At 41.6% G+C, this 57,671-nt stretch carries 55 protein-coding genes, 1 tRNA gene and 2 pseudogenes (1 of these 58 cut by a window edge); 39 read left to right on the forward strand and 19 right to left on the reverse strand.

Annotated features, from left to right (window positions below; all coding sequences use genetic code 11):
- Positions 1-71 precede the first annotated feature (71 nt).
- The 7 genes from TOL2_RS22335 to TOL2_RS22365 all read left to right on the forward strand — a co-directional run bounded on the left by TOL2_RS22335 (position 72) and on the right by TOL2_RS22365 (position 6,386).
- Positions 72-491 carry a cytochrome c3 family protein gene (locus tag TOL2_RS22335; protein ID WP_014959552.1) on the forward strand — a complete coding sequence of 140 codons (420 nt, stop codon included), beginning with the start codon at positions 72-74 and terminating at the stop codon, positions 489-491.
- A gap of 34 nt (positions 492-525) precedes the next feature.
- A complete protein-coding gene (locus TOL2_RS22340; RefSeq protein ID WP_014959553.1) occupies positions 526-1,197 on the forward strand; it encodes a methylenetetrahydrofolate reductase C-terminal domain-containing protein in 672 nt (223 codons plus the stop codon).
- Positions 1,198-1,292: 95 nt separating this feature from the next.
- Complete coding sequence (locus TOL2_RS22345) at positions 1,293-1,994, forward strand: hypothetical protein (protein WP_014959554.1); 702 nt, start codon at positions 1,293-1,295, stop codon at positions 1,992-1,994.
- 63 nt (positions 1,995-2,057) lie between these two features.
- Positions 2,058-2,444 (forward strand): (Fe-S)-binding protein, encoded by a 387-nt coding sequence (locus TOL2_RS22350; protein ID WP_014959555.1) that lies wholly within the window; start codon positions 2,058-2,060, stop codon positions 2,442-2,444.
- Between the two features lie 41 nt (positions 2,445-2,485).
- Positions 2,486-3,409, forward strand: coding sequence for a methylenetetrahydrofolate reductase (locus TOL2_RS22355; RefSeq protein ID WP_014959556.1), 924 nt, complete (start codon positions 2,486-2,488; stop codon positions 3,407-3,409).
- A 24-nt stretch (positions 3,410-3,433) separates the two neighbouring features.
- The gene (locus TOL2_RS22360; protein WP_014959557.1) at positions 3,434-4,906 is read left to right on the forward strand and encodes an ATP-binding protein; all 1,473 of its coding nucleotides are present in this window, start codon (positions 3,434-3,436) and stop codon (positions 4,904-4,906) included.
- Positions 4,896-6,386 (forward strand): hybrid sensor histidine kinase/response regulator, encoded by a 1,491-nt coding sequence (locus TOL2_RS22365; RefSeq protein ID WP_014959558.1) that lies wholly within the window; start codon positions 4,896-4,898, stop codon positions 6,384-6,386. The genes TOL2_RS22360 and TOL2_RS22365 overlap by 11 nt, the downstream gene beginning before the upstream one ends.
- A gap of 40 nt (positions 6,387-6,426) precedes the next feature.
- Here TOL2_RS22365 and TOL2_RS22370 read toward each other — a convergent pair whose 3' ends face one another.
- Both TOL2_RS22370 and TOL2_RS22375 read right to left on the reverse strand, forming a co-directional pair.
- Positions 6,427-6,810, reverse strand: coding sequence for a response regulator transcription factor (locus tag TOL2_RS22370; RefSeq protein WP_014959559.1), 384 nt, complete (start codon positions 6,808-6,810; stop codon positions 6,427-6,429).
- A gap of 305 nt (positions 6,811-7,115) precedes the next feature.
- Complete coding sequence (locus TOL2_RS22375; protein ID WP_014959560.1) at positions 7,116-7,832, reverse strand: Crp/Fnr family transcriptional regulator; 717 nt, start codon at positions 7,830-7,832, stop codon at positions 7,116-7,118.
- 128 nt (positions 7,833-7,960) lie between these two features.
- On the opposite strand from TOL2_RS22375, the gene hcp reads away from it, so the two are divergent.
- The 4 genes from hcp (at position 7,961) to TOL2_RS22395 (ending at position 12,024) form a co-directional block, all read left to right on the forward strand.
- Positions 7,961-9,604: a hydroxylamine reductase gene (hcp, locus tag TOL2_RS22380; RefSeq protein ID WP_014959561.1), complete on the forward strand. Its 1,644-nt coding sequence runs from the start codon at positions 7,961-7,963 to the stop codon at positions 9,602-9,604.
- 92 nt (positions 9,605-9,696) lie between these two features.
- Positions 9,697-10,431, forward strand: a complete 735-nt coding sequence (locus tag TOL2_RS22385; RefSeq protein ID WP_014959562.1) for an HD domain-containing protein — start codon at positions 9,697-9,699, stop codon at positions 10,429-10,431.
- 67 nt (positions 10,432-10,498) lie between these two features.
- The gene (locus TOL2_RS22390) at positions 10,499-11,236 is read left to right on the forward strand and encodes an ATP-binding protein (protein ID WP_014959563.1); all 738 of its coding nucleotides are present in this window, start codon (positions 10,499-10,501) and stop codon (positions 11,234-11,236) included.
- Positions 11,233-12,024 carry a 4Fe-4S dicluster domain-containing protein gene (locus tag TOL2_RS22395; protein WP_014959564.1) on the forward strand — a complete coding sequence of 264 codons (792 nt, stop codon included), beginning with the start codon at positions 11,233-11,235 and terminating at the stop codon, positions 12,022-12,024. The genes TOL2_RS22390 and TOL2_RS22395 overlap by 4 nt, the downstream gene beginning before the upstream one ends.
- A gap of 144 nt (positions 12,025-12,168) precedes the next feature.
- On the opposite strand, the gene TOL2_RS22400 is transcribed toward TOL2_RS22395, so the two are convergent.
- From TOL2_RS22400 to TOL2_RS25060, 13 genes are all read right to left on the reverse strand, one after another.
- On the reverse strand, positions 12,169-12,771 hold the full coding sequence (locus tag TOL2_RS22400) for a hypothetical protein (RefSeq protein ID WP_014959565.1): 603 nt from the start codon (positions 12,769-12,771) through the stop codon (positions 12,169-12,171).
- A complete protein-coding gene (locus TOL2_RS22405) occupies positions 12,768-16,259 on the reverse strand; it encodes an efflux RND transporter permease subunit (RefSeq protein WP_014959566.1) in 3,492 nt (1,163 codons plus the stop codon). The genes TOL2_RS22400 and TOL2_RS22405 overlap by 4 nt, the downstream gene beginning before the upstream one ends.
- Positions 16,260-16,381: 122 nt before the next feature.
- Complete coding sequence (locus TOL2_RS22410) at positions 16,382-17,893, reverse strand: efflux RND transporter periplasmic adaptor subunit (RefSeq protein WP_014959567.1); 1,512 nt, start codon at positions 17,891-17,893, stop codon at positions 16,382-16,384.
- A gap of 28 nt (positions 17,894-17,921) precedes the next feature.
- Positions 17,922-19,478, reverse strand: a complete 1,557-nt coding sequence (locus tag TOL2_RS22415) for a TolC family protein (protein ID WP_014959568.1) — start codon at positions 19,476-19,478, stop codon at positions 17,922-17,924.
- Positions 19,475-20,866 (reverse strand): TolC family protein, encoded by a 1,392-nt coding sequence (locus tag TOL2_RS22420; protein ID WP_014959569.1) that lies wholly within the window; start codon positions 20,864-20,866, stop codon positions 19,475-19,477. Before TOL2_RS22420 ends, TOL2_RS22415 begins: the two co-directional genes overlap by 4 nt.
- Before the next feature lie 948 nt (positions 20,867-21,814).
- On the reverse strand, positions 21,815-22,462 hold the full coding sequence (locus TOL2_RS22425; protein ID WP_014959570.1) for an OmpA family protein: 648 nt from the start codon (positions 22,460-22,462) through the stop codon (positions 21,815-21,817).
- Positions 22,463-22,722: 260 nt separating this feature from the next.
- On the reverse strand, positions 22,723-23,154 hold the full coding sequence (locus TOL2_RS22430) for a DUF1178 family protein (protein ID WP_014959571.1): 432 nt from the start codon (positions 23,152-23,154) through the stop codon (positions 22,723-22,725).
- Positions 23,155-23,157: 3 nt separating this feature from the next.
- A complete protein-coding gene (locus TOL2_RS22435) occupies positions 23,158-24,831 on the reverse strand; it encodes a Na/Pi cotransporter family protein (protein ID WP_014959572.1) in 1,674 nt (557 codons plus the stop codon).
- 180 nt (positions 24,832-25,011) lie between these two features.
- Entirely contained in the window at positions 25,012-26,409 is a 1,398-nt protein-coding gene (locus TOL2_RS22440) for a B12-binding domain-containing radical SAM protein (protein WP_014959573.1), read from the reverse strand.
- The gene (gene ahbB / locus TOL2_RS22445; RefSeq protein WP_014959574.1) at positions 26,399-26,869 is read right to left on the reverse strand and encodes a siroheme decarboxylase subunit beta; all 471 of its coding nucleotides are present in this window, start codon (positions 26,867-26,869) and stop codon (positions 26,399-26,401) included. Before ahbB ends, TOL2_RS22440 begins: the two co-directional genes overlap by 11 nt.
- A gap of 99 nt (positions 26,870-26,968) precedes the next feature.
- Positions 26,969-28,075, reverse strand: coding sequence for an S-methyl-5-thioribose-1-phosphate isomerase (mtnA, locus tag TOL2_RS22450; RefSeq protein WP_014959575.1), 1,107 nt, complete (start codon positions 28,073-28,075; stop codon positions 26,969-26,971).
- 27 nt (positions 28,076-28,102) lie between these two features.
- Positions 28,103-28,762 (reverse strand): DUF2959 domain-containing protein, encoded by a 660-nt coding sequence (locus tag TOL2_RS22455; RefSeq protein WP_014959576.1) that lies wholly within the window; start codon positions 28,760-28,762, stop codon positions 28,103-28,105.
- 266 nt (positions 28,763-29,028) lie between these two features.
- Positions 29,029-29,178 (reverse strand): hypothetical protein, encoded by a 150-nt coding sequence (locus TOL2_RS25060; protein ID WP_158406163.1) that lies wholly within the window; start codon positions 29,176-29,178, stop codon positions 29,029-29,031.
- A 434-nt stretch (positions 29,179-29,612) separates the two neighbouring features.
- Between TOL2_RS25060 and TOL2_RS22460 the strand changes: the two genes are divergently transcribed.
- From TOL2_RS22460 to TOL2_RS22485, 5 genes are all read left to right on the forward strand, one after another.
- Entirely contained in the window at positions 29,613-30,470 is an 858-nt protein-coding gene (locus TOL2_RS22460; protein WP_014959577.1) for an RNA polymerase sigma factor, read from the forward strand.
- A 114-nt stretch (positions 30,471-30,584) separates the two neighbouring features.
- Positions 30,585-31,076, forward strand: a complete 492-nt coding sequence (locus TOL2_RS22465) for a DUF3795 domain-containing protein (RefSeq protein WP_014959578.1) — start codon at positions 30,585-30,587, stop codon at positions 31,074-31,076.
- A gap of 1,320 nt (positions 31,077-32,396) precedes the next feature.
- Positions 32,397-33,635, forward strand: coding sequence for a hypothetical protein (locus TOL2_RS22475; RefSeq protein WP_041279687.1), 1,239 nt, complete (start codon positions 32,397-32,399; stop codon positions 33,633-33,635).
- The gene (locus TOL2_RS22480) at positions 33,625-34,152 is read left to right on the forward strand and encodes a hypothetical protein (protein WP_014959581.1); all 528 of its coding nucleotides are present in this window, start codon (positions 33,625-33,627) and stop codon (positions 34,150-34,152) included. Before TOL2_RS22475 ends, TOL2_RS22480 begins: the two co-directional genes overlap by 11 nt.
- Positions 34,140-36,128, forward strand: a complete 1,989-nt coding sequence (locus tag TOL2_RS22485) for an AAA family ATPase (protein ID WP_041279688.1) — start codon at positions 34,140-34,142, stop codon at positions 36,126-36,128. The genes TOL2_RS22480 and TOL2_RS22485 overlap by 13 nt, the downstream gene beginning before the upstream one ends.
- A gap of 813 nt (positions 36,129-36,941) precedes the next feature.
- Here the strand turns inward: TOL2_RS22485 and TOL2_RS24710 are convergent.
- A tRNA-Glu gene (locus tag TOL2_RS24710) sits at positions 36,942-37,019 on the reverse strand.
- Positions 37,020-37,180: 161 nt separating this feature from the next.
- Between TOL2_RS24710 and TOL2_RS22500 the strand changes: the two genes are divergently transcribed.
- The 19 genes and pseudogenes from TOL2_RS22500 to TOL2_RS22595 all read left to right on the forward strand — a co-directional run bounded on the left by TOL2_RS22500 (position 37,181) and on the right by TOL2_RS22595 (position 53,407).
- On the forward strand, positions 37,181-38,323 hold the full coding sequence (locus TOL2_RS22500) for a tyrosine-type recombinase/integrase (RefSeq protein WP_014959584.1): 1,143 nt from the start codon (positions 37,181-37,183) through the stop codon (positions 38,321-38,323).
- A gap of 103 nt (positions 38,324-38,426) precedes the next feature.
- A complete protein-coding gene (locus TOL2_RS22505; RefSeq protein WP_014959585.1) occupies positions 38,427-39,707 on the forward strand; it encodes a hypothetical protein in 1,281 nt (426 codons plus the stop codon).
- A gap of 119 nt (positions 39,708-39,826) precedes the next feature.
- Positions 39,827-40,018: a helix-turn-helix domain-containing protein gene (locus TOL2_RS22510; protein ID WP_014959586.1), complete on the forward strand. Its 192-nt coding sequence runs from the start codon at positions 39,827-39,829 to the stop codon at positions 40,016-40,018.
- Positions 40,019-40,030: 12 nt separating this feature from the next.
- Entirely contained in the window at positions 40,031-40,846 is an 816-nt protein-coding gene (locus TOL2_RS22515) for a BRO-N domain-containing protein (RefSeq protein ID WP_014959587.1), read from the forward strand.
- Between the two features lie 134 nt (positions 40,847-40,980).
- Positions 40,981-41,850, forward strand: a complete 870-nt coding sequence (locus tag TOL2_RS23935; protein ID WP_014959588.1) for a hypothetical protein — start codon at positions 40,981-40,983, stop codon at positions 41,848-41,850.
- Complete coding sequence (locus tag TOL2_RS22530) at positions 41,847-43,562, forward strand: CHC2 zinc finger domain-containing protein (RefSeq protein ID WP_014959589.1); 1,716 nt, start codon at positions 41,847-41,849, stop codon at positions 43,560-43,562. The genes TOL2_RS23935 and TOL2_RS22530 overlap by 4 nt, the downstream gene beginning before the upstream one ends.
- A 2-nt stretch (positions 43,563-43,564) precedes the next feature.
- The gene (locus tag TOL2_RS22535; protein ID WP_014959590.1) at positions 43,565-43,858 is read left to right on the forward strand and encodes a hypothetical protein; all 294 of its coding nucleotides are present in this window, start codon (positions 43,565-43,567) and stop codon (positions 43,856-43,858) included.
- Between the two features lie 144 nt (positions 43,859-44,002).
- Positions 44,003-44,410 (forward strand): hypothetical protein, encoded by a 408-nt coding sequence (locus TOL2_RS22540; protein WP_014959591.1) that lies wholly within the window; start codon positions 44,003-44,005, stop codon positions 44,408-44,410.
- A gap of 289 nt (positions 44,411-44,699) precedes the next feature.
- Positions 44,700-45,368: pseudogene (locus TOL2_RS26135) on the forward strand (DEAD/DEAH box helicase family protein); the annotation flags it as partial.
- 397 nt (positions 45,369-45,765) lie between these two features.
- Entirely contained in the window at positions 45,766-46,050 is a 285-nt protein-coding gene (locus tag TOL2_RS26140) for an endonuclease domain-containing protein (RefSeq protein WP_408605425.1), read from the forward strand.
- Between the two features lie 347 nt (positions 46,051-46,397).
- Positions 46,398-46,844 (forward strand): annotated as a pseudogene (locus tag TOL2_RS26145) (DEAD/DEAH box helicase); the annotation flags it as partial.
- A gap of 94 nt (positions 46,845-46,938) precedes the next feature.
- Positions 46,939-47,538: a helix-turn-helix domain-containing protein gene (locus TOL2_RS22555; protein ID WP_014959593.1), complete on the forward strand. Its 600-nt coding sequence runs from the start codon at positions 46,939-46,941 to the stop codon at positions 47,536-47,538.
- Entirely contained in the window at positions 47,453-49,060 is a 1,608-nt protein-coding gene (locus tag TOL2_RS22560; protein WP_148278168.1) for a hypothetical protein, read from the forward strand. Before TOL2_RS22555 ends, TOL2_RS22560 begins: the two co-directional genes overlap by 86 nt.
- A 12-nt stretch (positions 49,061-49,072) precedes the next feature.
- Positions 49,073-49,741 carry a hypothetical protein gene (locus TOL2_RS22565; RefSeq protein WP_014959595.1) on the forward strand — a complete coding sequence of 223 codons (669 nt, stop codon included), beginning with the start codon at positions 49,073-49,075 and terminating at the stop codon, positions 49,739-49,741.
- Between the two features lie 192 nt (positions 49,742-49,933).
- On the forward strand, positions 49,934-50,347 hold the full coding sequence (locus TOL2_RS22570) for a hypothetical protein (RefSeq protein ID WP_014959596.1): 414 nt from the start codon (positions 49,934-49,936) through the stop codon (positions 50,345-50,347).
- A gap of 857 nt (positions 50,348-51,204) precedes the next feature.
- Entirely contained in the window at positions 51,205-51,792 is a 588-nt protein-coding gene (locus TOL2_RS22580; protein WP_014959597.1) for a hypothetical protein, read from the forward strand.
- Between the two features lie 6 nt (positions 51,793-51,798).
- The gene (locus TOL2_RS22585; protein ID WP_014959598.1) at positions 51,799-52,509 is read left to right on the forward strand and encodes a hypothetical protein; all 711 of its coding nucleotides are present in this window, start codon (positions 51,799-51,801) and stop codon (positions 52,507-52,509) included.
- 68 nt (positions 52,510-52,577) lie between these two features.
- Positions 52,578-52,877: a hypothetical protein gene (locus TOL2_RS22590; protein WP_014959599.1), complete on the forward strand. Its 300-nt coding sequence runs from the start codon at positions 52,578-52,580 to the stop codon at positions 52,875-52,877.
- Positions 52,878-53,077: 200 nt separating this feature from the next.
- On the forward strand, positions 53,078-53,407 hold the full coding sequence (locus tag TOL2_RS22595) for a hypothetical protein (protein WP_041279691.1): 330 nt from the start codon (positions 53,078-53,080) through the stop codon (positions 53,405-53,407).
- A gap of 76 nt (positions 53,408-53,483) precedes the next feature.
- Here TOL2_RS22595 and TOL2_RS25065 read toward each other — a convergent pair whose 3' ends face one another.
- Complete coding sequence (locus TOL2_RS25065; RefSeq protein WP_158406164.1) at positions 53,484-53,648, reverse strand: hypothetical protein; 165 nt, start codon at positions 53,646-53,648, stop codon at positions 53,484-53,486.
- Between TOL2_RS25065 and TOL2_RS22600 the strand changes: the two genes are divergently transcribed.
- From TOL2_RS22600 to TOL2_RS22615, 4 genes are all read left to right on the forward strand, one after another.
- Complete coding sequence (locus TOL2_RS22600; RefSeq protein WP_014959601.1) at positions 53,647-53,940, forward strand: integration host factor subunit alpha; 294 nt, start codon at positions 53,647-53,649, stop codon at positions 53,938-53,940. The genes TOL2_RS25065 and TOL2_RS22600 overlap by 2 nt on opposite strands.
- On the forward strand, positions 53,934-54,920 hold the full coding sequence (locus tag TOL2_RS22605) for an AcrVA2 family anti-CRISPR protein (protein WP_014959602.1): 987 nt from the start codon (positions 53,934-53,936) through the stop codon (positions 54,918-54,920). Before TOL2_RS22600 ends, TOL2_RS22605 begins: the two co-directional genes overlap by 7 nt.
- Positions 54,921-55,161: 241 nt before the next feature.
- Positions 55,162-55,431 carry a hypothetical protein gene (locus TOL2_RS22610; protein ID WP_014959603.1) on the forward strand — a complete coding sequence of 90 codons (270 nt, stop codon included), beginning with the start codon at positions 55,162-55,164 and terminating at the stop codon, positions 55,429-55,431.
- 9 nt (positions 55,432-55,440) lie between these two features.
- Positions 55,441-56,127 (forward strand): hypothetical protein, encoded by a 687-nt coding sequence (locus TOL2_RS22615; RefSeq protein ID WP_014959604.1) that lies wholly within the window; start codon positions 55,441-55,443, stop codon positions 56,125-56,127.
- A 295-nt stretch (positions 56,128-56,422) separates the two neighbouring features.
- On the opposite strand, the gene TOL2_RS22620 is transcribed toward TOL2_RS22615, so the two are convergent.
- On the reverse strand, positions 56,423-57,508 hold the full coding sequence (locus TOL2_RS22620; RefSeq protein WP_014959605.1) for an IS91 family transposase: 1,086 nt from the start codon (positions 57,506-57,508) through the stop codon (positions 56,423-56,425).
- On the reverse strand, positions 57,505-57,671 hold the 3' end of the coding sequence (locus TOL2_RS22625) for a tyrosine-type recombinase/integrase (RefSeq protein WP_014959606.1). Its footprint extends 709 nt past the window's final position; the window shows 167 of its 876 coding nt (coding positions 710-876); the start codon falls outside the window, past its right edge — the gene reads right to left on this strand; the stop codon is at positions 57,505-57,507. Before TOL2_RS22625 ends, TOL2_RS22620 begins: the two co-directional genes overlap by 4 nt.

The following is a 57,671-nucleotide window of genomic DNA, read 5'->3' on the forward strand; positions in this document are numbered from 1 at the left end:
TTAAAGATTATGATTTATAGAAGATACCTTGGCTTGAACTATAAAAATGGTTTTTATGGAGTAAAAAATTAATGATTTATAAAAACAAAATCAGTTTGATCATTTTGAAATGCCTTTTAATCTTTACAGGTTGTATCTTTGTGTCCGGTTATGTGTTTGTGTCAGGGGTATTTGCTTACACCGAGAACATCGAACTTGGCGGAACTAAGACTCGCGGTCCTGTTGCATTTCCCCATGAACTTCATATGGAGGGCTTTGAGTGCTTAGAGTGCCACCATGTTATGGAAAATGGAGAAAATGTACTGGATGAGTCGGATCTTGAAGAAGGCAATCCTGATATTTTGTGTGCCTCCTGTCACCAGGAACAATCAAAAGTAGAGAGAAAAGAAGCCTTTCATCATCAATGCGTAAAATGCCATGATCAGTATAGCTTTGCGCCTGAAGAAAAAGGCCCGACCCTTTGCGGTGAATGTCATACCCAGAAAAAATAATACCAATAACAGCTAACACCTTGGAGATTAAAAAGTGGTAAAAGCAAAAAGAAAACCCCTGGAAGAAATTAAAGAGGCCATAGGCGGGTACGAAAAAATCTTGACCGTCGGCTGCGGAGGGTGTGTTTCCGTCTGTCTTGCCGGTGGTCAAAGAGAAGTTAATGCATTAAATCTGGAACTTGATCTTTCTTTGAAAAAAGAAACCATCCATAAGCGGTTTGATGCATATACAGTAGAACGCCAGTGCAATGAAGAATTTTTAGAAGAGCTTGAGAAAAAGGTGGGTCAATACGATTGTATCCTTTCAATGGCCTGTGGTGCTGGTGTTCAGAATATGGCAGAACGTTTCCCCATGATTCCGGTTCACCCGGCTGTCAATACGGTTTCCATCGGAATTGACAGGGCCCTTGGCATGTATGAAGAAAAATGCAGAGCATGCGGTCATTGTGTCCTGGGGTATACCGGTGGTATCTGCCCTGTGACCCGATGCTCCAAAGGATTGTTCAATGGCCCGTGCGGCGGCACCAATAACGGATATTGTGAAATCAGCCCGGAGATACCCTGTGCATGGCAGGATATCTACAACCGGTTAAAAGAGCAGGACCGCCTGGATGATATCCTGAAGGTACAGCCGCCAATGATGTGGCAGAACCAGACCCCCAGGACCATTGTTCAGGAACCTTACGAGAAAAGGTATCTGGCCTGACAGGTTTTATGGGCCAAGAAAATATAGACGTTTTACAGTCTGACAATCGTTTCAGGCTATACTGTCAACCCTAATTGTTAAATGAATTGTATATTATGGAATTTTCAACCATTTTTTCATGGGCATTTGCCTATGATTTTATAAAAGGCCCCATGGTATGGGTTTCTTTTATTGTATTCATCTTTGGAACTTTGTTTCAGATTTTCAGGATTTCTTCTTTGATGTCCAAACCGGAAAGAATACAGCTCAGTGCAGGACCTGGAAAATTTATTTCAACTCCCCCGTCCCCTGAAAACAAAAAGCCATGGTCTCTGCGGTTCAAGTTATCCATTGCCGGGGTTAATCCGTTCATGACAATTGTCACTACGGTTTTTCATATTCTGTTATTATTTTTGCCCATATTTGTCCTGGGTCACAATATTTTACTGAACAATGCCTTTGGAATCAGTATGGTATCCCTGCCGGAAAACATATCCCACAGACTAACCCTGGTTGTGATCCTGTGCGCCTTGATTTTTCTGTACCGAAGAATATTTTTATATCGTGTCCGGCTCATTACAAGCTTTGAAGATTACCTGTTTTTGTTCCTTGCTGCGATTCCCTTTATAAGCGGATTCCTTGCGTATGAACAATTTTTTGCAAATTACAAGCTGGTCATCGGGCTTCATATTTTATCCGGAGAACTCATGTTGATGGCGGTGCCGTTTACCAAATTCATTCATATGATCTTTTTATTGATCATCCGTTTCAAAATTGACGGTGAGTATAGTCTCGGCAACGGAGACAGAGCTTGGTAAACTGTATTTTTTATTTGTTCAACTGATTTTATTTGTTCAACTAATGTCAGACCGGAGAATCAAATGTTTAGAAAAAAAAATACTGCTGGCGTTGACAGCAATGAAATACGCGCCATACTGGATGAAAAAAAGGCAAAGATGAAATTGTCTTTAAAGGCATGTGCCCACTGCTCTCTTTGTGCGGAGAGTTGTTTTTTATTTATGAGCCGGGATAAAGATCCCAAATACATGCCGTCATATAAACTTTTAAATTCAGTGGGCGTTTTATATAAAAGAAAAGGAAATGTGGACAAACTGGATCTTGGGGAGATAAGGGATATTGTATGGGAACGATGTGTTTTGTGTACCCGTTGTTATTGCCCCATGGGAATTGATATACCCGAGATGATTTCACTGGCCAGGCGAATCTGCAGAAGCCAGGGTGTTTACCCACAATATGACAAAGAATAAAATGCTGTTGATGAAAAAAAAATTTATGAGGATCTTTGAAAATGAAATCAGGAAGTAAACTTGAAAGAATATTAACCGCTGGCCATTTTGCTTTTACCGGAGAACTTGGACCACCACGGGGCAGCAACATTCAGGTCATTAAGGAAAAAGCCGCACCTCTCAAAGGCATGGTGGACATGGTCAATATTACCGACAATCAGACTGCCATGGTCAGGATGTCCAGCTGGGCAGGAGCCCTGATTCTGGCCGCAGAAGGCCTTGAACCAAATTACCAGATGGTCTGCCGTGACAGGAACCGCCTGGCAATGCAGGCAGACATATTGGGGGCATATGCCCTTGGTCTTCGAAATATCCTCTGTCTTTCCGGCGATCACCAGAAATTCGGGGATCACCCCAATGCCAAAGGCGTATTTGATATTGACTCTATCCAGCTTGTTGCCATGGTAAAAAAAATGCGGGATGAAGGCAAGTTCCTTGGTGGCGATGATATTGACGAACCACCGAAAATGTTTATCGGGGCTGCTGCAAATCCTTTTGCCCAGCCTTTTGAGTGGCGTATTCACCGTCTGGCAAAAAAAGTGGCTGCTGGTGCGGATTTTATCCAGACCCAGTGTGTCTACAACATGGAAAGAATCAGGGAATGGATAAAAATGGCTAATGATATGGGACTGACAGAAAAAGTGTATATCCTTCCTGGCGTAACTCCCCTGAAAACCCTTGGTATGGCCAAGTACATGAAAAACAAAGTACCTGGAATGGATGTGCCGGATGAGATCATCAAGCGCCTTGAAGGTGTTGACAGGAAAAAAGTGGCTGATGAGGGGATTAAAATCGCCTGTGAGCAAATTGCAGAATTCAAGGAGATGAAAGGTGTGGCAGGCGTTCATTTAATGGCCATTGAATGGGAACATAAGGTTCCTGAAATTGCTGAAAGGGCAAAGGTTTTACCAAGACCTGAAGTTTGATAAACACCCCATAAGAGGATTGGTATGGAACAGGATCTGCTGATAAAAGCTATTGATTCCATCAAGCCATCAATCATTGTTATATCCCCGGAGTTTAAGATATTGTCCGGCAACCGGGGCCGGACTGTCCCCGGATCAGTTATACAGGGAAAGCTTTGCTATAAAGCACTCTACAACAGAAAAATTCCCTGTTATAACTGTCCGGCCAAAGAAGTTCTTCAAACAGGCAAATCCGTTATAAAAAAATGTCGTGACGCACCCTGTGCTCCTGAGAAATTATCTTACCTGTATTCATATCCGATTTTTTCAAACAAAGAAATCATTTCCCTTGTCATCATGGAGTTTCCGGTCTCTACAATGGAAAAAATGGAGAGAAAACTTCACCAGTCTGATGAGTTTTTAAACAAACTGATCAAAAGTGCTGTGGACGGTGTTATTGCTTCGGACATGAAAGGAAAAATTCTTATTTTTAATGATGCTGCATGTGAAATATCCGGGTATGAAGTGGATGAAGTCATCGGTAAAAAGGACATTCGCGAGCTTTATCCAGGTGATGGTGCAAAACAGGTCATGCGTATGCTCAGAAGCGATCAATATGGAGAAAAAGGAAGAGTTCGATCGTTTCGGGTGAACATTAAGAGAAAAACAGGGGAACTCATTCCCATCAATATGAATGCTGCCATTGTTTACCATGATGAGAAGGAAGCGGCAACCCTTGGATTTTTTCATGACTTAAGAGATACATTGAAAATGGAGGCTGAACTTGAAAAAACCCAGATTCAACTACTTCAAGCCGAAAAAATGTCGTCTCTCGGGGAACTTGCCGCAGGCGTTGCCCATCAGTTAAACAATCCCCTGGGCGGTATTACTTTATTCACCCAGCTTGTCATGGAAGAATATGACCTGCCCGCCGGTGCAAAAAATGATTTGAAACGAATTTTCAAGGATGCGCAGCGTTGCAGCAACATTGTGAAAGAACTGCTGAAATTTTCACGGCAGACCGGCAATGAAATGCATCCCCAGGATATTAATCATGCCTTGTCAAAAACCTTATTTCTTGTTGAAAATCAAACTCTTTTTCAAAATATTTCCATTGAAAAAAAGTTTCAAAAAAACCTTCCCTTGATCCCGGTTGACATTCAAAAGATAAAACATGTTTTTATGAATATCATTCTTAATGCAGCCGATGCCATGGACGGGGAAGGAGTGTTATCAATTTCAACACAACTGGGGCTTTTAAAAGACCGGGTGGTGATTAAAATCAGGGATACGGGAACAGGGATATCAGAAGAGAACCTGTTAAAAATATTTGATCCCTTTTTTACAACCAAAGATCAGGGAAAAGGGACAGGACTCGGATTGAGTCTGGCCTACAGGATTGTTGAAGACCATGGGGGAACAATTAATGCGGAAAGCCGGGTCGGCTGCGGTACAACATTCATCATTGAGCTGCTGCTGGATCCTCCTGGCATGAAAGGAGTTATCAGTGGGAATTGATGATGACATTGACATCCTTGTCATAGATGATGAAAAAGATATCCGTGATGGATGTGAACGGATTCTTCAGCGCATGGGCTGCAAGGTCTTAACTGCTGCAAGCGGTAAAGAAGGGCTTGAAATCCTTGAAAAATCAAAAATTTGCATTGTATTGTGTGATATCAAAATGCCGGGGATGGACGGGCTTGAGGTGTTAACCCAAATCAGAAAAAACCACGAATCAATCCTTGTTATCATGATTACCGGGTTCAGTACGGTTGAAACCGCCATTGAGGCCATGAAAAAAGGTGCTTATGATTTTTTGTCCAAGCCTTTTACACCGGATCAACTGAGAATTAATATTACAAGGGCCATAGAAAAAATACGCCTTACCCGGCAGGCAGAGTGCTTAAAACTTGAGCGACAACGAAATCTGGCAGATCTTGAAACGGAACAAAGCCGGATAAGAACAATTATTGAGAACCTTCCCAATGGTCTGCTGGTCACCAATCTGTCAGGTCAGGTTGTGCTGATAAACCCGTTATCAAAAACATACCTGGGCCTTTCACAAAATATGTGCGTTGGGGAAAAAATCGAACATTATATTGCTGATAAAGGCCTTTGTGACTATATCATGGGGGTGTCCAAATGCAGTTTGACAGATACCAAACCCCCGGAGAATTACGAATTTTCACTGTCGGAAGAAAGATATGTCCTTGCCCAGGCAAGGCCTATTGAAGGAGAGGATGGCGAGTGTATGGGCGCTGTAGTGATATTGTCGGATATTTCAGCCATAAAAGTATTTGATCGCCTCAAAACCGAATTTGTTGCCAAGGTTTCCCATGAACTTAGGTCTCCGTTATCGGTCATTCATGAACAGCTTGCCATGGTTCTCAAAGCCAATGCTCCTGACTCCTCTGATGACAACCAATACATCCTTGGCCGGGCAAAAGAAAAAACCAAAAGCCTGATCACCATGATTGCAGATCTTTTGGATATTTCAAAAATTGAAACCGGAAATAAAGGACAGATGCTGGTAAAGGTACATTTGGATGATATGATCGGAAAAATTGTTGAATTTTTAACAGCAGCAGCCCAGAAAAAGCAGCAGTCAATTAAATTCAACATTGCTGCAAAAAATATTCCGCCGGTGGTCGCCGATCCCATTGCCCTTGAAAGTGTTTTTGGAAACCTGATTGAAAATGCCATAAAATATACCCGGGAGCAGGGAAGCATTTTAATCTCAATCGATACCAAGGACAACTATGTCCGGGTAATTGTAAAAGACAATGGGTTCGGCATGGAACAGCGGCATATTAGCAGGATCTTTGAAAAATTCTATCGCATTAAAGATGACAACACCCGCTTTATCAATGGGACAGGATTAGGGCTTCCCATTGCCAAAGCCATTGTTGATGCCTTGAACGGACAAATTCTTGTTAAAAGCCAGGTTGGTAAAGGCAGTGAGTTTACCGTCCTTTTACCGGCAGACAAAAACTGATGTTTGATCTGTCTTTGAGCCTGATTTATCTATAATTTGATCAATCCATCAATGCTTTTAAACTTTTCAATATCTCTTCAGGTGATGCCGGTTTTGACAAAAAATCATCTGCTTCCAGATTGATACCACTTGAATGAGAATAGCGGCTGGAAGTTACATTTTCTGCAACAGCTGTCAGCAGAACTATCGGGATATCACAGTATTGATCGTCATGTTTAAGTTCCGAGCAAACTGTATACCCATCTTTTTCAGGCATCATGACGTCTAATACTATTGCATCCGGTGGGTTGGCTTTTACTTTTTCAAGAGCTTCAACACCATTATATGCAACTTCCACATCATATCCTTCATGCTGAAGATTTGCTTTAACCACGGCGACAAAATCCGGCTCATCATCCACTACCAAAATCCTTTTTTTGCTCATATTAATCCTCATCCTTATTTTTTAATATGAAAGTCTTAAAAAATCCAAACCGTGACTTTCACGTTTTGTTGCGGGCAAATATAGTCAAAAACCCAAATTTAAGCAAAAACCCAAATTTAAGCAAAAACCCAAATTTAAGCAAAAACCAAGTATGCCCGTGGCAGTTATTACAAAACCTAGCTATATTATTACCAAACCTAGTTTAAATTTATAACATGATAATGAATCCGTGTCGATACCATTTGTCATATTGACAGAAGCCTTCAAAACAAACGAACCGACCGTGAAAAGGCGGATAGCGGATTTCAAGAAAGGCTTCCGGATTTTGACAGATCAAGCAGCCCTTCAAGGTCTTTAATAAAAATGGTTTTGGTCTGAACGTCAATAAAGGAAGCAGCCATCATTTTTTTTAATATCCTGGAAACGGTCTCGGGCGTTGTTCCGATCAGGTTGGACAATTGGGCCTTTGATATAGGAAGGATCACCTGTTGTTCATTTTTTTGTTCTTTTGAAAGGGTTATAATATAAGCGGCAAGCCGGGAAGGCACTTCTTTTAAGCTTAAATTTTCAATCTGTACGGTAAATTCCCTCAAGCGTCTGGAAAGGTCAGCCAGCATGTTCATGCCAAGACCGGGGGTACGGGTAATCAAGTCTACAAATTTATCCCTGGGAAGAAACAGAATATCTGATTTTTCAAGAGCCATAGACGAAGCAGGAAAATTTTTGCCTTCAAATGCCGGGACCTCTCCAAAAATATGTCCAGGCCCGTAAATATGAAGGATCTGCTCTTTACCGTCAAACGAAAGCTTGAACACCTTAATCTTGCCTTTTTCAACCATATAGAACCCGTCGCCCCTGTCCCCTTCATGAAAAATCATTTCTCCCCTGGCAAATTTAAGGGTTGAGGCAATGGCAGCTATTTGTTCCAGGTGTTCATTGGAAAGGCCTGAAAAAAGAGGAATTGTTTTTAAGTTTTTAATGGCGTATACTTCTCCGGATAAGGTTCTAAAATAATCTAACAGTTAAAAAACAATCAAAAAAAAACAGCTCACTTGATCTATATCAAGGATTTGTGTCCTTTTTTATAATAAGTTCAAATCAGGAAGTAAAGATCAATTATTCGTCAATTTAAATATAAGGAGAAATTGAAATGTTTTGTTTCCAATGTCAAGAGACAGCGAAAAATCAAGGCTGCACAATAAAAGGTGTTTGCGGAAAAGAAAATGATACAGCCATTCTTCAGGACCTGTTAATTTACAACCTCAAAGGGATATCGGTTATTGCAAACAAGGCCAGAACTCAAGGTACGGCAACACCCAGAGATGCAGGTCTGTTTGTTGCCCGGGCGCTGTTTACCACTATCACCAATGTCAACTTTAACGATGAAAAATTGATTGAGTGGATTCAGCAGGCCCAGAAAGTTAAAAAAGAATTGTTTGAAAGTGTCAAAGACAAAGTGGGGACTGATCTCCATGAAAGTGCTGTCTGGTATTCCGATGATGCATCAACCTTTAAAACCAAGGCTGAGAGTGTTGGAATCCTTGCCACGGACAATGAGGATATCAGATCCTTAAGAGAGCTTTTGGTCATCGGGTTAAAAGGGATTGCCGCCTATGCGGATCATGCAGCCATTTTAGGAATTGAAAAAGATGAAATTTATGACTTCATATTTGAAGCACTCGCCTCTACCACCCGGGATCTTACTGTAGATGAGATGGTCGGTATGGTACTTAAGGCCGGAGAAATGGCAGTCACCACAATGGCAGCTCTGGATGAAGCCAATACCACGGCCTATGGTCACCCGGAATTGACCGAAGTCAATATCGGCGTGGGATCAAATCCCGGAATACTGATCTCAGGACATGATCTTAAAGACATGGAAGAGTTGTTAAAACAGACCGAAGGAACCGGCGTAGATGTTTATACCCATGGTGAAATGCTGCCCGCCAATTATTATCCGGCCTTTAAAAAGTTTGCCCACCTTAAGGGCAATTACGGGGGGTCCTGGTGGCATCAAAATGAAGATTTTGAAACATTTAACGGTCCCATTCTCATGACCACCAATTGCATCATCCCCATGAAAAAGAAAAACACTTATAAAGACAGGGTTTTCACAACGGGTGTTGTCTCCTATCCCGGCACAAAACATATTCAGGACAGGGCAGATGGCGGTGCAAAGGATTTTTCAAACATTGTTGCCCTTGCCAAAACTTGCAACGCACCCAAAGAAATAGAAACAGGTAAAATTGTCGGCGGATTTGCACGCAACCAGGTATTAGCCCTGGCGGACAAGGTTGTGGAAGCCGTAAAATCAGGTGCCATCAAACGGTTTGTTGTGATGGCCGGGTGTGACGGTCGTCAAAAGGGAAGAAACTACTTTACTCAAGTTGCTGAAAAACTGCCCAAAGATGCAGTTATCCTGACTGCGGGATGTGCAAAATACAGGTACAATAAGCTTGATCTTGGTGATATCGGAGGTATTCCCAGGGTGCTGGATGCCGGCCAGTGTAATGACTGCTACTCTCTGGCCGTGATTGCCCTTAAGCTAAAAGAGGTTTTCGAACTTGAGGATATCAATGATCTGCCATTATCCTTTGACATCGGCTGGTACGAACAAAAGGCGGTGGCCGTGCTTCTGGCCCTTCTGCACCTGGGTGTAAAAGGTATCCGCATTGGTCCATCTTTGCCGGCGTTTGTTTCCCCGGCCGTACTGGGTGTGCTTGTGAAAAACTTTGATATTAAACTCATTACAGAGCCTGATGCCGACGTAGAAGCCATGATGCAGGGCAAATAACAAATAAAAAGAAAGTTTGGCCGGTGCATGAATGGGTCATGCACCGGTTTTAACCGGTTTTTAACCGGAAAATTGTTTAAAGGAGGCTTAAAATGAAATGTCCCGGACAAGATACTCAATACTGGAATGGAGATGCCATCTTTGACACTAAATGCCCGGAATGTGGTCATCCCATGGAATTTTTCAAGGATGATGCTACTCGAAGATGCGCCAACTGCAAGAAAAAAATTGTTAATCCCAAGATGGATTTTGGCTGTGCCTCTTATTGCAAATTTGCAGAACAATGTCTTGGCACCCTGCCTGAAGAATTTGTTGCCAAAAGAGATGATCTGTTAAAAGACCGGGTGGCAGTGGAAATGAAAAGATACCTTGGAACGGATTTCAAAAGCATCGGGCATGCAGCAAAAGTGGCAAATTTTGCAGAAAAAATAGGAAAAAAAGAGAAAGCCAACCTTGCCGTGGTTCTTTGCGCTGCCTATCTGTCTGATATCGGCGTAAAAAATGCCCGGGAAAAATACGATTCAGAGGAGCTGGAATACATTGAAAAAGAGAGCCCGAAAGTAGCCGGAGAACTCATGGAGAAACTGGGTGCCAAAGAATCCTTGATCAACGAAGTCATTGAAACAATCAAACATCGCAATCGTCCGGCACAAGATGATGGTATAAACCGCAAGGTACTGCATGATGCAGGCATGCTCGCCCATATGGCAGCCTGCAAAGAAAAAGACAGCGTGGATGATGAAAAATTTCATGCCAAGCTTGACAGATTATTTTTAACGGCCGCCGGAAATGAGCTTGCCAGGCAGGTATTGATAAAAATAAAATAAAAAATATATTTGAATATGACGAAAAATAAAAACCTTATTCAAATTTATATATGATGGGGAGAATACCATGAAAGTAACCAGAAAAATAATAGAAATAGACGAAGAACTTTGCAATGGATGCGGTAATTGTGTCCTTGCCTGTGCCGAGGGTGCGATTGAAATTATCAACGGCAAGGCCAAGGTGGTCGCGGATAAATATTGTGATGGTCTTGGGGCCTGTATTGGCGATTGTCCCGAGGATGCTTTAAAAATAATAGAACGAGAGGCAGATGATTTTGATGAAGCAGCTGTTGAAGAGATGCTAAAACAAAAGAAAGAAAAAAAGGCAGCGCCCCTTGCCTGCGGGTGTCCTTCATCTCAAATAAAAACCTTTCCAATGGCCGAGGAAAAAGCTTGTGCCTGTGCCAACAAACCGGTACGTCAGGCATCCGGCGAAAAATCACGCCTGGGGCACTGGCCGGTTCAGATCAAGCTTGTTCCTGCAGGGGCACCGTTTCTCAAAGATGCGGATCTTGTAATTGCAGCAGATTGTGTGCCCGTGGCCTATCCCACTTTTCATGCTGATTTTCTGGACAAAAAGGCCGTGATGATCGGGTGTCCAAAGTTTGATAATGCAGAAGAATATGTTGAAAAACTTGCCGGGGTTTTCAAGGTTTCAGGGATTAAAACCATCACTTCCGTAATCATGGAAGTTCCCTGCTGTTCAGCCATGCCCATGATCATTAAAAAAGCCCTTGAAAAGTCCGGTGTGGATATACCGTTTAAGGAAGTCGTGGTCAGCGCCCAAGGGGAAATTATTTCATGAAATGGTCCAGAAAAGCTGATGATGAAATTAAAAAAGTCCCGTTTTTTGTAAGGAAAAAAGTAAAGAAAAAGGTGGAGTCCTTTGCCGTGCAAAAAGGAAAGACATTGGTTGGCCTTTCTGATGTGACGGAATTGAAAAAAAAATTCCTGTCCAGGGGCGGCATGGAAAAAGAGATCAAAGGGTATGAGGTCTCTACCTGTTTTGGAAGTTCAGGGTGTCCAAATACGGCAAATTCGTGTACCCGACTTGCAGCGGATATTGAGATAATTTTTGAAAAAGAAAATTTGCTTGCATTTTTAAAAGCAAATGTAAGCGGAGACTTAAAATTTCATCATGAATTCCGGGTGGTGCTTGCCGACTGCCCCAATGCCTGTTCAAGACCGCAGATCGTTGATATCGGTATTATTGGAGCAATATTTCCGGGAATTTGTGATGAACCGTGTACTTTTTGCGGAAACTGTGTGGATGTTTGTGATGAAAATGCCATTACACTTGATAAAGGGGATGTTATCCCTTTGATTGGTGATGAGCATTGTTTGATGTGCGGCAAGTGCATAACAGCCTGTCCCGGCGGAACCCTGCAGCAAAAAGAAAAAGGCTTCCGGGTGATGCTGGGCGGAAGACTGGGCCGCCATCCCAGGCTTGCCATGGAAGTTGTAGGATTACACACCCATGACGATGTATTGCACATTGTTCAAAGCTGCCTGAAACTCTATAAAAAAAACTCAAAAAACGGTCAACGATTTTCCCATATCCTCTCCTCTGTGGGTCAGGTGATACGGAATTAAGATGTTTTAGCTCTCCCCATAAAAAAAGCGAAGATGGTGAGCTTCGAACTCACGATCCAGGTTTAAAGGATAACCGGCGGGTGGTCAGGGTGCCGCCAACTTCCAGGTTAACAGCACCTTTGTGTTTGCACTGCAGGTAAAAAATTATTTTATTTCATAATCAAACCGGTCCATCAGTTTTTTATTTCCCAGAACCGCTTTGGTTGTAATGGTATAAACGCCTTTTTTCTTCATATCCGCGGTTGCTCCGAAGCCGTTGCTCATGAACATACCCATGATTTTCTGGGCCTTGCCCCGGGCATCTTTTATCACAAAACCCACTTTCCCTTTCAAAACAGGGGTATGATTCTGATCAGTTAGATACACCATGATATGGTGGGGTTTGTCCATTTGCGCCATACCATGGGATTTGGACTTGTCCATATCCATGGAGTCCTTATCATTGGTATCGTTTTTCATATCCCGCATATCCATAAAATAGTAGGACATGGTATAGCCGTCAACGACAGATTCATGAATCAGATCGCCGAACCTGCCCGGCATCTCTTTGCCATGGTCCTTCATATCCGGCACCTTCATATCGTGACCCTGCATGTGATTGTCTTTCATGCCGTGGTCTTTCATGTCCGGCGCTTTCATGTCATGACCCTGCATGACATGAGCTGGCGTATCGCCGGCAAAAACAGCACCGGCAGAAAAAAAAGCGATAAAAAATACGGCAATCAGGGATTTAAAAAATGTTTTCATTGGTTTTTCCTTTCTTGTTTGGAAGTTAGTTTCCATGTTTTCCAAACGTTATAAATTACGGGTATGATAACCAGGGTCATGACGGTTGAAGAGATAAGCCCGCCGACCATGGGGGCGGCAATGCGCTTCATGATCTGTGATCCTGCCCCGGAGCCGTACATGACCGGCAATAAACCGATTAACGTTGTGGCAACAGTCATTATTTTAGGACGAACCCTGTCCACGGCACCTTCAATGATTGATTCGTGAAGATCTTTTAAAGAGTTCATCCGTTTTAATCCTTTTTTTCGGTTAAATGCTTCATCCAGGTAGACCAGCATGACAATCCCTGTTTCTGCTGCAAGCCCTGCAAGAGCTATAAACCCTACTCCCACGGCAACTGACATATTATAACCCAGCAGGTACACAAGCCAGATTCCGCCCAGCAAAGCAAACGGAAGGCTGGCCATGACGATGATAACCTCCATAATATTATTAAAATGGATATACAGAAGAATAAAAATAACCAGCAAAGTAGCCGGAATAATAATATTCAAGGTTTTTCTGGCTTTTTCCATGTATTCATACTGTCCGGCCCAAAGAATGGAATAACCTGCCGGCAGATCCACATCTTTGTTCACAAGCTCTTTGGCCATTTTAACATAAGTTCCCAGATCAACGTCTTTGATATCAACATACACCCAGGCCGTCCGTTTTGAATTTTCGCTCTTGATGCCTGCAGGGCCTTTGTGGATGGAAATATCCGCCAGGTGAGTCAAGGGAACCTGGGCTCCGGCCGGTGTAGGCACCATGACCCGCTTGATCATATCAATATTGTCCCTCAGTTCCCTGTTGTACCTTAAGTTAACCGGGTATCGTTCAAGGCCTTCAATGGTATGGGTCACATTCATTCCGCCAATGGCCGTCTTGATGATATCCTGTACATCCTGCACCACAAGACCGTACCGGGCGATCTTTTCCCTGTTTATTTTAAAATCCAGATAGTTTCCGCCGGTAACACGCTCTGAAAAAACCGAAAGGGTTCCAGGGGAGTTCCTTAAAGTAGCCTCAATGGTTTCTCCGATTTGAGCCAGGATTGCAAGATCAGGCCCCATGATTTTAATGCCCACGGGTGTTTTAATCCCGGTGGAAAGCATATCGATCCTTGTTTTGATGGGCATGGTCCATGCATTGGTCAATCCTGGGAACCGGACCGCCCGCTCCAGGTCATCGGTCAGTTCTTTGATGGTAATATAGCGCTCTTCAGGCAAAACCCATGACAGCGGTTCTTTTAAAAATCCGGGCCAGTTTAAAAAAAAACGGTCAATTTTTTTCTTTCGCCATTCATGGAGTTTTTCACCCTTGATTGTTTCAGGCCAGATCCAGGTCAATGGTTTTTTCAGCCATCCGGGCCAGCCTGAAAAAAAACGAAGCTTTTCAATTGTTTCATATTCAATCTGAGGCCTTAACATGATCACAGTCTCGATCATGGACAAGGGTGCAGGATCGGTTGAGGTTTCGGCCCGACCGATTTTACCCATAGTGGTTTTGACTTCCGGAAATCTCTGGATAATCTTATCGGTCTGCTGCAACAGCTCTTTGGCCTTTGTGATGGAAATTCCCGGCAGGGTCGTTGGCATGTACAAAATATCCCCTTCGTTCAAAGGCGGCATAAATTCACTTCCCACTCGGGTCATTGGATATAAAGATATTAAAACGGCAGCAAGGGATACCAGAACAGTTGTTTTTTTCCATTTTAATACAAGGTTGATGACCGGCAGATAAACCCATATCAAAAACCGGCTGATGGGATTTTTCTTTTCTGAAATAATTTTCTGAGGACTCAGGCAGAAAAAAAGAAAAATTGAAAGCGTCACTGCCGCAACCAGACTTAAATCAGGCAGATTCACGCCAAGCAAACCAGCCAGGATAACGCCGACAGGTGGTCCCGCAATGGCAAAAATCCAGATTCGGCGTTTTTTATTTAATGGCAATTCAGGATCAACAGGGGTTTCGCGCACAAAAAACGTCATCAAAACGGGAATTATCGTAATGGCAAGAAGGGAGGACGCTGCCATGGCTGTTGTCTTTGTATAAGCCAGTGGTCGAAACATCCGTCCGGACTGTTCTCCCAGACTGAACACCGGCAAAAAAGAAATGGTAATGATCAAAAGGCTGAAAAAAAGGGCCGGACCAACTTCTTTTGAGGCATTGATAATAATCTGGGTGTGGCTTATTTTCCCTTTGTCCCGTTGAAGGTGCTTGTGGGCGTTTTCAACAAGGACAATGGATGCATCCACCATCACGCCGATGGCAATGGCGATTCCGCCAAGGCTCATGATATTGGCATTAATCCCCATGGGATACATGATTAAAAAAGACATTAAAATACCCACTGGCAAAGTAAAAATAGCCACAAAAGCCGACCTGAAATGCAATAAAAAAAGGATGCAGATCAGAGTCACAACGATCATCTCTTCGGTCAGTTTTCTTGTTAAGGTTTCAACCGCCCGTTCAATGAGTGCTGACCGGTCATAGCCGGTAATGATCTCAACTCCTGGGGGAAGCCCTTTTTCAAGGTCTTTTAATTTTTGCTTGACCTTTTTAATGACCTCAAGGGCATTTTCTCCATACCGCATGATCACGATACCGCCAACGGTTTCCCCTTGCCCGTTCCACTCAAGGATACCACGCCGAAGTTCCGGTCCGATGTGAACATTGGCAACATCTTTTAATAAAACAGGGGTTCCTTTTTTATCAAAGGAAACGGCAATATTCTGTATATCTTCAACCGATTTTATATACCCCAAACCCCGCACCATAAATTCGGTTTCTCCCATTTCAACAAGCTTGCCCCCCACATCAGAGTTGGACCGTTTGATGGCGTTCCTGATTTTCTGGATGGGAATATTATACTCCATCAGCTTGTTCGGATCCACTTCCACCTGGTATTGCTTTACAAAGCCGCCAATGCTTGCAACTTCCGAAACACCTGGAACCGCTGTCAGCTCATATCTTAAAAACCAGTCCTGGATGGAGCGAAGCTTTTGAAGATCATTTTTTCCACTCGTGTCTTTCAGTACATACTCGTATATCCATCCGACCCCTGTGGCGTCCGGTCCCAGGCTCGGCATAACGCCTTCGGGAAGACGGCCGGAGACAAAATTGAGATATTCCATTACCCTGGATCTTGCCCAGTAAATATCCGTACCATCTTCAAAGATGAGGTAGACAAAGGAAATTCCAAAAAATGAATACCCTCGGACAACTTTTGCAAAAGGAACACTTAGCATGGCCGTGGTCAAAGGATAGGTAACCTGGTCTTCCACCACCTGGGGTGCCTGACCCGGATATTCGGTATAAATAATCACCTGAACATCAGACAGATCCGGAATGGCATCCAGCGGGGTTTTCAACATGGCGAACACTCCGGTGGCAATGATAAAAAGGGTTGCAAGGATCACCATGAACCGGTTATGGACAGACCATTCGATTATCTTATCTATCATGGGATATCTCCCCCCTTATTATTCCACATTTTCTTATAAGAAAGTCAGTGTTTCATATCTCGTTGTTGACAAACCAGGATGACCAGGTTGTTGTAAAAAATGGCCAAGTCTGCCCGTGGCGGTTAGTCCATATCTTTGAAAAAGTCGTCATTGTTTTCCATGTCCTCAAAAAAATCATCCTGAACCTCTTGTTTCTCGGGAGCGGATTTGGATTCAATCATTTTTTGAATGGCTTCTTTTAACTTTGATTCCGAATCCAGCAGGAACTGCCCTGAAATCACAACGCTGTCCTCCTGGGCAAGACCGCTTAAAATTTCCACCCGGCCGTTATCCAGATAAATACCGGTCTGTATTTCCCGGGGGGTGTATTTTCCGTCTCCCCTGGCCACAAAAACAATCTTTTTTTCTCCTGAATGAATCACGGCTTCCGACGGGATTGAAATCCCGATCTTGCCGGCTCCGGTTTTTATTTTTATTCTCACGAACATATCCGGCTTGAGTTCGTCATTCTTATTGTCAAAATCAATCCGGATGATGACATCCCTTGTTTTTTGCTGGAGATAGGGAAAAATAAAGGATATTTTTCCATTATAAATTTTCCCGGGATGATACGACAGGGTCATTTCAACTTCCTGGCCTTTGAATACCAGGTTCTGCTCATACTCAAAAATATGGGCCTCCACCCAGACACGCGACAGATCTGAAATCGTAAACATAGGGGTGCCGGGCTTGACAAAAGACCCTTCAACAATGTTCTTTTGAGTGACAACGCCTGTCAACGCAGACCGGACAATCAAAGTTTTTTTTACCTCTCCGCTTTTTTCAAGGGCCTTGATTTCCGTGTCTGCAATATCAAAATAAGTGAGTCTTTTTTTGGCTGATACAAGAAAGTCCAGGTTCAGGCGGGTATTACTTTTTTGAACATTTTTAAAGGCGGACAAATATTCTTCCTGAGCGGCCAGAAGAGAAGGAGAATAGATTTCATACAGGGGCTGTCCCGCTGTCACAAAAAAACCTGTATAATCGGCATACAGCTTTTCTATCCATCCGCCCGCCTTCTGGGTTATCATACCGGTTCTGGTTTCGTCAAAGGTAATATGGCCATAGGTTTTTATGGTATGGTGAAGTAAGCTTTTTGCTGCTTTTTCAATTTTCAGACCCATGTTCTGTTCCACAACAGGGTCTATCTTTATATCAACTCCCCCCACAAAATCGTCCTCATAAACCGGCACAAGATCCATTCCCATCTTGCTTTTACCGGGCTGTTCATAAATTTCAGTCGGGTCCATGGGAGCCTTCCAATAAACGATTTTCCGCTCGCTGCTTTTTGAATCCCCTGCAACATCATCCTCATAAACCGGAACCAGATCCATACCCATTTTGCTTTGGCCAGGCTCGTCATAAATTTCCATGGGATCCATTGGGGCGCGCCAATAAATAATTTTGCGTTCAGTCGGGTCTGTGTTTTGCGATTCAGCCGGGCCTGACGTATTGCCATCTTCATTGCCATGCTTGCCTTGACCCTTATACATGGTCATCATCCCGAATATCGTCCAAAAAACCAAACCGGTCACTACGGCAGTGATTAAAATCGTAAAAATCATACGTTTTTTGTTGTTGTTGTTTTGTTCCATGTTAACGTTCCTCTAAGGTTTTCATTATTTAAAAACCGATGCCAACGATCTTTTCAAGAGCTGCCATTGAACGGCCCAGGTCTGTTTGTTTTTTCGCGATGGTCAGTTGTACAACCAGCAAGTTTGTGTAAGAATCTATTGCCTGGGAAAAAGGGATTGAACCGGATTCATACTCCCGGATGGAAACATCCAGGGCTGATTGGGACAAGGACAGAATCTTTTTTTTATACAGAGCAAGTTCACGCTTGTTTTTATCCGCCTCAAACCAGGCTTCTCTTACCATTCGATCCGTGGCATTTTCCTGTTGAACAAGGGTTTGCTCCAGGCTCAAAAGCTTTTGCCTTGTTTGATTCAGCCATGGGCCATCAATGCCGTACCAGGGTTTTAACGGGCTGCCGGTTTTCATGGATGCCATGGTTTTTTCCGGAAAAGAGGGTTTGGGGGCACCCGTACCAACAGAATTTATAGCCTCATCTTCATACAAGGAAAAGCTAAACGTAAAAGGTTCTTGTATCATGGATTCCGCCATTTCCACCATATTTTTAACTTTACGAATCTGATGCCGGACAAAGCTTAGTTCCTGGCGGTTTTGCCGGGCCAGGAGGTAAAGGTTTTCAGGGTCAGGAAGGTGTTTATCCGGCTGGCTTAACACTATTTCCCCCATCCGGGTGTCCGGCTCAAGGTTTAAAAGTTCCCAAAGCCGTACTTCAAAATTTTTCTTTTTGGATGCAAGCGTTATAAGATCTTCTTTTAAGACTTCAATCTTGATATTGATTTTAATAATATCCTGGAAACTGGTTTTGCCGCTCTTGTATAATGTGGTTGCAACATCTTTAAGCCGGTCAAATGCATCAAGGGTTTCAGACGTTGAGCGCATTGATTGCCCGATAAAAACAATATCCCAGTAGGCGTTTTTAGTCTGTGTGATAACAGTCTTTTGCGCTATCCTCATTTTTTCCACCAATGCAGCTACCTGGTGATGAATGACCCCGCCTTTAAGAGAGGTCAAGCCTGGATAAGGATAAGTTTGTTTCATGGACCCCTTCATTTTAAGCGGCCCGATTTTATTGTTAATGCCCTCGGTAAAAGCCGTGTATTGCTTTAAAGTTTCATCAAGAGCCATCACTTGGTTAAACGACTCCAGCTCAGCCTTTATCTTTTTTTGTGCCGCAAGAACCGCTGGATTTCTCAACCCGGCAATGACTGCTATTTCATGCATGTTTAACTTTTGATTGATGATCTGACGGACCGCCTCCGGGTCTGAAGCAATCTCCGCCAGCCGTTTAAATGTCTTTGTGTCAATGTCGGACAGGAAAAAATTCTCATGGCCATTGCTTATTTTTTTCTCATAGGCCTGCTTCAGATCTTTTATTCGGAAAAAAACCGCCTCGCTATCCTGACTTGAATCAATCGGGCTTGATTCAGCAGAAGAGTCAAGGCGCTGTTCATCAAATTCCAATGCCCGGGTGTAATATCCCGGGGGGGTATAATTTTCCAGTGCCCGTGTCATTTCCGAATATTCTGCATACAAAGGAGACATATAAAACAACCCGAGGGTCAACATGATCGCTGTTTTTATTTTCATGAATCACGGTCTCCTTTGTTTTTCTTGATCTTTTTATCCTTTATCTGTTTGTCCTTTATCTGTTTGTCCAGGACAACGCCTGCCAATTGTTCAAGCTGAACAAGTGTTTTGCCGTAATCCGCTTTTGCCCGGGCAAGGGACAATTGAAAATTATAAGCGGTTGCCTGGATTTCAAGCAAATCGGCAAAGCTGCCGTCGCCATGCCTGAACCAGGTTTCAGCGGTTTGAACAGACCGCATGGACTGAGGAATCAGCTCTTTTTCGTACAGGGTCACCAATCGTTTCGAATTTTGAAGCTTGAACCAGAGCCTGCTGATTTTCTCTTTTATCTGATTTGCGATGACAAGTTGATCTGCTTTGGCTTTTCGTTTGGACGCTGTGGCTTTGGATATTTGACTTTTATTTTTCCCAAACCATAACGGGAGGCTCAACCCGAGCTGAACTCCGATCGCATCATCTCCAGCATCTTTTGGAGGCGTTGGCACATCGGGATCACCAATGGAAGCATAAAAAAGCCCCAGCTTAAAGGAAGGAAGGGATTCATACCCGGACAGTTTAACAGCTTCATCAAATTTTTGAACTGTTTCTTTGGCAATTAAAACATCTTCCTGGTGGATCATGCAAAGAGCGTAAATCTCATTGAGTCCGTACGCAACATCCCTGAGTACAAGATCTGAAGCCTTGCCCAGCACAGCATCCGGCGCTCTGTTTAACAGGGTGTTTATCCGTGCTTTTTCCGCTTGTTCCAATTCTTTCAAAAGAAGAATATCATACCGGATCTGTGCCGTCTGGGCACGGGCTTTGGAAATATCATAAAACAATGCCTTGTCCTGAACATATGCGGTTTCACTTATTTTTATCAATTCCTGATTTAAATTAAAATTAGCCAGTGCAATGTTCACAGCTTTTTGAATGTAAATCAATTCATAAAATGAGGCTGAAATTGATGTCACAATATTTTTTATGGTCTTGTCCAGCTTGAGCTTGGAAATTTTTGTATCCGCCTCCAGAATTTTGCCTTGACGGGTAAGTTTTCCGGGAAAAGGGATTGCCTGTGACAGCGTTATGTTCCAATCCTGTGGTCCCAGGCGAGTTTCTATGGGCGACGGAAAATAGGTGGCCATAAGCTGAGGATCGGGATAACTTTTACCGATACGGTAATTTTCAATAAAAATTTTCCATGATTCTTTTGAAGCTGTGATTGAAGGGTTGGATACATAAGCATACTTGAGCAGATCTGACAAGAACAGGGTTTTTGAAAATTTTTTTTCAATTGCCAGAGCTTCTTCTTTAAAAATTTCTTCGTTGCTGTCTACAAAAGAAAAAGAGTGGTGCGGCAACAGAATACTGAGACTCAATAAAATCAGTAACACAATTATTTTTCTCATTTTAATTGTTTTCCTCCATTCAACCCCTTTTAAAATTTCAGCTTAATGGACATTAAAAGCATTTTATGTACCAAAGCCTGCAACTCTTTATGATTATTAAATTTTATAGGCAAAGAAACGAAATACTGCTTTTAATAGCATGGGTTATTGTAGAATATTGCACAACATTTTTTGATTATTCTACAATTTAAAATTAAATAGTTTGATTTTATCTTATCTATAAAAAAACTGCCCTTTAAAGCTTTTCACTCTTTATGAGGCATGGCGAACATTTTTTATAAAAACTTTTATAGGAATTTAAGAACCAACAACGTGATATCACCATTCTGCCGGATTTCACCGCGAAATTTTTCCGTTTCAAATATAATTGAGTTTACAATCTCTTATGATGAAAGTAAAATTGATTCCTGAATCACTTTTTCAACATTTTTTTCCAGAATCATCCAAAAATTCGATAATATCAAAATAGTCCCCTCAGGTTTTATCGCAATAACGAAACAAGCGCAAATCTCAATATTCTTGTATGAAAAATTGGCCCATCCCGGCCAGAATAAAAAGCACGGGTATTAGAATGAAAATTACAATGCGTTGCTGAAGGGTTTGGGGTTGCATACGATTCTATCCTCATTTGAGCAGATGATATGAAACATCTTTTCACAAGAATCAATGCATAAAAAATACCAGAGGAGACAAAATGATAACAAATTGATTTTTATATCAAATGCCAAACACAAGCATTTTAACAAAATTTGTATAATTATAGAATATCCTACACCCATTATGGATACTTGCATAGACATTATTCATGGTATCAAATAACGACCGGGCAGTCATTTATGTGAATGACTGCCCGTGAAACCAGCAGATAAACATTAAAATTATTCAGAATTAATTAAATAGTTATTTATACTTAAACATGGCTTTGTCTTAGGATCACCTTGACTTAAATTAGCCTTGTCGTATGGGAACAATAATGATTTCAACCCGCCTGTTTACAGCATGATTTGATGATATGGGACGATTTTCACCATATCCAACCGCCCTCATTCTTTCAGGAGAAATGCCATTTTGTATCAATTGTGTTTTCACGGCCTCCGCTCTTTTTAAGGAAAGCATCCGGTTATATTCTTCCGAACCCCTGGTATCAGTATGCCCACCGATTTCTATGGTTGTCCTGGGATATCTATTCAAGACATCTGATACCCTGTTAAGCTCTTCATAAGCACCGGGTTTAAGCCTGCTTGAATCAAAATCAAAAAAAGCTTCACTTTTAAAGGTAGCTCTTAAAATATCCTGATCTCTTGAAATGGCCGCGCTTTCAGAAGCTGCCAGGGCACTTCTCAAGTCCTGTTCCTGCATATCCATATAACGGCCGATCTGGTTCCCCGCAAGTCCTCCAATAGCAGCGCCTATTCCTGCCCCAATCAGGGTGGATTCCGTATCATTACCAATGGCCTGGCCGAGAATGGCACCGACTCCTGCACCAACTCCTGCTCCGACAGCAGTACCTCGTTCCTGCCTGGTTTGCATGCCGGCGCAGGAAAACATCATTGTCAATATCATCATGCTTAAAACCGTAAAAATAATTTTTTTCATAAATAGAATCTCCTGTTAAATTTAAAAAAACTTTTTTAATCTTCTAACTTTTTTAATCTTCTTATATAATGACACCAAAAATCAAAAAAAACTCATTTTTTAATGCGATAAAAAATTTCCTATAAGTTTCAAGGCCTTTTTACAATATTTTATTTAAAATACTTCCGACTTGACTGCCCCCTCCATAAGAGGTTGCCATGCATATACCACAAAGTTGTATTGATCACGAAAAAATTGAAACCAGAATTTCAGGCAGCTCCTTAATTCAAATCATCTTTTGATTTTTTAGTCACCGGAACCTTGAACACGGGCACACCTTCCTTGGCAAGTACCTTATCTTCTTCTTTTGTTGTTGTCCCTTTGATATTCCTGTGTTCTTCTGCTCCATAATGCATTTTCAAAGCCTGCTTTGTAAAATCTGTTCCCACGTCCTCAAAATTTTTTTCAACATATTCAGCCACCTTTTCGGTCAGTTCGGACACAACTTCCCGGCTTGCCTGCAAGGCTCTTTTGGTTTCCGTATGGGAAGATTTTCTAATGGCTATGGGATGAAGTTTTTGGACAACTGATGTGGTGCCGCAAACCGGACAGGCCAAAAGACCCTGTTCCAGTTGCTGGTCCAGATCCTTTTTGTCTTCAAACCACCCTTCAAAGGCATGACCGTTTAAACATTTCAGGTCAAATACTATCATATTTTAAATAATTCTGTTTACACCCGTGGCGATGTTATAACAGTAATCCCCCATTTTTTCATAATTTGAAACAAGGGCAATAAAGAAAACTCCGACATCCACCGAGCATTCTCCTGCTCTTAATCTTTCTATATGCTGATATCTCATATTCTCACGCATCTGGTCAATCAAATCTTCCATGGCCAGTGCTTTTTGATAAAATCCTTCGGTTTTCTCCTGAAACTCATCAATGATGAAACCTAAAAAGATATCCACCTGTTCTGATATATCCACAAGATCCTGTTTAGCTTTTTCACTGAATTCAAATTTATTATCATATATTCTTTCAAGTATTTTAGATACATTTTCCATGGAATCTCCCAATCTTTCGATATTATTGGTGATTCTCATTAATTCAGATATCTCTTTGGCTTCGGGTTCATTGACCTCTCCTTGATAAATTGTGGTCAAATATTTGATAATCACTTTCTGAGAGTCATCCAGATGGTCTTCAATGGCGTCTCTTTCCCCGAGTATGTCATCGTCCCGTACTTTGAGGCAGGTGGATGTTTTTTTTAGGTTCATGTGGGCAAACTCCATGGTTTTGATGATTTCACCCTTAACTTTTGCAAGCGCACCAATGGGTGAATCAATAAAACCGGAATCAAATTCAGGCAGCCTGTATCTTTCATATGATTTAGAAGGCTTAGGAGATATTAAAATTGTCAGTTGAATAAGTTTAGGAAGAAAAATAAGGAACACCATGGCATTGATAACATTAAAAATAGTATGGCCGTTGGCAATGTATCTTGAAACATTCACATATTCATTATTTACGGTATGGCTTACAGCGCCGGCCCCCAGTTTTAATGTAATGATTTCAACCACATCAACAAACCAAGGAAAAATCAGTAAAATAATGCCCACCCCTATGACGTTGAAAATAGTATGGGCATTGGCAGTTCTATGGGCCTCGGTATTGTTTGAGCCGATGGTGGATAATTGTGCTGTCACTGTGGTGCCGATATTTTCGCCGAGAACAAGGGCAAGGGCGGTCGGATAGCCTAAGAGCCCGGATGAAGCAAGGGTCATCGTCAATCCAACCGTGGCTGAAGAAGATTGAACGGCAACCGTCAGAACTGTGCCCATAAAGACACACAGCAGAATACCGCCGATACTGTCCGTACTGAATGTTGTAAAAAATTCAATAAACTGCGGATCGGTTTTTATGGGTGCCAGACCATTTTTCATGACGGTCATGCCATAAAAAAGCAGTCCAAAACCTAAAATAATGTCACCGATATATCTGTAGTTTCTTTTTTTTGAAAAATATTTCAGGCCCACACCAAGGGCAATGGCAGGCAAAGCTGCTGCCGTCAGCTCAAATGCGATCATCTGCCCGGTAATGGTGGTCCCGACATTGGCACCAATGATCACTCCCACGGTCTGCTCAAGAGACATAATGCCGGCACTGGCAAACCCGATCAACATTACGGTAGTGGCGGATGACGATTGAACCATGGCCGTAACCCCCGCACCAGTTGCGCATCCCATAAATCTGTTGGAAGAGATTGCTTCCAGAATTCGTCTGATTTTCTGACCTGCCGTAGCCTGAAGGCCTTCTGTCATCATCTTCATTCCAAGAATGAAGAGGCCAAGTCCGCCAAGGGTTTGAATTATTATGCCTGTTATGTTCAATTTCTTTCCTCTTTGTTTATTTTTTCTATGAAAGTCTTGAAAAAATCAAACAAAGACCCTCATATCTTATTGTAAGCAAACCCGGATACACTGTCAGGCAGTGCCCGTGGCAGTTACAACTATTGTTGCTAACAAAACTCCAACAAAATCCTAACAAACCAGGAGGGTTATATCTTAAATCTATGAATTTTTCAATTGGGAAATACGCGCAAGATCACGGCTTGAATTTACGCAGGGAAAAAGCGTATTATTAGTAAAAACAGGATGTTCCAAAAGATTAAATTTTGATTGTTTGACTGCATCCGACCACATGGGGGTGTGGGGAATGGGAGTATAGTAGGCAAGCACAGGAATTATCCCAGCATGTTTGACAACCTGAACAGAGGCTTCCACATCATCCAGATTTTGTCCGGGCAAACCGCACAGCAAATAGGCCCCGATCTGTTTTTCCTCAAAACCGGCAGCCTTGAGATGGGCAATTGCATTAAAAAATTCATTTTCCGCAACTTTTACATCATGGCTTCGATCTGCTGAGAAATCAGTGGTTTCAAGACCCAGGCGGATGGTTTTAAAACCGGCTTCAAACATTAAATCTGCAGCCTTTCTTGTAATTTCCCGGATATGGAGGGCATTGGGGGTATGAAAAAAGAGATCCATTTTTGATGCGATGATCTTTTCAAACAACAAAAATGCATATTTTCCGGCATTCACCAGCAGGGCATCATCATAAAAGGCAAAATTTTTAACCCCATGGCTGTAATGCCAGTGTTCTATCTCTTTGAACACATTTTCAGGAGATCGTCGCCTAAGCTTTGGCTCCAGGTATGAGGAGGCGCAGTATTCGCAGGAAAAAGGGCATCCCCTTGATGTTAAAACAGGTGCGTAGACAATTTTATTTTGAAGATCAAGAGCAGGAAAGGGCAAGTCATCCAGGTCATTCACTCTATTAGATATACCAGGCACATCAGACACACCGGATATCTCAACATCAGGTATATTAACATCAGGCAAATTGCCGGCATCCAGTTCAAACCCTGTAAACTTTTGGATAATATTTTTCAATTGATGCTCGCCAGGGCCTTTTATCACAAGGTCTGCCAAGGTGTTTTTGGCTGCATGATCATGGCAGAGGCTTGCATAGATTCCCCCTAAAACAACCGGTATATCAGGATAAACCTCTTTGACTGCTTCTATGGTCTCTTGAACCCCTGAAGCCCAATAGGTCATCAGGGAAGTGACAAAAATAATATCAGGTTTGTTTATCTGCTCCAGATCCTCTTTAAACCATTGGGGTTTGATGCCATAGCGGGAAAACTTTTTACCTGTGTTTTCAAGCCCCTGGGGCAAATCAATTTGAGTTTTCCGAAACGGCCCCCTGCCGTCCCAAAGCACTTTCATCTGACTGGGTTCCCTGGGATGAAACCTGTCAAGGCAGTCAATGTAACTCACTGTTATCCCTTTTTCACGCATGATGGCGGCAAGGGTTAAAAGCCCCAAAGGTTTTGCCCAGAAATCAAAGGCGGCAAAATCATGAATCCAGGGGTTTACACACAGAATGTGGGGGGAATCAGTCTTCAAAATATCTCATGGATGTTTTTTTAAGTTCCTGTCTGCTGAACAGCAACTCATACTCATCTTCTCCCGTGGCTTTGGAAATCTTTCTGGCAATGGCATAACACTCATCTTCATCTGCGGCATGAACCATGGTATACAGATTGTATTTCCATCCTGGAGCGGGATTTCTTCTATAGCAATGGGTGATTTCCTGAAATGTGGCCATAATATTCCCGGTTTTTTCCACCCGGTCTTCGTCCACTTTCCATGCCACCATGGCATTTGCTTTAAACCCGGATTTCTGGTGCTTTAGTGTGGCACCAAAGCGCCGGATCATCCCTTGATCATTGAGATCTTTTAACACACTTAAAAACTGATCTTCGGTGATGCCGATCTGTTGGGCCATTTCAAGAAACGGCCGCTTGACAACCGGAATATCGGTTTGCAGCAGGGCTATTATTTTTTTTTCCAAATCTGTCAGCATAAGCGATTTTATGGCTTTCATTTTTCAAGGTTAATATAAAAAAAACAATGTGAACTTTTTTTCAGCATATTGTCAAGATCTTGTTATTTTTTTAAATTATTATTTTTTCTTGTCAGGAAACAAAGACAGGATGTCCTGTTGTGTTGCCCGGCATACGCCTCTTTCCGTGATAAACCCTGTGACCAGCCTTGCAGGGGTCACATCAAAGGCGTGATTTGCAGCCGAACTGGTCTCGGGAGGAATCAGAACTCTTTTAATTTTTCCATGGCAAAGTCCCTGCACATATCTGATTTCATCGGGATCTCTTTCTTCTATGGGAATGTCGGCAATCCCGTCCGTGATGTCCCAGTCAAAGGTGGAGGATGGAAGTGCCACATAAAAGGGGATGTCATTGTCTTTGGCGGCAAGGGCTTTTAAATAGGTCCCGATTTTATTGGCCACATCCCCGGCCCGGGTGGTTCGGTCAGTTCCCACGATAACCAGATCCACCATGCCGTGCTGCATGATATGCCCCCCGGCATTGTCCGTGATAACAGTATGGTTTACCCCGTGTTTGCCCAATTCCCAGGCCGTAAGACGGGAACCCTGGTTTAAGGGCCGTGTCTCATCCACCCAGACATGGACATCAATGCCATTGTCAAAGGCCGTATAAACGGGGGCTGTGGCCGTGCCATATTCAATGCATGCAAGCCATCCGGCATTGCAGTGGGTCAGAATATTGACCGGTTCCCCATTTTTCATTTTGCTGATGTTTTCAATAATGCTAAGGCCATACTCACCGATTTTTTGACAATTGATTGCCTCTTCCTCAATAACGGCAAGGGCTTCATCAAATGCTGCCTTTATCCTGGCCCCATAATCGGCTTGCTGTAATGCCGCAGACAACACCCGGTCAACCCCCCAGAAAAGATTCATGGCCGTGGGCCGGGCATTCTTGAGCCGTTTGCATTCCGACTTCAGGTAGTCGTTATCAGCACCTTTGTTGTTTTCCTGGGTAAGGCTGATATACACCCCCAATGCCCCGGTGGCACCAATCAAAGGAGCGCCTCTGACCACCATTTCTTTGATGGCGTAGATGGTGTCATCAACGGTGTTCAAATCTTTTATGATCAATTCATGGGGCAAAAATCGCTGGTCAATGACTTGAACCGTTTCAGATTTCTTGTCAAACCAGATAGGTCTCATATCTTTTCCATCCACCTTCATCGTAAGCTCTCCAATAGCAATAGGATTTTAAAAATTCTTAATAAAATTTTGTGCTTCTTCTATGGACGCCGTCATATCCTTGATAAGCCTTGTCACATCCGTTTCAATGGAAACCACTTCGGAACTTAAAGACCCGACCGCTTTTGCATTGAGATTGTGTTTCAGATAAAGAACATAATCTTTGAGCTTGTCCAGAACCGGGTACATCCCTTTGGTGGATGTATTCATAATTGTTTCAAGTTTTTGATATTTTGTTTTTGCATCCCGAAGCGATCGTTTGCTGCTGTTTTTCAGCCTGGCATCATTGATCTGTGTGATCTCCTGTTCCCATTCTTTGAACAGATCCCCGGCAACCTGCTCCACATCATTGATCCGATTTTCAATCTGATCAGCCCTGGAATCGCATTCCTCATAGCTGTCCTTGAGATTATTATAAAAAGCCTCCAGGTCTCCGCCGTCAAAGGAATAAAGTTCCTTGATCTTTGTCAATGCGTCTTTAAACTCTTCCCTGGCTTTTGTCTGACTTTCCTGAACATCTTCAACATTATCAATTAAAATATGCCGTTTTTCCTTGCCCAATTTCTCCATGGTGGCATAGTAGGCCGTGCCGCATCCGGATATAAAAAAAAGAACCGCCCATATCAGAAAAAATTTTGTGATGGTTTTAAAGTTTGCAGGCTTCATCATTTAAGTTGTCGCTCCCATTGTTTTTTTGATATTCGTTACTGATTCTAAAAAATTCTTATACCAAAAATTCAGGCTTTTATTAATCTTTTTCTTGTATTGCTTTCCGTTTGCATTTCATTTACTAAATCAGTATTTTATTTTCATTGAATTAGCGATTGATCGAAAATTTGAATCAATTTGTTTTAAATCATTTAATTCCCGTAAGAGATTTCACTGTCCATATATACCCGAGCTGAATCAAAATAGGTGATAACATGTTCATAAGCCTACTTAATAAAAGCCTGCGCCTGGTCTTTTTGTCCTGTTGTCCGAAGAATACCTTCCCCGCCCAGGCCGAACCGGGTAAGCTTTTTATCAGAGTTTTGAAAAAATTTTGATTTTGCAAACTTTATTTTTTTTTCTGGACTATTTGTCATACGTTCGTCCTTATATTTATTTTCCGGTTCACTCTTCAGGCCGGATCATCATTATTTTTTAATAATTGAATATGCCTGACAGCATGCCATGCAGATCTGAATGATATTGTATCAGCATTATTTTTTGAAATTTTTGTCGGAAAAATCCATAACAACATTCATGAAAGGTGTAAAGGTATTTCAAAAATCCAGATTACACATAATTATCTTTGCTGATTTGGTTAAACCATATGATTTTTTTTATTTTTTTTGTTAATAAAAATCAGTACGTTATCCAATTAGATTATTTAAAAATAAATTTTTCAGTCACAACAGGTAGAAAAATTGCTCAATATTATTAGAGCGGCAAGAAATGAATCCAATAATCTTCAACCTGGTATTTTAAAATCAGGCTGGTATGTGGGATCTGATAATTGAACAGATAAAAAGGTAACATGAAAAACCATAAAAAAATAGAACAACTCGTCTCAGAAGCCGTCCGGGGATCTAAAAATGCTTTGGAAGAAATAATCCGCCGAATACAAAAACCTGTTTATTCACTGTCACTGAGGATGCTGTTTAATCCGGAGGATGCCGAAGATACTGCCCAGGAGATATTGATTACAATTATTACCAATTTGCATGGGTATCGCCACAAAGGACCTTTTAGAGCATGGGCAATGCGAATTGCTGTCAATAAATTAAAAAATGTTCGCAAATCATATGCAGAAAAAAAAATGTCTAACATTGATAACCTGGAAGGAATTCTTGACAGATATGAAGCCAAAGGATGGTTTTCAAAACCTCGGGAAATACCGGAACCCTATCTTGAGGCGGAGACACGATCCGTTTGCACACATGCATTGCTGCTGTGCCTGGACCGTTCTCACAGACTGGCTTTCATATTAGGCGTAGTGATGGAAGTCAGCAGTCAAGAGGGAGCGCAGATATTAGATATTACACCGGCCGCATATCGGAAGCGACTGTCAAGGGCCAGGTCTCGAATTAAAGACTTTCTGCTAAATAATTGTGCTTTGTTCAATAGTTCGAACCGCTGCCGATGCAAACATATTTTGCCTGCCTACCTGGAAAAGGGCTGGATTGATCCTGAAAAACCAATATTTGTAAGAAAAAAAGATGACGGGGAAATACCGACTAAACTGGGAAGCTATTTGAAGGAAATGGATGAATTGAAGAAGTTGTCAGCTGTTTACAAATCAATCTCTCCATCAAATTTTGATTTTGTTGATGTTGTTAAAAGTAATTTTCAAAACAACCTATACAGAATCATTTCAGATCCCAAGCTCTCATAAACTGCCATGGACCGGAAAACTCTGCAATGATCATAAATCGGGGATATGGTTGGATTCTGTGAACAGGATACACTTTAAATAGGAAAAAATCGTATAAAAGGGAGGTTTTAAGGTATGACAATAAATCCGAATTTTGTTTCACCATGCGGACTTTACTGTGGCGTCTGTGCAATTCACATAGCTGATCGCGACAACAACGAAAAATTCAAAGAAAGACTTGTCAAGCTGTACCAAGGAGGTGTTCCCGGAAAAGGGACACTGCCCAACAGCCGGAATCTTACAACAAATGATATTAAATGCAGTGGGTGCCTGTCTGATAATCTTTTCATGCACTGCAAACAGTGTGAAATAAGAGATTGTGTTAAAGAAAAAGGATATAGCGGATGTCACCAGTGTGATGAATTTCCATGTAAATACATTGAAAATTTTTCAATGGCTGTCGGCAAAAAAGTTATTTTAAGGTCTGTTCCATACAGAAGAAAATATGGAACAAAAAAATGGGTAGAAGATGAAGAAGCCCGTTATTTTTGCCCCGGATGCGGGAATAAGGTTTTTCGAGGCGCTGTAAAATGTAACAAGTGCAAAGAAGTATTGGACCTGGACTGATTTTTTTGACGGGATTGTATCCTGTTAGCCTGTATATAAATCCCTTCCGGTTAAGAAGGGATTTACTTTTTTTAATTCAAATAAATGATGCTTCTGAGCTATTGGCTCATGTGTTTTTTGAAGTTATACAGAACGTCACATTGTGCCCATTCCATGTGTCACTTTCAGGCAGAACATTTTCATAAAATTCAATGAGCCCGAAATGGTTTTCTTTTAAAATATTTTTTAAATCTTCATGGGAAAAAAAGTGCGTCCAAAACCGGTACGTTTCACAATGATCATTATCAATGACACAACCTTGCCGTCTCCTCTCTGTGAAAGAACTTCATCAGGTATGTACCAGAAATAACCAATGGATTTTTGATCTTACTGAATGCCCAGCAGGATTATGGTACCACTGCGGGGTAGATCCAAATCAAAAAGGGGTTATCCCCTGGACAGATAATCGCAAGAAAAAGACACCAGAAATAGGGACCTGCCCTGCTTGCTGCAAAAGAACCGGCAAATGTTATGGAAAGGCATATTTTGACGGCAAACCAGGAAAAGCACGGCCATGTGTGCCTCGCCAATGCCCCTGAAAAGAAATGAAAATCCTTGAGATTGAAGAGATAGAGGGTCGGTTAAAAGTCTTGGAAGAAAGGCTATTGCTTAACTAAGGAAAATCCAAAAATGAATTACAACAGCAGAATCACAAGAGTGTTAAAAAAAATCTTGGAATGATCGGCCTTGAAAAATCAATTACAATTTGGCCAGCAGGTACTGATCTTGAAGAATATTATAGGGATTTAACCACGGAACAGGCTGAAAAAATATTAAAGGAATAAAATAATAAAGCTTAGCAAACGAATTGAAAAAAATAAAGGATGGCTTAGACCTTGTGATTCATGGTGGCATGACCTTTTGTCAGAAGAAGACTGCGGACTTTTGCCAATAGTCCGGACCTTCAAATCCATCATTGAGGAGAATTTCGTTATAGACATAGCACGGGGTTTGAAATCAAAGATACCGATGCAAATCGAAACGGTTTTCCGTTAAGAGCCGTAGTCATTATCATGCAAGTAAACTTGACTCTCAGTCAGTGTATCATACCAGTTTAAGAATGAGTCCCAATCATCAAAATATATATTGCCTGTTGCAATTTTACATAAGGATGGATAATCTCCAGATAATTTTAATTTTGAATTTACTGCTTAATTTATGACAGACTATCAACCGAATAATCTTTTATCTGATTAAGATTCGTTTCTTATTTTTTTAAAGGGAGTGAATTAGGCAAGTTCAATGGAGTTATCGTTTTTTTTAAATGGATTTTCATAATCAATGACTTCTGAAACAATTAACAGGGAAGCTGCAGATACTTCAAAAGGGTTTAGGCTCCAAAAAATCAGAGCCATCAAACTGATGTTGAACAGCATTAAAAATGATGCTGATGCAGTATTTTTTACGGCTGTCGAAAATGTAGAAGATGTATCCCACCAGACGGTTGAAAATGGTGTTGAAACAAATTATTTCGAAGAAGATAAAAATTATGATTTATGTGGAAACTTTACCATTTTCAGCCCACCCGTAAAGAACACCCTTGTTAGCTTTTTTGATATTTACCTTGGGCAATTTAAGAATAGTAAGAACGTCTATCTTGGATTTTATACGACTCGGGCAATAGGAAAAGAACGCAAGAACAAGCTTAATGATGGAACTGAAATTGACCTGCCTGAAACATCTATCCTTTCGCTTTTATCTTCGGGTAAAAAAATTAATGGAGCGACTACCAGGTTGGTTAAGGCCATATTGATTGAAGAGTATATTGAACAATACAAAGGAAAACCATACGATGGGTTCCTTGAAAGCCTCAAAAATATGTCTGAGAAAGATTTTATTGATTTTTTGATGCGGATAAAATGGTATTTTGGTGAGGAAAATGAGGAAGATCTAAAACAGACAGTATTGAAAGATATTGAAGCCTCAACTTTGCACAGTTCAGCCCACATTGGTAAAGAGTCAATTATTTTCAGTTCCCTTATGGAAAAACTGGATGAGAAACAAAACAAAGAAAGCCTGCTGGACAGATTGGTACACAGTTCTGATGTAAAACTGATTTTCGCAGAAGCGAGGTCCGAGGTCGCTGAATTGAACATGGATCCAACCTGGAGGCACTACAATGAACTTGAGGAAGAAATAACGGATAAAAGAAATTTAAAAGAAAAGATTCAGGCTATTATAGATGATTATCCAGAAAGAAAAATAAGGCATCTTGCTAAGAAAGCATGCCGCTCTAAAACAGAACAGTCATCTTCCAATAAAACATTTTTGTCTTTGAAGTATCGTGTTCATGAAGCATGCAGTGATTATTTTTTTGAAGAAGATTATACCCCGCCTGAGAATGGGGATGATCTGAACCGTCTTATAAAAGAATTGCTTTCGGAATCGGTCAAGAGTATTGAAGAACTGAAAAAGGATTATCAATATTCGGTATCGAACAGCAAGATAATTGAGGGGATCATTTTGGATTTATTTGACAGTTGTTTTTTTGCATTCGATGAGCTTGAACATGAAAAATAATGAAATAAAAAAACGGTTAATGTATTTGTCTGGTGAGGATTTTTATTTATTCTGCTATTCAATTTTCATAATTTTAGATTCTTTGGGCTGTTCATCGGGGAAAAAATTCAGGGATTATAGGAAACTTGCATTTCTTATCGATATCCTCAATGATGAAAAACTGGTTTATATCCTTTCCAATTCTCAAAGAAAATCTTTAAATCCATTTGATAAAGAGTGCTTGTTTAACAGCTATTCTAACGGTCTCATGAGACGAAGTGAAATTTTAAAGCTTATTTTTACATTGGAAAAGAAGGGTTTCTTAATATTGGAGCGTGGTAAAACTATTTCAGAAATAGATGTATCCCTTAATAAAGCAGCAATCCCGGAAAGTTTTTTTAATAAAGACATATTTTCAACGGAATATGAAATTGCAAAAAAAATTAAGAAAAGCATTACCAGGTTGAAGTCATTAAAACTGGGAACCATGTTGGAAAGGATCTATGAAAATAATGGAGTGAAAACATGGGCTATTTGAGAATAAATAAAATCATATATTCTGGCAAAAACTATTATTTCGAGTCTGAGGATTTTGATAAAAATATTGTTTTAATCGAAGGGGACAACGGCACTGGAAAAAGCACCCTGTGCAATTTGATCTATTTCGCACTAGGCGGAGAAGTAAAAGTGTTCCGTAAAAGCAATGACCAACGACACACTCAGATTACTTCCGATACAGATAATTATGTTGATCTTCTCGTAACAATATCAGATCAAAATTATGTTTTTAGGCGCTACATTGGTGATAACGATATAACCGTGATCCCATACGAGATCAAAATTACCCAAATCGTAGATAGTGAAACGGAACATACTGTAGAAACCAAAGAAATCCAATTCCTTGGTGACAGCACAGAAATCCTTCCAGTTAATCGGCAGAGTGATCCTTTTATCTTTTCTGACTGGATTCTTGAGAAGCTTGGGATTTCAGTTGTTGAGTTCTACCATGGTTACTCAACTTTTAAGATCAATTTTACAGATTTGATGAGATTGATGTACCACGATCAGCAGCCAGACCCAGAGAATATTTACAAAAAAATCGATGATAAATCTGCGCTGGTTTCAGATTCGGAGATGTTGAAAAACGCTATATTTGAGCTGTTGATAGGTAAATCCTATTCAGATTATTATGATTCGATTGTTAAAGAAAAAAAGCTCTTAAAGAAAAAAGCTTTAGCTAAAGGGCTGGTTGAGGAATACAAACTGCTGGCTGATCAAATGCGTAAAAATGATGAGCTGAAGAATATTAGTTTTTTAAAGGCTGAAATTGAGAAAAATGAAGTACAACTTGATAAACTACATGGGGCACGACTGATCTTTAAGAATAATCGTTCTGTCTCCGGCAGTTTAGATCCCGATATTGAAACTTATAAGAGCACCATTATTGAAAATGCACTGTTGTTGAGTCAGAAAAGAGAGCACCAGATTAACACCTTCGATGAGAGATACAAGATCGCCAGCCTCCTTACAGAAACAAGAAGTGAAATTCATAAAATTGAGAAAATTATTTTTACTCATGACAAGTTAAACCTTTTTACAGCTGATACATGCCCATACTGTCTGAGTAAAGTTGAACGAGAAGATAACCATTGTGTTTGTGGATCTCCTATTGAGGAAGATCAGTATGAACGTTTTTTTTATACATCTCAGGAGTATAAAGAGATTTTAAAGTCCAAAGTCAAAACGCTTGAAACAATAAAACTTGCTTATGATGCTTATAATCAGGATATTAATGACATTAAAGCCAGTGTCTCAGAAATTGAAGGAGTCATCCAGGTAAATAGGACGAAACTGGAGGCCGCCTTAAATAAAATCGATGAGTCTATTGATGTGGAAAGCCTCAATGATATTGATGATAGAATAATCGAGGTCAGGAAAAATATTTCCGATCTGGTTCAACTCTCTGAGATGGAGGAAAAATTACAAAAACTTCAAGACGAATATGACACTGCACGAGACGAAGCAAAAGATGCCGAACTGGCCAGAAAAGAATTAGGAATTCAGGCTAAAAGAGACGTCACAAGCAAGGTCCACACTTTTAGTCAAAAATACAATGAACTTATGGTGGACACTCTACCGGATTGTCGGTCGGCAAGAATTCGGCTGGAGAATTACCTCCCCTTGATCAATGATGGTGAATATAAAGAAGCAAGCTCTCGTGTTTCAATTCGATTAATGTACTATATCACAATGATGCACCTTTCATTGGATGATTCAGAAATAACTTTCCCCAGATTTTTATTGGTAGACACACCGGAAACGGCCGGTATTGAATTAGATAACCTGATCAACTGCATCAGCAAGTTCGAGGATTTAGATTCATATTACAGCAATTATCAGGTCATTATCTCCACCGGTTTGAATAAATATCCAGAGTCCTTAAAAGAGAATCGGGTTCTGTATATGCCCGAGAGAAAAAAAGATTACATGCTCTTGAAAGAAAAGGAAATTTAAGTTGGATCAACAAGTCTCTTTATTGACACTGTTTGTTTCTGTCGGAACCTCCCTTATAGGAAGCTTTAAAGTCCGGAAAATATTAAACTTTTTTTTGCGCCATGTAAATGGAACAAAATCCTGTGCTATTTCGGCTCAACTTATTTCATCTGTGGTCCTAAGTGGTAAATATTTTGAAGCGTTTTGGGTGACTTTGCTGCCAGTAACGAAACTCAAGTATAATTATCCTAATGGAAACTGCCAGAAGACGTTCAAGATATCAACAATACAATTTCTAATCTTGATTTTGTTTTGTGATATCAGATAAGCCGAAAAGGAAGGCTTTAAAAAGACCGGACTACTGGCTATAGTCATGATCAATAAATTGCCAAAAAACACACCGGGCGTATAGACAAAATTTTACTGGGTCATGATGCCGACACATTAGATCCGAACAGGAACAGACATGAATTAAACCTTGCTTTGGATAAGCTGCGGCTCAAGCTGATAAACATTAGAAACCGCGAAATGAAAGAACGATAAAGCCAACAAGGAGTGGTGATGAAAAGGGTATACAGACTTTGTAGATGAGTTTGACGGTGTATTAGAAAAAAATTTCATGCAACGTGAGGGCAAATCAACCCGGTCATATTCTGGCCGGGTTTTTCTTGGCTAAAATAATATTGTTTTTTTTTGTTGATATTGTGGATAGGGTTTCAAATAGTCAATATCTTCTGAAAACATTCAAGTTTGTGGGGGATACGGTGGGGGATTGCATTTTTACCAAAACAAAAAAAGCTCTCAGCAAAACGCTGAAAGCCTTGATAGTCTAAGTGGTGATCCCACGGGGAATCGAACCCCGGTTTCCGGCGTGAGAGGCCATGAACATACTTTTACTTTGAGTTAATCTACCATACCCTAACATCCCTTATTAAAGGGTTTCTTGAATATTTAATTTTTCTTGACTTACTCTATTTTACCCTGATATATCCGAAAAAGGTTGGAAATACGGTTGGAAAATTTTTATAGAATAATCAGACTTGAAATGGTCCAAAAAAGCCGGAGATAAGAAAATGTCAAAACGTATGAAAACAAAGTATCCTGGTGTTTATTACCGTGATTCACAAAGGGTTGGAGGCCCGGGAAAAGAAAAGGTCTATTATATTGTCTTCAAAAAAGACGGAAAAATGATTGAAGAAAAAGTTGGCCGTCAATACATTGATGACCTGTCCCCCGCAAAAGCTGCCCGGATCAGATCGGAACGAATTGAAGGAAAACGTTTATCAAGAAAAGAAATCAAAGAACAGGAAGAGGCAAAGAAGGCGGCGGAAGCCGGTAAGTATACCATAGAAAAATTGTGGCAAGAATACAAACTCAACCGCCCTTCTGGTAAAAGTCTAAAAATTGACCAAGGAAGGTATGAAAAATATATTGAACCTGTCTTTGGTAGAAAAGAACCACAGGAAATTATTAAACTTGACGTTGACCGGGTGAGAATAAAGCTCCTGAAAAAACTTTCACCGCAAACAGTAAAACATATTCTCAACCTTTTTACTTGGATCATAAACTATGGAACAAAAAACAATCTCTGTCATGGGATTTCCTTCCATATACAAAAACCATCTGTTAATAATGAAAAGACTGAAGACTTAACCCCGGCAGAATTAGAACGGTTATTAAAAGCCATTGAAGAAGATGAGAATATAGAAGTTGGTAATATGATGAAAATGGCTCTTTACACTGGCATGAGGCGGGGAGAAATGTTCAAGCTTCAGTGGAGGAATGTAAACCTTGATACTGGATTTATATTGCTTAAAGACCCTAAAGGTGGACCCGACCAAAAGATACCGATAAATGACATAGCCAAAGATTTGTTAAACAGTATTGTCCGAACGAAAAGCCCCTATGTTTTCCCTGGGCGGCATGGTGGAATGAGAACAACCTTGGGTGTAGCTGGCAGAAGAATAAGAAAGAATGCTGGCTTACCCGACGACTTTAGACCCATGCATGGCTTAAGGCACGTTTACGCTTCCATGCTGGCCTCTTCTGGTAAAGTTGATATGTATGTATTGCAAAAGCTCATGACCCATAAATCCCCAAAAATGACGCAACGATACGCACATTTAAGGGATGAAGCCTTGAAGGATGGTGCCGGGCAGATTGACGATATTTTTAAACAGGCATCCGAAAAAGATAAGATTATAAAAATAAAATAACCCCTTCCCTGGGATAGAAACCGGCTGATCACCGGTTTTGAAAAATGGCAATCCTGAGCCATTTCCCAGGGATAATCAATCAGGAAATCGTTACTGGAGACTGATGTTGAAACCACTGAATAATAAATATTCTGAGCTAGATATACCGACCCTTCAGGCTTGCGCTCACGACTGGGCAAATGAGCATCCATGCATTCATGATATTCTTTTATATCGGGCTGGATCAGAACGTAAAAGCAATGGAATTAAATATGTAATTGTCTCTCACTCTTCCGAGATGTCTCAGGAAAAATTACCTTTGGATGTGGATTGCAGCAATATCAGAGATGAGATCCCGGACTTCTATATGAATAAGACCAAAGTCGATCCTTCTGCTTGGATGTATTTTTTTTTGGATTTTGACGAAAATATGGAAGAGTACAATGAAATATCGGATGATTTCGTTCAGATTAATACGGGCTTTACCCTGTATGACAGAAATTGGCACAAAAAATATGACGACCTCCCCTTGGATGAAAACCCCGCAACAATTGTGGAAAAAAGAAACGAGAACATTGAACGTGTGATCTGGAACACAAATATCCAACCATTGATAGATCTTCATTACAATGGAGTTTTCCAATACCAATTCTTTCCCGAACCAGTGATGATAACCCAGGGTGATTTAGACAATATGTTAAGGAAAACAATGGTGCTTTGCTATCGTGGTTATGATCCCATATTTGGGCATTATCAAATACGCCAGACAACTGGTGGTCATAAAGAAGAGGCAAAGGATGATTTTGTAAAAGAGGTAATGAAAAGACTAAAAGCCAGCCAAACCAAATTCAACTCTATTGATCTTAAAGGACTTTTTTACACATTTCTTGATGATTTATTTCAAGAAGAAACCCTGCCGATATTTCTGGAACTTCTCAATCTTGATTACCCTGAAGGGATCTGGCCTCAAGAAATGCCTGAACAAGGCCCTGATTCCCAAAATTCAACGAAACTCAACATTAAAGAGCAATTCAATAAAAAATCTCCTGAAGAAAAACTCAATAAAATTTTAAGCGAAGTGGAACTTGAAATTGAAACTCTATATCAAGGCATAAAAGGTGAAATAAAAACAAGAAACAAACCGATGTTTGAGGTAAAACTTGAAATAGCTCTTTCTGTTTACGAATCAAAACGTGAATGCTTCAAAGTCATATTACAGGATGATATCAAAAAAAGTCGTGACGGATTTGGAACAGAGAAGCCTTACAGAGATATTAAAGGCCGCTTATTGCTCAACATCATAAAGAGGAAAATGCCAGATGAATTTATCAGCAAAAAAATTCCAAGAAATCATCAAGAAATTTATAAATGTTATTTGAATTTTAAAAAACAGCCTAAAAAATAGTCCTTTTATAGTCCGTCCATAGGTGCGACAGCCCACCTTCTTTTCCTTAGTATTAAGCCATTACTTGATCAAGTTTTGGCTTTTATTGCTTTTTTAACAAAAGAATTAAAGGAAAAGAGATGACACAAGAAAAAAGACTTCTCAATACAAAAGAAGCAGCTCAATATCTTAATCTCGCACAACAAACTCTGCATAATTATAGATTCAATCGAAAACCACCAAATTATATTAAAATTGGTCGGCGGGTTCTATACGAAAAAATAGAATTGGATCAATTCATTGAGTCCAACCGTGTAAATCTTAACGGATAGGAGGGGTGAAACATGATAAACACACCCTCTATTTTTGTAAACGAAACCTTTGGTCAGATCAGGGTAATTATGCAGGGCGGAGAACCTTGGTTTGTGGCAAAGGATGTCTGTGACGTATTGGGAATCCGAACTGATACAATTCCTGTTATCCTGGATTCCGACGAATATTCTAATACCAATAGTATTGGGGTTAGGATTTCAGGAACAAACCGCGGCATGACAATCGTTTCTGAGCCCGGTCTATATGGTCTTATCATAAAATCCAGGAAACCGGGAGCCAATGAATTTAAACGATGGATCACTCATGAAGTTATTCCTTCAGTCCGGAAATATGGGTTTTATGGGACTGATAACTTCATTGAAAACGCCTTGGTTGATCCGTCCAACATGATCACAATCCTTGAAAGATATCGAGATGAAAGACAGCAACGCCGAATAGCAGAACAACAACGGGATTGTGCCGTTGCCTCAAAAGCTTGGATAAGCCGCAAACGTGAAGCTACAGCAATGAACACAGCGTCCAGACTCAGCAAGGAAAACACTCAACTAAAAGAGCAAATAGGAGATTCCAAGACCTGGAAACAGGCCCGGTCCATCCCTTGGCTGGCTGATTTTTTCAACCTGGATAGAACGGACTATATCCAAATTGGCAAACGCCTTACAAAAGAATCAAAGTCTTTGGGATATGAAATCCGGGAGATCCCACATTCAAAATATGGGACAGTCAAAGCCTACCATAAAGATGTCATTGAACATTTCCGGCATAAGCTGATTGAAGACCTAAATTTGATGAAGAAATACCGGAAATCCACGGGAAGGTGCAAATAATGAAAGATTCAATCAAGAAAAAATTGTGTGAAATCGCTCTTTGCATCACAGGCAATACATTGACATACCTACCCTGCTGGAATTGGAGTTCTCGGCTGATTGATCGCTTAATTGTGGGTAGTGAGGTGGAATAAATGACCACGGATATCCGCATAGCAATTGGCTTTAAAAATCATCGAAAAAGGAAACGGCTTACAAGATTACTCGGATTCGGGGCCGAAGTCTATCTTATCGACTTGTGGTTAACCGCTGCAATTGATTGTCCAAAGGGTATTTTGAGCGGTTGGGATGATATGGATATAGCAGATGCTTGTGGGTGGGAAAAAGAACCAAATATCCTTGTAGATGCATTGTTAGAATCAAAATGGCTTGATGAGGTGGATGGGGTTTATCATCTTCATGACTGGGAAGATCACCAAGGATGGGTTTTCCGTTCTGAAGAAAGGAGTAAAATCGCCAAAAAAGCTGCGGAAACGAGATGGAAGAAAAGAAGAGGCGTAAAAGAGGACCAGGGTGTGCATACAAAGGGTAATGCTGTTAGCATGCAGGGTGCATGCGGAGAGCATGCCGACAGCAATGCCCCTTCTCCTTCTCCTTCTCCTTCTCCTACTCCTACCCCAATGGTAAATAATAATGCCGATTCATCCGAATCAGCTTCACGCGCACCTGAAAAATTTTACAGAACAAAAACCGGCAAAAAGTTAACAGGTAAACGTCTGGAGAGCTTTGAACACTTTTGGCGGGTTTTCAACTACAAAAAGGGCAAATCCGCAAGCGCTGATTCCTGGCTCAAGATTCCGAGTCTGACTGATGCTTTGGTCAAAGAAATCATTTCAGCCGCAGAAATCGAAGCCTCCCGTCGGCCTGACCTGATCAAAAAAGGCCATTCCCCGAAATGGGCACAGGGCTGGCTGACAGAACGCCGGTGGGAAGATGAAGATTATTCTCATGGATCAGGGACTCTTCAACCGAAAAAGACAATGATTTATGAGGTGACCGAATGATTGACCACAAAGAAGCTTTACGCCAGCATTATACGTCATTTGATGGGTTCTATTCCCATTATTTTCCGCAACATAAAGTACTGGCAAATGGTGAATGGCAAGTGCGCTGTCCATTTCATGACGACGGCACCCCGAGCATGTCAGTAAGCCCCCAGACTGGCCTTTTTAAATGCCATGGCTGCAACGCCCAGGGTGATTTTATAAAATTTTATATGATGAAAACTGGCAAAACTTTTAAAGAGGCCGTTGTTTCTATGTGTGAAGAAGCCGGAATAAAAACGGTAGCTCCCAAACAAGAAAAAAGGAGAATTGAAAAAACTTATGACTACCTTGACGCGAATGGCGAAATTGTATCTCAGACCGTCAGATTTATGCCAAAAAGCTTCAGTCAAAGGGTTCCGAATGGTAACGGCTGGGATTGGTCGCTAAAAGGCATTAAAACGGTGATTTATAACCTGCCGGATGTGATCAAGTCTAACCAGGTTCTTATTTTGGAGGGAGAAAAAGATTGCGATACCTCCAAGATCTATGGATATACAGCGACAACATGCCCCATGGGTGCTGGTAAGTGGCGGGATGATTACAGCAAATACCTTTACGGCAAAGAAGTTGTATTGATACCGGACAATGACGGCCCCGGCATCAAACACATGATGGATATCGGAACCAAACTCAGGAAATATGCCAATGTTAAATGGTTCCAGTTTCCGGATAATGTAAAAATGCACAAAGGGTTTGATTTCACGGACTTTGTAAACTCTTTTGAAAATGAATTCGAGTGTATGAAGACCCTGGATGAACTTATCCGGGCGGCAAGAACTTTTGACCCGGCAAAAATAATAATCCCGGAGCCGGACACCGAAGAGAGCGAAAAAATCAAAGCGTGGATCATGTTATCACCTGGGGAGTTTTCAATCCGGGATCTTGATTATGATCTGAACATCAAAGATCCGGAACAAAAAATACACAGGATAAAAATCCTTGAAAAATTTGTGGCTGAAAAGCTCCTGTCCAGGGAAGGAAAAAAACGGGGGTATTACCGGCCATATAAATCAGATCTTGAGAGGATGGATTTCAAGTTTGCTGATGACAAATTCCTTGATGTCTGGTTACCGTTTAAACTGCATGATCTTGTAGGACTGCTTCCCGGAAACATAGTGATTGTAGCAGGTGAACCAAACGCCGGAAAAACGGCTTTGCTTTTAAACCTTATCAAGGCCAACCGCAAAAGGTTTGATGTCCATTATTTCAATTCTGAAATGGGGTCCGGGGAATTAAAAACACGACTCAGTAAGTTTGATGATTTCCCCTCTTCCGACTGGAGCTTTAACGCTTATCACAGAGATTCAGATTTTGAAGATGTTATTTTCAAGGGTCCTAAAAGTCTGAACATCATTGATTTTCTTGAAGTACACGACAATTTTTATCTCATCGGAGATAAAATTAAAAAAATCCATGAAGCCCTGGATGGCGGGATTGCTGTTATTGCAGTCCAAAGAAACAAAGGGGCTGCTTTCGGCTTGGGCGGTCAGCGGACAATGGAAAAGGCCCGGTTGGTAATCAACATATCTCCGGGGATAATACAAATCACAAAAGCAAAGAATTTTATAAATCCAGGAATCAATCCAAACTGGATGAAAGTCAATTTTAATCTTGTGAATGGATGCAAGTTCGTCATGCAGGGCGGCGGCTGGTATCGAGAGGAAGCATAAGTATGTTGGAAAAATCATGTTGGAACTGTTCACTGCTTTCATTGGACGGTTTCCCGGGCCTTTGTAATTGGTATCCGGAAAGTAAACTTATTCCGGTTTCGATTATTGATGAGGGGTGTAAGCAATTCAAGCTTAATCCTTCTCCCCTGGACAAACGAATAAATGAACTTTGGAATCATGCCCATGCCATGGCTGATTTTACAGACAGTAACAAGGCGCCGTTCAAAGAAAGAAAGGTTCTTGTTCCTGCAATTTTCAGCATCGGAAAAACAATTGACAGGCTAAAGGAAAAATAGCTGAGAATTTACCGGTGCAGATCTGATTCTGGTTGAAGGCCCAAGAAGTGGAGAAGCCATTCACTGACTAACGGACATGTATTAAAAACAACCGAGTCCGGGCAATAAGGTCCGGGCTTAAATCATAAAACAAAGGAAAACACCATGAACAAAGATTTAAATGCGGCAAGAGAACTTTTAAAAAACATCCATCCTGAAAATGATTTTGGTATTGATCAGGATAATAATTTTGACCCGGTGATTGTTACCGAGCATCCAGACTACACGGTTATGGTATCCGCCAATGATTTTGGTGATGCTGAACCGCTGGTTGAAATTATCAGGAATGAAGATCTTCTGAAACTCTATGGTTACACGGTCCGGTGTTCTGAAGGTGATCCTGCCTTTGATGATTTTGATGGAAATCTTTTAAGGCTGGGAAATAATGACATAGAAAGCACTTTTGTTGATCTGTTCAATGTACTTGTAACTATCGGCAGGAATAATGTTTGTCGGGTCATGGATTATGAAACCTATTTGAGAAAAACAAAGCCTAAGCTGACAATCGTTTAAACCTGATAAAGAGAAGCCTGCCCAAGGCCTTACACCCTGGACAGGCAAAACAAAAAGCTGACGGAAGGGACTTTTAATGGAATTTGAGTTAAAAAACAAGCTTTATCTTTCCGGTATGAAACCAGAAACCCGGAGAGAGATCCGGGCCAAGTTGACAATGCCGAATCCGAAATTTCAGGAAGCGGAAAAAATGGGCCGGGCCACCTGGGATCTGGAACGGCAGTTGAAATTTTACCAGGATGATGAAGACACCCTGATTTGTCCCCGTGGTGCAGCCAGGCAAATTTATATGCTTTGTCAACGGCATGGTGAAGATATCCATATCATTGACGATCGGCGAACCCTGAAACCGGTTGATTTTACTTTTTATGGATCACTCAGGCCGTTACAGCAGCCAGCAGTTGAGAATGTTCTATCAAAAGACTTCGGTCTCCTGGAAGCCGGGACCGGAGCCGGGAAAACGGTCATGGGGTTATACTTGATTGCCGACAGAAAACAGCCAGCGTTAATTGTGGTGCATACCAAAGAACTGTTGAATCAATGGCTTGACCGGATTGAACAGTTTCTGAAGATCCCCAGGGCAGATATCGGGGTCATCGGTGGCGGTAAGTTCAAGATCAGGGACCGGATCACGGTTGCTATGATCCAGACCCTTGTGAAAAAAGTTGACCAGGTGGTACCTCATATCGGGTATCTTGTTCTGGATGAATGTTTCCCAGCAGGCGTTTTAATAAGTACACCAACCGGACAAATAAAAATTCAAGCTATCCGAGTCGGGGATAAGGTCAAAGGTTATGACCACCAGACAAACCAAGTGGTGGATACAACCGTTCGTCATGTTTTTAGACGAAAAGCCAGAACTCTTTGCCGGGTACTTTTCAATGATGGAACCACACTGATTTGTACACCAGGCCACCCTTTCTTTAACGGGGAGAGATATATTCCCGCGGTTGAATTGCAAAAAAAACAGATTGTATGGAGGTATCGGAATGAAAATTCTAACTGTGCCATGTGCAGTATGCGGAAAATTGATTCAGTGCAAGGGGAGCAAACCATGGCGGACATCCCTGGAACAAGCAAAAGCAGGCCGGGCGTGTTGTTCTCAAGAGTGTGTGAATGTTCTAAAACAAGCCGGATACAGGAAGGGCGGAGAATTTCTTGCGAAATACAATCGGAATCAAGGCCGTGTGAACAAAATTATAAACAATCCAATGAAGAATCCCAAAGCGGTTGCCAATATGCTGAAGGCGAAACGGAAAAACGGAACGTTAAGGATTTGTCCGAACAACAGGGGTGGAAATGGGAAGGGGCCGACAAAACCTCAGAAAGACCTTGCAATGGCTTTAGGATGGCAGATGGAGTTTCCAGTCAAGACAGCCCCACATATACCAAAGGGTTCACGCCGGGCATGGTTGGGAGAACGCAGCCTTCCGACCTGTTACAAACTGGATATTGCAAATCCGGAACTCAAAATAGGTGTAGAGATAGACGGGATCAGCCATACAGGAAAAAGGCGAAAACTCGATCAAAAGAAAAATGCACATTTGAAAAGCTTAGGGTGGCAAGTGTTGAGATTATCGAACAAACAAGTGGAGGCGGATTTGGCGGGGTGTGTCCGGACGGTCATGTCTACAATATAGAAACCGGGACCGGCAATTATTTTGCTGGCGATATACTTGTCCACAATTGCCACCGGGCACCTGCCATGCAGTATGTCAAAACTATTGAACAGTTCGATTGTAAATACATGACCGGATTGACGGCAACGCCCTGGAGAAGGGACGGTTTGTCAAAAGTTATCTTCTGGCATATCGGCGATGTGACCGGCCGGATTGATAAAGCGGATCTGTTAAAAAACGGGAATCTTTGCCCGGCTGAAGTCCATTGGATTAAGACCGAGTTTGACACCACAGTAAATGCAAGCGACGATTATTCAAAGGCCCTGTCTGAACTGACAGAGGATCATGACAGAAACCGGCTTATCTGTGATACCGTAGCCAAACATGATGGTACCGGGATCAGTCTTATCCTTTCTGACCGAAAAAGCCATTGCCAGGTCCTCCATGACATCATGTCCCAGGAAAACGGTATCAAGTCCGAAGTCTTAACCGGTTCCACTTCTCCCAGGGAACGGGAAAGAATTATTGAAGATCTGCAGCAAGGACAATGCAGATACCTGATTGCAACCGGCCAGCTTATTGGAGAGGGCTTTGACCTGCCCGGTATATCTTCCGTATTCCTGGGGACCCCGGTCAAATTCTCAGGGCGGCTTATTCAATATATCGGTCGGGCTTTACGTTCGGCACCAGGTAAGGACAAGGCTATTATCTATGATTTTGTGGATATGTTGAATCCTGTCTTCACCGCATCAGCAAAAGCCAGAGTTTCAACATATGAGAATCAGGGGATCGTCTCCTGTAAACATGCAGCATAAAAAAAAGGAATAAAAAAAATGACTGAAACAGCAGAAATCAAACAAGCCAAGGAAAACCTGGAAATACTAATCAACCGTCAAGCAGGTGTCAAGCATGCCAAAATTAAAATTCAATGATCGTGAACTGTTACGGTTGATTGACAAAGAAAAATTAAGTCAATCAGCCGCAGCTAAAAAACTGGGCGTTACCCGGCAGGCAGTAAACCTACGTCTGCAGCAACTGCGGGGTAAAACTACCCGAGCAGTTGTTGCTAAAAAGGTTGAAGAATGCGTGGACCAGAAACTTGATGCCGTGGCCCAATTGCAGAAGATAAACGGCTATGCAAATGAACTTTTGGACCTGTGCATGGCTTGGGGGAGGGGTGATGATGAGGCCCTTCAAATTCTGGAATCCCAGCACCAAACCCGGAAGGTTCGTATCGGGGATGAAGAGATTGAGGTCACAGAGTTTAAATTCAAAGACCCTCGGGAATTGGCCCTGAAAGCCATGGCCGAAATCCGGGGACAAATGAAGCTGCAGCTTGAAATATTCCAGGCGCTTTATGATCTGAAGGCAGCGGAAGAATTTCAACAGGAAATATTACAGGCAATCGGAGAGGTTTCACCAGATGTTAGAACAAAGATCATTCATAAACTCAACGAAAAACGCGCTATTCGATCAGCTGTTAGATTCACTGAATCAACAGTTCGATAATGGCGACGCCGGGAAGTTCGGTATCTACCAGCAGGACCCGGTTGGATTTGGCGAAAGGGTTCTTCATGAGACCTACACGGATGACGTCAAGCGCATGATGGAATCGGTTCGGGATTTTCCCATAACCATTGCAAAGTCAGCCAATGCCACAGGCAAGACTCATGCAGCCGCCAGGGTTGCCGTGTGGTTCTACAAATCCTTTCCGGATTCCCAAATATATACAGCAGCTGCCCCACCGGAATCCAACTTAAAAAAGCTTTTATGGGGTGAAATTGGCAGCCTTACCGAGAAATGCCCAGATTTGTTCAAGGCAGATACCCTGAAGAACCTGCATATTGAAAGATCTGCGCAATCCTTTGTTACAGGGGTAACCATACCGATGTCCGGGACAGAAGCCCAAAGACAAGCCAAATTTTCCGGAAAACATGCACCCTACTTGCTTTTCATACTTGATGAGGGCGATGCCATCCCAGACGAAGTATACACCGCCATTGAATCCTGTCTTTCTGGTGGCCATGGCCGCCTTCTGGTCATGTTTAACCCACGTTCGGAATCAGGAGAAGTATACCGGATGGAACGGGATGGCCGGGCAAATGTAGTGGCTCTCAGCGCTTTTAATCACCCAAATGTGGTTTCAGGGGAGGATCGCATTCCTGGGGCTGTTACCCGTGCAATCACGGTCCGGAGAATCAACCAATGGTGTCGATCTTTGGCTGACGGGGAACAGCCGGATTCAGAGTGTTTTGAACTGCCTGATTTTCTGGTGGGAGAGGTTGCAAAAAAACAGAACGGTGTCCCATATCCACCCTTGAAGGCCGGGTTATATAAGATCATGGAGCCTGTCTTTTCGGTCATGGTCCTTGGACAGTATCCGGCACAAAGTACAACTGCCTTGATCTCCAAAGAATGGATCAACGCGGCCCGTACCAGGTGGGATACCTATGTTCTGGAACATGGGGAAACCCCGCCAGCCTACACCCAGGCCGTCATGGGTCTCGATGTAGCGGAATTCGGCAGCGATTCAAATGCAGTCTGCTTCCGGTATGGCGGATTCGTTGAACGCCTTATCTCTTGGGCAGGCGTGGACACCATGACAACAGCAGACCGGGCCGTAGCAGAATATAAAGGCAGATCCGTTCAATTTTGCAATGTGGACGGCACCGGAATCGGCGCAGGTGTCGCTCCTGCCATGCAAAGAAACGGCTGTATTGCAAATTCCGTTAAAGTGGCATCCAGACCAACAGAATCAACTGAGATGGGGGAATTTCATATCCTGCGGGATCAGCTTTGGTGGGCATGCCGGGAATGGCTACGGACTGATTCAGGAGCGATGCTGCCGCCTGATGAAGGGCTTGTGGAAGAACTCATGATTGCAACGTATGAGGTCGTCAATGGCAAGATTCGGGTTATGCAGAAGTCCACCATGCGGGATGTCTTGAAGAGGTCCCCGGACCGGGCAGACGCGCTTTGTTTGTCCTTTGCGCCCGAAGATAAATCCGGGCGAATTTTTCCATATTTATAAGAGAGGTATTAAATGTTTTTTTTAAATGCATTAGAACACAAACTTGACTCAAAGGGAGTTATCACCTTACGGTCATTGAAAGATGGTGTAGAAACCAACACAAACTATGCACAAATAGCAGCAGGACTGCATTGGCCTGAAAAGGGTTCCCCTGGGTTCTGCGTGATCCTGGGGGAGTTGCTCAGCCGAGAGAAAGGACTGGCCAGAAAGCCGATAAGAGGTCAACTACAGATTCTTGCAGAATCCGAATATCAAATTGCATTACCAGCGATGTTTTCCAAGATAGGAGACGAAATTGGACTCTTCGGATGCACTGACATCTACTGTGATGACAGATCAACAGGACGGCGGGAATTTGCCGAAGCTTTTTGGGACTTCCGTCATAAAAATGAAAGTTTAAGAGGGAGATTGCAGTTTGCACCTTTTGCCGACAATTTTCCCGTGGGATTCCATGAGGTCCAACACCAAATCACGACGGGCCGACTGAAAATACCAGCGGGTTCAATTTGTTATGAACAACTTCAAAAGATCCGTTTTGATGACCTGGGAGATTCAGAAGTACATTTGAGATTTTATGCTTTGGATGCTCTCAGGTTCGCAGCGGGGGCAATGGTGAATCGCACTCCCAAGCCGTATCAGAAAAAAAGCAAACGCCGCCGACTGTCGGGTATGGTGATTTGAGAGACCAACGTCAATGGAATAAGGAGTTTGTGGGGACAGCTGAAATTTCGGAAACGCCAGAGCCCCACTACTTCCTCCGGCAAGAAGGAACAAGTCGTTCAGCATAAAAAGAGAGAAACGTCATGTTCAGGATGTGAATAATTGTAGTTACACAACTTCAAACAAAATAACTACAGAAAGGAAATCAAAGCCGTGTACGCATCGGTCACATTATCAAAAACAAAAAAGCCACGGTGGTTCAAAAAAGAATCTCCCGCTTTTAAAAATCCCAAAATCATTCGCGGTAAGATATTAAGCTGGAGAATTAATGAAGCGGGGGAAAAAGTTGATAAGACCCTGAGAGATCCATATATCAAAGGTGAGGAGATCATCCGCACGAAATTGCCATCATATGTAATCAAAATCGGAGAATCTTATCGACAGGATGGCAAGGTTAAAAGCCGACAGAAACACATTTACACATTCGATGAATGGACCGTGATCGATGAGATGTTAAGATGCCAGGACCATGGATGGGAATATGCCCCAGGTAGATACATTGATGGATACGATTTTGATAATGATGTCCGGAAGGTTTTCCCTGATGCTGACCTCAATGCCGTTTGAGATATCGTTCAGGAAAAATTAAAGCCCCTTGAAGATCGAGTCCTTGCAGAGTTTAAAAAAACCGAAGAATACCAATGGTGGAAAAAAACTCTGAGATTAAAACAAAAGCTCAAGGCGGAAAAAGCCGAGGCAAAAGCCCGGGCAGAAAAAGAAAAACGCCAATATGAAGAACAGGCCCGGCAGTGGCAACAGCAATACCGCCAGCAGACATTTACAGATAGGAGCGCATCTTCGGGATCAATTTCACTATCCCAGGAAGAAGCCCGAGTCATTGACACCTGTTACCGGGCAATGGCGGCACAGCTTCATCCAGACAAAGGCGGTGACCCCGAGGATATGAAAATTTTGAATGGTTTGAAAGATAAAATTCGGAATATGGCGTAGTTATACAATCCTGTTTTAAATAACTACATGCACAGAATAGATTTCATGGTTTGGATAAAAAAATGCATATCAATAAAGAACCGGTTTCAGGACTCCTGGGCCATGACCATGAGGACAGCGAGCACCAAGCTCCAACTGAAACCAGTTCTATCGTTTACAGCACTTGAGAAGAGGGCTCCAATTGCCCAAAGTGAGAGGTGCTATAAACAACTTATTTGCTTTGGGAAGGGGCGCGACCTCCATTCCAGCAATGAAACCCCTAATGCAGTCTCGGGCCAAAGTGATTTTGAAAGAAATATAACAAATTAATCTGATTCAGTCAATAAAACTGCAAACCTAAGGATTCTTATCTATTTACGGGATTGGGTTTTGGTGGTATGGGATATTCAGCTTTCCCTTACGATAGGATTTTTTTGTAATATCAAGAAAAATTGATTTGTCGATAAGTGTTTAGATTTCAGAAAGGAAAACAAATGACCGTCTTTCACCAACAAACAGCCGTTTTCAGATTCTTGAAAATAGCAGAAATGTGGGGGCAAGAAACAAAAACAGATATGTGGACAATTGCTCGAATCATGTCTATTGGAACTCAGCCACTCCCAAATGAAAATCCATTGATCATAAATCATATCTCAATGCTTGATGCTGCAGGTAATCATGAACCAAAAGGTGGCTTTCAAAATCCGAATTTGAGTAACGCATTAAATACTCTAATCAATGATGCTCCTGATCACCCCATGCAAATAATTATTAATGGTCTACACGACACATGTATTTCAAAAGAATGTTTTAGACTTTGGTGCGTTGGAAAATATCCCTTACCGCATTTCTGGTTCACCAAAGAAGAAAGAACTACTTTTTGTGAGGCAGAAAAAGTTCAAATTGAGCGTTTAGGTAAATTATCCTTAGAAGAATTACAAAAAGAAACAGAAGAAATGAGTGTATTCGAATGTAAGCCAACATTCCACGGAGTCAGCGTAGATTTAAAAAAAATGTACAAAAATTTTATAAACAAAATCAAGACCCCATCTTCCAAGCATCCACCAGCAAAAGGAACATGAAACGTTATGAATAAATATCACGGTCACATATGGGGTGATCTTCCTGATGATTTTCCAACATTAGATCTTGAGAAAGCATATCGAAATTGTATTGATATGATTGGTGAAGAACACCCTTCACGTAGATTAATGGGCATGGGTTTGAGTGGGGCTGCTTATCGATTCCGTATGCTATCCGAACAGGATCATATGTTCACAACATCCTTTAATAACGTTGGAGGCGGCCCTCCCATTGATGATTATTATCAGCAAGAGACTTCTTTATTTGTGTTTTTTATAGCAGGTCTATCTTGTCTTGAATCATTTTTTTTCGCAATGCATGCAATGGCGTCTTATTACAAACCAGAAGTTTTTGGTCTTGAAGAAAATCAACTTAGGAATGTGAAGCCGAAAGCTGTTGTTAAATGTTTCAAAAAAAAATGGCCGGGCTCTAATCTTACTTTAGCAATGAATAAATTAGTGGAATCAAACGAATTCGATGAATGGCAGACACTCCGTAATATTCTATCGCATAGAGTTGTAATACCTCGACAAATCACTATCAACGTGCGTGAGCAATCAAATAATGTTATTTGGCAAACAGGCATGGCTGGGCCTGAATTTGGTGATATTCAACTAAATCAATTAACCACTACCACAAGGCGCAAATGGTTAGCTGATCAACTCATGGAACTGGTCAAATCTTTCAGTCTGTTCATAAATAACCAGAGTGTTTAAGTCATAATTACAAATTCTTAATAAGACAAGATGCCCATGAAACATCTAATTCTGAATTATGAGGCAGTATGATAAGATCAGTATTGCGGCAAATAAAAAACGCCTGGTACTGGCAGTTGATGACCTGGGAAGCCCAAGCAGCGAACAAAGGAAATCCCCCCACAAGATCCCGGTGCCTGACCCTCTGGATAGAAAACCAGGAAGCGGCAAAAAGAAAGGTCACAGCCCTATCAAAAACAGATCCCCCGACACCTTGGTACAATGAAGATACTGGTCGGTTTTATTGGGATACACGAGATCACAAAGGAACGGCAATGTTGTTTGTGGTTGATCAGCAAAAAAAAACGTCACCGCTGGATATCTGCTGAATAAAATTCCTGTAAAGGATTGATACATGGACACAATGACAGGCTAAGAATACCGATACCAGGCAAAGAAAAGAGCGCAACGGTTCAGGAAAGAACAAGAACGCCAGGAATACAAATCCATATCTATTTTCATATCAGCAGAACTCCAGGCTGAACTTGCCCGGCTGAATCATGAACAGGGTTTCAACCGGCAGGAAGCCATGGAACATATCTTTAAAGTTTATCAAGAGACTGTTACATGTAACGCCACAAGAACGGAACAGCCTGGAGTGGAATATAACCCACAGACAGATGAATTTACAAATCTGACAAAACCGGATAAACCAGTTGAAACGGACCGGTCCATATTGGATCTTTCAAAAATTGACCCTCAGAATATGACCATTAAAGACCGTGACAAGATTGTATTCCAACTGTATGATGCATACCCGGAGAAAGGACAGGCCCAGGAACGAATTGATTTGTTGAATGGGACAGGCATTCTCTTGAATGGTCAGCCTTGGACAATAAAAAATATTCAGAGCAATTGAACCTTGCAAGGAAGAGGATGAAGAAATGAAACAGCTATTATTTTTGATATTGATTTTGCTTATGATGCTATCTTGTTCAGGGTGTGGGATACCTGATTTGCCCGGTCCTATTGGAATTCCAGGATTGTAGTTTCACCATGTCCAGGTCAAGTATCAATTCAAATCCCATCCTTGACAACAGCCCGACAAATAAAATAAATTCAGTGGCTTTTGGATAACTCAAACGGGAGGGGAATGGCATGGCACTAACCAAAACAGAATTGACTGAACGGCTTGCAGAAAGAACAATGCTGGACAACAAGGCAGCGCATGAAGCATTGGAAAATATCCTGGAAATCATGAAAGTCACTCTTGAATCCGGGGAAGATGTCATGATAAGCGGTTTTGGTAAATTCTGTGTCAATGAAAAGAAAGCCCGGAAAGGCCGTAACCCTGCCACGGGCAGCAGTATGACATTGCCGAAGCGTCGGGTGGTTACTTTTAAGTGTGCCGGGAAGCTGCGGGACCGGATCAATGGAGCGGAACAATGCTGATACCGGAACAACTCAATAAAACCTATATGACAGCATACCCTAATGCGGCGGATCAGGCTCTAATGTTCCGGGAAATGAAAACCACCGGTGAGCAGACATGGCCAGATTGGTGTTACCTGCCGGTTGCGGCTGCTTCTGCCATTGTGGTTGATGAAATTGAAAAGCGTGGCGTTGATATGGCCCAAGCTGCTTCGGATATCGGAAATCTTGCGGCAATACTGGCATGGATGCCGACAAAAAGCGTATATCGGTTTGATCCGGATCTCCTAAAAAGTCTTTGGGATGTCACCCTTGATAAAGATATTCCGGTTGATGTCCTCTTCAATCTGCCGTCATGGTGCTGTTATATTGATCTTGAGGGATTTGCACCAGCAGACCGGATGAAACTACACGGCTTCTTTGTGTACCTGGAGAGTGATGCCAATTCAGGAGGCCGGGAGATTAGACTCACGTTTGCCCGCCCTGGGGATGACGGTTCGGGGATTATGACACTACCATTTCACATTGATGACCAAACCAAAATAGGTGACATGCTTCAAAGCACACTTGATTTTTCAAATCCGTACCTGCCCAATGAACTCAAGGACCTTAAAAATTTTCAAGTTGACCAGGCTGATGCTGCCGAATTGTATAGTTCGTATTTTTCACTTGTGCTGTATTTATGTTCAGCCGACAGGGATATTATCCAGACATCAAAAGTCAGAAAGGTTAAGAAGTCTAAAAATCCGAAGAAAAAAAAGCGCCAGTTGCCTGTGGAGTATAGAGTCGGATCTGCAATCGGCGGAGCAATCAGGAGAGCAAGAGGCAGCAGCCAGGGTACCGGAGAAGGTACCAAGAAATCACCTCATATCCGCAAGGCACATTACCACACATACTGGACCGGAAAGGGCCGGAAAAAGCCCGTGGTCAAATTCATTGCGCCGGTTCCTGTCAACATTGGGGATGAACCTGTGGTGCCTATTGTGCGGCGGGTTAAATGACGGGCTTGAGATTAAATAGCAGGTAGGATTACGATTACCCATTGAAAAATATTCAATGCAATCTCCAGAGCAAAAAAACTGCAAAATTAAGGGTTTTTACCTATTTACGGACTTTGGATTGAGTGGTATGGAGTATATTTGATTTTTCTCGATAGTAGGCTTTTTCAAGTAATATCAGGGAAATTGACTTATTGATAAGTGGTTGGCTTCACAATAATACAAAGATAGAAAGGAGAAAATTTTGCCAGAACAAGATTTTATAAAAGCTATTTACGCATTAGCTGAAAAATTTAAAAAAGCACCTTTGACCCCTGATGAAAAAGCTAAGATTCTTAAAATTTTTAATTCTAAGAAAGGGTCAGCTTTTGAACGGGCAAAGGAGTCTATCAACGAGGCTATCGGTCATCAAATTATACTTAAACGTACCCAGGCCTCTGTTGATGATGCCGAAAGGTTACTAAATGATTTACAGTTAGCAGCAAGGAAATGGCAAAAAAGTAAAGGGAAATAACGCTTCTATATGAATGAAATTAAAAAAAAGATCTCAGAGAAGTTAATTGAATTCATAGACAAAAATTCTTTCTGGGACATTACAATATATTCATCTATTTTCGTGTTATTTTGTATGGGATCAGGGGCTTTTATATTCTGGCTTTGGAAACGTCACAAAATAAAGGCAGAAACAAATAAACTACTCAAGGAAACTGAAAAGCTTTCTCTCGAACTAGTTGAAAAAAAATTATCTTTCATAAAAGAAATAAAACCATATAAAGAAAATTACAGAAAATATTTCGAGTTGCTAAACCTATCATTAAGATCAACAACAGAGTCAGTAGCGAACCAGAACATTCAAGAACTTGATGAGAATAGGGAAGAAACGATAAGAATTTTTTGCAGTGATCTTATGCCTTCTTTCGTTGATTACAGCGAGGTTGCGATGTCGATTAACGATAAAGCGGAAAATAAATTTTTCTTTATCAATGAAGTTTTTCCGTTTCTTCAACTTGCCATCAAATTTATTAAAACCGTAAACATTAATTTTATACTTGAGACGGTTCAAAAAACTAAAATGGGTATCCGTAGAGAAACTCTAATATCTTTGTATCATATAGTGGAACCAAACTTGAGTGTTTGGTGGTTAACGCACCAATATAAATACAGAAAAACAAAAAATGAACTGCAAAAAGCCCAACAAATAAAGGATTAGTAACCGTGCCGAGGCACGAGGCTCGGTACTAATCCTATGGTTCAAGAAGCCGCGGATCAATAGGGGGAAAGGTTAACGATTTGCTGGATGTGTTTATGACAAGATGTGATTAAAATATCAAAAGATGGCCTTTATCCTGATGTAAAAATCAAAATTCAGGTCGTTTTCAGCCCTTAAAACCCAGGTCAAAAATTAAAATACCGTCAATTTGGCGTACGGATACTGAAGCATGTCGATAGTCATTTATCAGGCTGTTTTTAAAGTCGAGCAACACCGGGTAGTCAGTTTTGTGAAGTTATCCGGGCCTGCCTCTTGGTTCCGGCTTTGCAAAGAAAATAAATTTCAAATCATGCCCGCAATGGCTGCATTTAATACCCGGTATTTCAAGTTCCGGGATTTTAATAAAAAGAGCAATAATGTCATGGATGAATGAGATGAGTTCACGGATTTTTTCTATGGACAATGCGCTGTTGGGATTGAGAAATCCATAATGTCTAATTTTCATAAACCCTTTGGGAAGAACATGCTGCAAGAACCGTCGGATAAACTCCATGGCATCCAATGCCATAGTTTTCCACTTCTTTTTTTCACGGTCTTTATACAAAAATTTGATGACGCCATTTTCAATGCTTTTAATACGATTATTGGAGATGGCAACCCGGAACACATATTTTGAAAGATAGCGCAGGGAATTTTGTCCCTGCCCCACGGCCTGGCTGTCAATCACCCATTGCTGTTTCCATACTGCGGAATCAATTTTATCGAGCAGCCCGGCTTTTTTTATGGCATCTTTGAATTTGGCTTTAAAAATGACCGCCAGAGGTTTTGTGTGAACAAACAGATCCTGTCTGGAAGAAAGCCATTGGTCATTATCAGATAAAGCACCTCCGGGAATTATTATATGCAAATGTGGATGATACTGAAGCATGCCGCCCCATGTGTGGAGGGCTGCCAGATATCCGATTCGATCAGATCCGATAAACCGTGTATCTTGTGCCAGTTTTTTCAGGGCTTCATTGGTGCATGAAAACAGGGCACCATAAGATAATTTTTGATGAGACCTTACAACATCCCGCAGGCCCTGGGGAAGTGTAATGGTTAACAGGAAATAATAGGTCGGTAGCAGCTTTTTCATCTGCTGATCCAGCCATTGGTCCGCTTTACTCTGCTGACAGTTGGGACAATGACGATTGCCGCAGCAGAAGTGAATAAAATGCAGATTACGGCAGTCATCACATTCATACACCATTGTTCCAAAGGAACCCTTTCTGCAGGCACTGATATCCCGTATGGTTTTTTTATGAGACTTCGGCATTCGATCTCCATAAAGTGTCAGATATTTCGGCCCATACATTTGGAAGATTTTTTGAACAGCACTCATGACAACACCCCCTGCATGACTTTGGAAACTTTGTCATTGGAATCAACTTGGGCCTGTGTGGTCACATGCAGATAAATCATGGTGCTTTTAAGGGTTTTATGGCCTAATATTTTTTGCACATGGCGTATGGGGATATTAGCTTCCAGCAAATGCGTCGCATAGG

It is taken from the genome of Desulfobacula toluolica Tol2, assembly GCF_000307105.1.
GTDB lineage: Bacteria > Desulfobacterota > Desulfobacteria > Desulfobacterales > Desulfobacteraceae > Desulfobacula > Desulfobacula toluolica.

Excerpts from the sequence above, each read along its gene's own strand:
- TOL2_RS22565 (WP_014959595.1), top strand. The coding sequence starts at position 49,073 with ATGTTTTTTTTAAATGCATTAGAACACAAACTTGACTCAAAGGGAGTT.
- TOL2_RS22500 (WP_014959584.1), top strand. The coding sequence starts at position 37,181 with ATGTCAAAACGTATGAAAACAAAGTATCCTGGTGTTTATTACCGTGAT.
- TOL2_RS22560 (WP_148278168.1), top strand. The coding sequence starts at position 47,453 with ATGTTAGAACAAAGATCATTCATAAACTCAACGAAAAACGCGCTATTC.
- TOL2_RS26140 (WP_408605425.1), top strand. The coding sequence starts at position 45,766 with ATGGAGTTTCCAGTCAAGACAGCCCCACATATACCAAAGGGTTCACGC.
- TOL2_RS22345 (WP_014959554.1), top strand. The coding sequence starts at position 1,293 with ATGGAATTTTCAACCATTTTTTCATGGGCATTTGCCTATGATTTTATA.
- TOL2_RS22395 (WP_014959564.1), top strand. The coding sequence starts at position 11,233 with ATGAAATGGTCCAGAAAAGCTGATGATGAAATTAAAAAAGTCCCGTTT.
- TOL2_RS22605 (WP_014959602.1), top strand. The coding sequence starts at position 53,934 with ATGCTGATACCGGAACAACTCAATAAAACCTATATGACAGCATACCCT.
- hcp (WP_014959561.1), top strand. The coding sequence starts at position 7,961 with ATGTTTTGTTTCCAATGTCAAGAGACAGCGAAAAATCAAGGCTGCACA.
- TOL2_RS22620 (WP_014959605.1), bottom strand. The coding sequence starts at position 57,508 with ATGAGTGCTGTTCAAAAAATCTTCCAAATGTATGGGCCGAAATATCTG.
- TOL2_RS22415 (WP_014959568.1), bottom strand. The coding sequence starts at position 19,478 with ATGAAAATAAAAACAGCGATCATGTTGACCCTCGGGTTGTTTTATATG.
- TOL2_RS22385 (WP_014959562.1), top strand. The coding sequence starts at position 9,697 with ATGAAATGTCCCGGACAAGATACTCAATACTGGAATGGAGATGCCATC.
- ahbB (WP_014959574.1), bottom strand. The coding sequence starts at position 26,869 with ATGCTGACAGATTTGGAAAAAAAAATAATAGCCCTGCTGCAAACCGAT.
- TOL2_RS22535 (WP_014959590.1), top strand. The coding sequence starts at position 43,565 with ATGTTGGAAAAATCATGTTGGAACTGTTCACTGCTTTCATTGGACGGT.
- TOL2_RS22400 (WP_014959565.1), bottom strand. The coding sequence starts at position 12,771 with ATGAAAACATTTTTTAAATCCCTGATTGCCGTATTTTTTATCGCTTTT.
- TOL2_RS22410 (WP_014959567.1), bottom strand. The coding sequence starts at position 17,893 with ATGGAACAAAACAACAACAACAAAAAACGTATGATTTTTACGATTTTA.
- TOL2_RS22390 (WP_014959563.1), top strand. The coding sequence starts at position 10,499 with ATGAAAGTAACCAGAAAAATAATAGAAATAGACGAAGAACTTTGCAAT.
- TOL2_RS22425 (WP_014959570.1), bottom strand. The coding sequence starts at position 22,462 with ATGAAAAAAATTATTTTTACGGTTTTAAGCATGATGATATTGACAATG.
- TOL2_RS22405 (WP_014959566.1), bottom strand. The coding sequence starts at position 16,259 with ATGATAGATAAGATAATCGAATGGTCTGTCCATAACCGGTTCATGGTG.
- TOL2_RS22335 (WP_014959552.1), top strand. The coding sequence starts at position 72 with ATGATTTATAAAAACAAAATCAGTTTGATCATTTTGAAATGCCTTTTA.
- TOL2_RS22460 (WP_014959577.1), top strand. The coding sequence starts at position 29,613 with ATGAAAAACCATAAAAAAATAGAACAACTCGTCTCAGAAGCCGTCCGG.
- TOL2_RS22600 (WP_014959601.1), top strand. The coding sequence starts at position 53,647 with ATGGCACTAACCAAAACAGAATTGACTGAACGGCTTGCAGAAAGAACA.
- TOL2_RS22515 (WP_014959587.1), top strand. The coding sequence starts at position 40,031 with ATGATAAACACACCCTCTATTTTTGTAAACGAAACCTTTGGTCAGATC.
- TOL2_RS22585 (WP_014959598.1), top strand. The coding sequence starts at position 51,799 with ATGAATAAATATCACGGTCACATATGGGGTGATCTTCCTGATGATTTT.
- TOL2_RS22505 (WP_014959585.1), top strand. The coding sequence starts at position 38,427 with ATGTTGAAACCACTGAATAATAAATATTCTGAGCTAGATATACCGACC.
- TOL2_RS22455 (WP_014959576.1), bottom strand. The coding sequence starts at position 28,762 with ATGATGAAGCCTGCAAACTTTAAAACCATCACAAAATTTTTTCTGATA.
- mtnA (WP_014959575.1), bottom strand. The coding sequence starts at position 28,075 with ATGAAGGTGGATGGAAAAGATATGAGACCTATCTGGTTTGACAAGAAA.
- TOL2_RS22580 (WP_014959597.1), top strand. The coding sequence starts at position 51,205 with ATGACCGTCTTTCACCAACAAACAGCCGTTTTCAGATTCTTGAAAATA.
- TOL2_RS22485 (WP_041279688.1), top strand. The coding sequence starts at position 34,140 with ATGGGCTATTTGAGAATAAATAAAATCATATATTCTGGCAAAAACTAT.
- TOL2_RS22510 (WP_014959586.1), top strand. The coding sequence starts at position 39,827 with ATGACACAAGAAAAAAGACTTCTCAATACAAAAGAAGCAGCTCAATAT.
- TOL2_RS22360 (WP_014959557.1), top strand. The coding sequence starts at position 3,434 with ATGGAACAGGATCTGCTGATAAAAGCTATTGATTCCATCAAGCCATCA.
- TOL2_RS25065 (WP_158406164.1), bottom strand. The coding sequence starts at position 53,648 with ATGCCATTCCCCTCCCGTTTGAGTTATCCAAAAGCCACTGAATTTATT.
- TOL2_RS22355 (WP_014959556.1), top strand. The coding sequence starts at position 2,486 with ATGAAATCAGGAAGTAAACTTGAAAGAATATTAACCGCTGGCCATTTT.
- TOL2_RS22590 (WP_014959599.1), top strand. The coding sequence starts at position 52,578 with ATGATAAGATCAGTATTGCGGCAAATAAAAAACGCCTGGTACTGGCAG.
- TOL2_RS22540 (WP_014959591.1), top strand. The coding sequence starts at position 44,003 with ATGAACAAAGATTTAAATGCGGCAAGAGAACTTTTAAAAAACATCCAT.
- TOL2_RS22595 (WP_041279691.1), top strand. The coding sequence starts at position 53,078 with ATGGAACATATCTTTAAAGTTTATCAAGAGACTGTTACATGTAACGCC.
- TOL2_RS22420 (WP_014959569.1), bottom strand. The coding sequence starts at position 20,866 with ATGAGAAAAATAATTGTGTTACTGATTTTATTGAGTCTCAGTATTCTG.
- TOL2_RS22480 (WP_014959581.1), top strand. The coding sequence starts at position 33,625 with ATGAAAAATAATGAAATAAAAAAACGGTTAATGTATTTGTCTGGTGAG.
- TOL2_RS22530 (WP_014959589.1), top strand. The coding sequence starts at position 41,847 with ATGATTGACCACAAAGAAGCTTTACGCCAGCATTATACGTCATTTGAT.
- TOL2_RS23935 (WP_014959588.1), top strand. The coding sequence starts at position 40,981 with ATGACCACGGATATCCGCATAGCAATTGGCTTTAAAAATCATCGAAAA.
- TOL2_RS22465 (WP_014959578.1), top strand. The coding sequence starts at position 30,585 with ATGACAATAAATCCGAATTTTGTTTCACCATGCGGACTTTACTGTGGC.
- TOL2_RS22555 (WP_014959593.1), top strand. The coding sequence starts at position 46,939 with ATGCCAAAATTAAAATTCAATGATCGTGAACTGTTACGGTTGATTGAC.
- TOL2_RS22350 (WP_014959555.1), top strand. The coding sequence starts at position 2,058 with ATGTTTAGAAAAAAAAATACTGCTGGCGTTGACAGCAATGAAATACGC.
- TOL2_RS22430 (WP_014959571.1), bottom strand. The coding sequence starts at position 23,154 with ATGATAGTATTTGACCTGAAATGTTTAAACGGTCATGCCTTTGAAGGG.
- TOL2_RS22615 (WP_014959604.1), top strand. The coding sequence starts at position 55,441 with ATGAATGAAATTAAAAAAAAGATCTCAGAGAAGTTAATTGAATTCATA.
- TOL2_RS22370 (WP_014959559.1), bottom strand. The coding sequence starts at position 6,810 with ATGAGCAAAAAAAGGATTTTGGTAGTGGATGATGAGCCGGATTTTGTC.
- TOL2_RS25060 (WP_158406163.1), bottom strand. The coding sequence starts at position 29,178 with ATGACAAATAGTCCAGAAAAAAAAATAAAGTTTGCAAAATCAAAATTT.
- TOL2_RS22475 (WP_041279687.1), top strand. The coding sequence starts at position 32,397 with ATGACTTCTGAAACAATTAACAGGGAAGCTGCAGATACTTCAAAAGGG.